The sequence below is a fragment of the Eubacterium sp. AF16-48 genome, assembly GCF_003479405.1.
Classification (GTDB): Bacteria; Bacillota; Clostridia; order Lachnospirales; family Lachnospiraceae; genus Eubacterium_G; species Eubacterium_G segne.
Genome location: NZ_QUHB01000003.1, coordinates 101,964 through 159,634, shown reverse-complemented (window position 1 = coordinate 159,634; position 57,671 = coordinate 101,964). Strand labels below are relative to the sequence as shown.

Annotated in this window: 48 protein-coding genes and 1 other annotated feature (1 of these 49 only partly in view); of the genes, 4 read left to right on the top strand and 44 right to left on the bottom strand. The window is 35.5% G+C overall.

The features are described 5' to 3' along the window. Together DWW68_RS05070 and glnA are read right to left on the bottom strand one after the other, a co-directional pair. On the bottom strand, window positions 1-374 hold the 5' portion of the coding sequence (locus DWW68_RS05070; protein ID WP_118589099.1) for an ANTAR domain-containing protein. The gene continues 175 nt to the left of window position 1, outside the view; the window shows 374 of its 549 coding nt (coding positions 1-374); it begins with the start codon at window positions 372-374; its stop codon lies beyond the left edge, outside the window. A gap of 14 nt (window positions 375-388) precedes the next feature. Beyond that, window positions 389-1,720, bottom strand: coding sequence for a type I glutamate--ammonia ligase (glnA, locus tag DWW68_RS05065; RefSeq protein ID WP_021952475.1), 1,332 nt, complete (start codon window positions 1,718-1,720; stop codon window positions 389-391). 162 nt (window positions 1,721-1,882) lie between these two features. Between glnA and DWW68_RS05060 the strand changes: the two genes are divergently transcribed. Further along, window positions 1,883-2,704, top strand: coding sequence for a L,D-transpeptidase (locus DWW68_RS05060; RefSeq protein WP_118589100.1), 822 nt, complete (start codon window positions 1,883-1,885; stop codon window positions 2,702-2,704). Between the two features lie 23 nt (window positions 2,705-2,727). Next, a complete protein-coding gene (locus DWW68_RS05055; RefSeq protein WP_118589101.1) occupies window positions 2,728-3,384 on the top strand; it encodes a ribonuclease H family protein in 657 nt (218 codons plus the stop codon). 106 nt (window positions 3,385-3,490) lie between these two features. Here DWW68_RS05055 and DWW68_RS05050 read toward each other — a convergent pair whose 3' ends face one another. From DWW68_RS05050 to DWW68_RS05025, 6 genes are all read right to left on the bottom strand, one after another. Beyond that, window positions 3,491-5,665 (bottom strand): DUF6273 domain-containing protein, encoded by a 2,175-nt coding sequence (locus DWW68_RS05050; protein ID WP_118594969.1) that lies wholly within the window; start codon window positions 5,663-5,665, stop codon window positions 3,491-3,493. Between the two features lie 131 nt (window positions 5,666-5,796). After that, on the bottom strand, window positions 5,797-6,447 hold the full coding sequence (locus DWW68_RS05045) for an HAD-IA family hydrolase (RefSeq protein ID WP_118589103.1): 651 nt from the start codon (window positions 6,445-6,447) through the stop codon (window positions 5,797-5,799). A gap of 187 nt (window positions 6,448-6,634) precedes the next feature. Continuing rightward, window positions 6,635-8,392 carry an aspartate--tRNA ligase gene (gene aspS / locus DWW68_RS05040; protein WP_207721385.1) on the bottom strand — a complete coding sequence of 586 codons (1,758 nt, stop codon included), beginning with the start codon at window positions 8,390-8,392 and terminating at the stop codon, window positions 6,635-6,637. A gap of 88 nt (window positions 8,393-8,480) precedes the next feature. Further along, window positions 8,481-8,724, bottom strand: a binding site (T-box leader). A gap of 191 nt (window positions 8,725-8,915) precedes the next feature. Further along, window positions 8,916-10,295 carry an aminopeptidase gene (locus DWW68_RS05035; protein WP_118589104.1) on the bottom strand — a complete coding sequence of 460 codons (1,380 nt, stop codon included), beginning with the start codon at window positions 10,293-10,295 and terminating at the stop codon, window positions 8,916-8,918. Between the two features lie 29 nt (window positions 10,296-10,324). Next, window positions 10,325-12,670, bottom strand: a complete 2,346-nt coding sequence (gene feoB, locus DWW68_RS05030) for a ferrous iron transport protein B (RefSeq protein ID WP_118589105.1) — start codon at window positions 12,668-12,670, stop codon at window positions 10,325-10,327. A 119-nt stretch (window positions 12,671-12,789) separates the two neighbouring features. Further along, window positions 12,790-13,032: a heavy metal-associated domain-containing protein gene (locus DWW68_RS05025; protein WP_118589106.1), complete on the bottom strand. Its 243-nt coding sequence runs from the start codon at window positions 13,030-13,032 to the stop codon at window positions 12,790-12,792. Window positions 13,033-13,287: 255 nt separating this feature from the next. Here DWW68_RS05025 and DWW68_RS05020 point away from each other — a divergent pair, with 255 nt between their 5' ends. After that, entirely contained in the window at window positions 13,288-14,349 is a 1,062-nt protein-coding gene (locus DWW68_RS05020; RefSeq protein ID WP_118589107.1) for a fibronectin type III domain-containing protein, read from the top strand. 178 nt (window positions 14,350-14,527) lie between these two features. Here DWW68_RS05020 and DWW68_RS05015 read toward each other — a convergent pair whose 3' ends face one another. The 3 genes from DWW68_RS05015 to DWW68_RS05005 all read right to left on the bottom strand — a co-directional run bounded on the left by DWW68_RS05015 (window position 14,528) and on the right by DWW68_RS05005 (window position 18,834). Next, window positions 14,528-15,808, bottom strand: a complete 1,281-nt coding sequence (locus tag DWW68_RS05015) for a hypothetical protein (protein WP_118589108.1) — start codon at window positions 15,806-15,808, stop codon at window positions 14,528-14,530. A gap of 100 nt (window positions 15,809-15,908) precedes the next feature. Continuing rightward, complete coding sequence (locus DWW68_RS05010; RefSeq protein ID WP_118589109.1) at window positions 15,909-17,033, bottom strand: AI-2E family transporter; 1,125 nt, start codon at window positions 17,031-17,033, stop codon at window positions 15,909-15,911. Between the two features lie 127 nt (window positions 17,034-17,160). Continuing rightward, the gene (locus DWW68_RS05005; protein WP_158576812.1) at window positions 17,161-18,834 is read right to left on the bottom strand and encodes an InlB B-repeat-containing protein; all 1,674 of its coding nucleotides are present in this window, start codon (window positions 18,832-18,834) and stop codon (window positions 17,161-17,163) included. Between the two features lie 232 nt (window positions 18,835-19,066). On the opposite strand from DWW68_RS05005, the gene DWW68_RS05000 reads away from it, so the two are divergent. Next, window positions 19,067-19,864, top strand: coding sequence for a polysaccharide deacetylase family protein (locus DWW68_RS05000; RefSeq protein WP_118589111.1), 798 nt, complete (start codon window positions 19,067-19,069; stop codon window positions 19,862-19,864). A 273-nt stretch (window positions 19,865-20,137) separates the two neighbouring features. Here DWW68_RS05000 and DWW68_RS04995 read toward each other — a convergent pair whose 3' ends face one another. The 33 genes from DWW68_RS04995 to DWW68_RS04835 form a co-directional block, all read right to left on the bottom strand. Beyond that, window positions 20,138-20,410, bottom strand: a complete 273-nt coding sequence (locus DWW68_RS04995) for a hypothetical protein (protein WP_118589112.1) — start codon at window positions 20,408-20,410, stop codon at window positions 20,138-20,140. A 12-nt stretch (window positions 20,411-20,422) separates the two neighbouring features. Further along, window positions 20,423-22,174, bottom strand: coding sequence for a Na/Pi cotransporter family protein (locus DWW68_RS04990; RefSeq protein ID WP_118589113.1), 1,752 nt, complete (start codon window positions 22,172-22,174; stop codon window positions 20,423-20,425). Between the two features lie 116 nt (window positions 22,175-22,290). Beyond that, entirely contained in the window at window positions 22,291-23,643 is a 1,353-nt protein-coding gene (locus DWW68_RS04985) for an ATP-binding protein (protein ID WP_118589114.1), read from the bottom strand. A gap of 11 nt (window positions 23,644-23,654) precedes the next feature. Further along, a complete protein-coding gene (locus DWW68_RS04980) occupies window positions 23,655-24,326 on the bottom strand; it encodes a response regulator transcription factor (RefSeq protein WP_118589115.1) in 672 nt (223 codons plus the stop codon). An 87-nt stretch (window positions 24,327-24,413) separates the two neighbouring features. Continuing rightward, a complete protein-coding gene (phoU, locus tag DWW68_RS04975) occupies window positions 24,414-25,064 on the bottom strand; it encodes a phosphate signaling complex protein PhoU (RefSeq protein WP_118589116.1) in 651 nt (216 codons plus the stop codon). Between the two features lie 2 nt (window positions 25,065-25,066). Further along, the gene (gene pstB, locus DWW68_RS04970) at window positions 25,067-25,816 is read right to left on the bottom strand and encodes a phosphate ABC transporter ATP-binding protein PstB (protein ID WP_118589117.1); all 750 of its coding nucleotides are present in this window, start codon (window positions 25,814-25,816) and stop codon (window positions 25,067-25,069) included. 3 nt (window positions 25,817-25,819) lie between these two features. Further along, entirely contained in the window at window positions 25,820-26,665 is an 846-nt protein-coding gene (pstA, locus tag DWW68_RS04965) for a phosphate ABC transporter permease PstA (RefSeq protein WP_118589118.1), read from the bottom strand. Window positions 26,666-26,670: 5 nt separating this feature from the next. Then, window positions 26,671-27,498 carry a phosphate ABC transporter permease subunit PstC gene (pstC, locus tag DWW68_RS04960; protein WP_118589193.1) on the bottom strand — a complete coding sequence of 276 codons (828 nt, stop codon included), beginning with the start codon at window positions 27,496-27,498 and terminating at the stop codon, window positions 26,671-26,673. Between the two features lie 101 nt (window positions 27,499-27,599). After that, window positions 27,600-28,493 carry a substrate-binding domain-containing protein gene (locus DWW68_RS04955; protein ID WP_118589119.1) on the bottom strand — a complete coding sequence of 298 codons (894 nt, stop codon included), beginning with the start codon at window positions 28,491-28,493 and terminating at the stop codon, window positions 27,600-27,602. 235 nt (window positions 28,494-28,728) lie between these two features. After that, on the bottom strand, window positions 28,729-29,769 hold the full coding sequence (locus tag DWW68_RS04950; protein ID WP_158576811.1) for a leucine-rich repeat domain-containing protein: 1,041 nt from the start codon (window positions 29,767-29,769) through the stop codon (window positions 28,729-28,731). A gap of 157 nt (window positions 29,770-29,926) precedes the next feature. Further along, window positions 29,927-31,663 (bottom strand): metallophosphoesterase, encoded by a 1,737-nt coding sequence (locus DWW68_RS04945; protein ID WP_118589121.1) that lies wholly within the window; start codon window positions 31,661-31,663, stop codon window positions 29,927-29,929. Window positions 31,664-31,690: 27 nt separating this feature from the next. After that, the gene (locus tag DWW68_RS04940) at window positions 31,691-32,128 is read right to left on the bottom strand and encodes a GatB/YqeY domain-containing protein (protein ID WP_118589122.1); all 438 of its coding nucleotides are present in this window, start codon (window positions 32,126-32,128) and stop codon (window positions 31,691-31,693) included. Between the two features lie 95 nt (window positions 32,129-32,223). After that, window positions 32,224-34,059: a YgiQ family radical SAM protein gene (locus DWW68_RS04935; protein WP_118589123.1), complete on the bottom strand. Its 1,836-nt coding sequence runs from the start codon at window positions 34,057-34,059 to the stop codon at window positions 32,224-32,226. A 102-nt stretch (window positions 34,060-34,161) separates the two neighbouring features. Then, entirely contained in the window at window positions 34,162-36,537 is a 2,376-nt protein-coding gene (locus DWW68_RS04930; RefSeq protein ID WP_118589124.1) for a DUF4125 family protein, read from the bottom strand. Between the two features lie 28 nt (window positions 36,538-36,565). Beyond that, a complete protein-coding gene (locus DWW68_RS04925; protein WP_021953717.1) occupies window positions 36,566-37,378 on the bottom strand; it encodes a metal ABC transporter permease in 813 nt (270 codons plus the stop codon). Beyond that, window positions 37,371-38,075, bottom strand: coding sequence for an ABC transporter ATP-binding protein (locus DWW68_RS04920; RefSeq protein WP_118589125.1), 705 nt, complete (start codon window positions 38,073-38,075; stop codon window positions 37,371-37,373). Before DWW68_RS04920 ends, DWW68_RS04925 begins: the two co-directional genes overlap by 8 nt. A gap of 16 nt (window positions 38,076-38,091) precedes the next feature. After that, window positions 38,092-39,099, bottom strand: coding sequence for a metal ABC transporter substrate-binding protein (locus DWW68_RS04915; RefSeq protein ID WP_158576810.1), 1,008 nt, complete (start codon window positions 39,097-39,099; stop codon window positions 38,092-38,094). Window positions 39,100-39,110: 11 nt separating this feature from the next. Further along, window positions 39,111-39,509 carry a transcriptional repressor gene (locus DWW68_RS04910; protein ID WP_021953714.1) on the bottom strand — a complete coding sequence of 133 codons (399 nt, stop codon included), beginning with the start codon at window positions 39,507-39,509 and terminating at the stop codon, window positions 39,111-39,113. A gap of 81 nt (window positions 39,510-39,590) precedes the next feature. Further along, complete coding sequence (locus tag DWW68_RS04905) at window positions 39,591-40,406, bottom strand: Cof-type HAD-IIB family hydrolase (RefSeq protein WP_118589128.1); 816 nt, start codon at window positions 40,404-40,406, stop codon at window positions 39,591-39,593. 479 nt (window positions 40,407-40,885) lie between these two features. Next, entirely contained in the window at window positions 40,886-42,619 is a 1,734-nt protein-coding gene (locus tag DWW68_RS04900) for a proline--tRNA ligase (protein ID WP_118589129.1), read from the bottom strand. 120 nt (window positions 42,620-42,739) lie between these two features. Beyond that, window positions 42,740-43,558: a fibronectin type III domain-containing protein gene (locus DWW68_RS04895; protein ID WP_158576809.1), complete on the bottom strand. Its 819-nt coding sequence runs from the start codon at window positions 43,556-43,558 to the stop codon at window positions 42,740-42,742. A gap of 175 nt (window positions 43,559-43,733) precedes the next feature. Continuing rightward, the gene (locus tag DWW68_RS04890) at window positions 43,734-45,425 is read right to left on the bottom strand and encodes a S8 family peptidase (protein WP_118589131.1); all 1,692 of its coding nucleotides are present in this window, start codon (window positions 45,423-45,425) and stop codon (window positions 43,734-43,736) included. Between the two features lie 358 nt (window positions 45,426-45,783). Then, on the bottom strand, window positions 45,784-47,220 hold the full coding sequence (gene clpX / locus DWW68_RS04885) for an ATP-dependent Clp protease ATP-binding subunit ClpX (RefSeq protein WP_118589132.1): 1,437 nt from the start codon (window positions 47,218-47,220) through the stop codon (window positions 45,784-45,786). A 155-nt stretch (window positions 47,221-47,375) separates the two neighbouring features. Continuing rightward, on the bottom strand, window positions 47,376-48,968 hold the full coding sequence (locus DWW68_RS04880) for a trypsin-like peptidase domain-containing protein (protein WP_118589133.1): 1,593 nt from the start codon (window positions 48,966-48,968) through the stop codon (window positions 47,376-47,378). Between the two features lie 148 nt (window positions 48,969-49,116). Further along, window positions 49,117-50,439, bottom strand: coding sequence for an LCP family protein (locus DWW68_RS04875; protein ID WP_158576808.1), 1,323 nt, complete (start codon window positions 50,437-50,439; stop codon window positions 49,117-49,119). Between the two features lie 23 nt (window positions 50,440-50,462). Further along, complete coding sequence (gene galE, locus DWW68_RS04870; protein WP_118589135.1) at window positions 50,463-51,479, bottom strand: UDP-glucose 4-epimerase GalE; 1,017 nt, start codon at window positions 51,477-51,479, stop codon at window positions 50,463-50,465. A 37-nt stretch (window positions 51,480-51,516) separates the two neighbouring features. Next, on the bottom strand, window positions 51,517-52,773 hold the full coding sequence (locus DWW68_RS04865; RefSeq protein ID WP_158576807.1) for a CdaR family protein: 1,257 nt from the start codon (window positions 52,771-52,773) through the stop codon (window positions 51,517-51,519). Further along, on the bottom strand, window positions 52,748-53,632 hold the full coding sequence (gene cdaA / locus DWW68_RS04860; RefSeq protein ID WP_021953703.1) for a diadenylate cyclase CdaA: 885 nt from the start codon (window positions 53,630-53,632) through the stop codon (window positions 52,748-52,750). The genes DWW68_RS04865 and cdaA overlap by 26 nt, the downstream gene beginning before the upstream one ends. A gap of 39 nt (window positions 53,633-53,671) precedes the next feature. After that, a complete protein-coding gene (locus DWW68_RS04855; protein ID WP_021953702.1) occupies window positions 53,672-54,631 on the bottom strand; it encodes a hypothetical protein in 960 nt (319 codons plus the stop codon). Next, window positions 54,631-55,071 (bottom strand): hypothetical protein, encoded by a 441-nt coding sequence (locus tag DWW68_RS04850; RefSeq protein ID WP_021953701.1) that lies wholly within the window; start codon window positions 55,069-55,071, stop codon window positions 54,631-54,633. Before DWW68_RS04850 ends, DWW68_RS04855 begins: the two co-directional genes overlap by 1 nt. A 216-nt stretch (window positions 55,072-55,287) precedes the next feature. Continuing rightward, entirely contained in the window at window positions 55,288-56,127 is an 840-nt protein-coding gene (locus DWW68_RS04845; RefSeq protein ID WP_118589137.1) for a hypothetical protein, read from the bottom strand. Next, complete coding sequence (locus DWW68_RS04840) at window positions 56,128-56,850, bottom strand: hypothetical protein (RefSeq protein ID WP_021953698.1); 723 nt, start codon at window positions 56,848-56,850, stop codon at window positions 56,128-56,130. It lies immediately after the preceding gene. A 2-nt stretch (window positions 56,851-56,852) separates the two neighbouring features. Beyond that, complete coding sequence (locus tag DWW68_RS04835; protein WP_021953697.1) at window positions 56,853-57,371, bottom strand: RNA polymerase sigma factor; 519 nt, start codon at window positions 57,369-57,371, stop codon at window positions 56,853-56,855. Between the last annotated feature and the right edge of the window lie 300 nt (window positions 57,372-57,671).

Sequence of the window (57,671 nt, the reverse complement as noted above, 5' to 3'; positions counted from 1 at the left end):
TGTACAACGCGTTTTTTACGTCTTAATTTAGCATAAATATTGTTTTGCATCAGCTCCACTGAATTTAAGAAATCCCTAACCTTAATAGGCATTTCTACCATTGCCACGCCACGGTTATCTTCAAGGAGCTTTTGCTTCGATGTCACAAGCAACATCTCAAATCTTCCTTCTACATTGTCAAGGATGTCTGTATAAGGCATATCAGTCATTCTGTACCCACTGATAATAACCCCTTCACCTAAAGTATCTGCCAATGTAATCGCCTTTGAACCCGTAGTACAGTTAAATACACTTTCATATCCGTTATGCACCAACAGATTTTTTATGGCCTTGCTGTCCTCCGGCTTGGGGAATACTACTATAATTCCTGCCAATTTGCCCTCCTAAACTAGATTCGGTCAAGATATCTGTCGATTTCCCAATCTGTTACCTGTGAAGTGTATTCCATCCATTCATCTTCTTTTGCCTTAATATACTTCTTGTATACATCTTTTCCCAGTACATTCTTTACAAATGGAGACTTTTTCATTTCCTGTATAGCTTCGTACAGGTTCTTTGGAAGACTTTCAATTCCAATTTCTTCTCTTTCGTCGTCTGTCATTGAGAAAATATCTTTCTGTACACTGGTTACAGGCTTTAATTTTCTCTTAATTCCATCAAGTCCTGCTGCTAAACATACTGCAATGGCAAGATATGGATTACAAGCACAGTCAGGACATCTAAGCTCAACTCTTGTGCCTGCTCCTCTTGCAGCGGGAACTCTTATAAGTGGACTTCTGTTAGTAGCTGACCATGCAATATATGTAGGTGCTTCATATCCCGGAACTAATCTCTTATATGAATTTACAATAGGATTAGTTATGGCTGTCATAGCTCTCATATGTTCCATTAATCCTGCTATAAAGCTGTATGCTTCCTCGCTAAGTCCGTTTTCATCATCAGCTTTGGCAAATATGTTATTTCCTTCTTTATCTGACAATGACATATTAATATGCATACCTGAACCACACATTCCGTATTTTGGTTTTGGCATAAATGATGCATATAAACCATGACGTTTTGCAATGGTTTTAACTGTAAGCTTGTATGTCATAATTTTATCAGCTATATCTAATGCTTCGCCATATTTAAAATCTATTTCATGTTGTGCAGGTGCCACCTCATGATGTGATGCTTCTACTTCAAATCCCATTTCTTCAAGGTTAAGTACCATATCTCGACGTGCATTTTCACCTAAATCAGTAGGGCCTAAATCAAAATAACTTCCTTTTTCGTGGCTGATAGTTGTAGGTCCGCCATTATCATCTGTGTGGAAAAGGAAAAACTCACACTCCGGTCCTACATTAAAAATATAACCCATATCTGATGCTTCCTTAATAACCTTCTTTAAAATGCATCTCGGATCGTTTTCTAACTGTGTTCCATCAGGCTTATATACGTCACAAATCATTCTTGCAACCTTTCCCTGATGTGGTCTGAAAGGTAATATCTCAAAGGTATTATAATCCGGATATAAATACATATCGGACTCTTCTATTCTGGCAAATCCCTCAATTGATGAACCGTCAAACATAATTTTATTGTCAAGTGCCTTTGCGAGCTGGCTTTTTGTAATGGCAACATTCTTTAATGTTCCAAACAAATCCGTAAACTGAAGTCTGATAAATTCAATATCTTCTGTCTCTGCCATATTTAAGATTTTTTGTTTTGTGTAACCCATTTTTGTTTCTGCTCCTTTCAAAATAGCTCTTCCTAAATAATATCAAATACCCTTATTTCCGTCAATAAAGTTGATAGAATGAAATTAGTAATTTTATCCTATTGCAATTAATTCTTTAACATTATACAATAAGTTAGCAAGAAAAATTAACGGAGAAAACCAATGATAAAATACAAAAATCACATTATGCTGGGTATTTTTTCCACTACTATTTTTATTATGTTTTTAGCATTAGTATTACAGGAAAATAACCCCGACAATATTACAAATATAGAGACATGTACTACAGTTAATGTTACTACCCGGGAAACTACAACAGTGCCGGAAACCACCACTGTTGAAGAAACTACAAAGAAAAAAGTTAAGAAAAAAAAAGCCATTGACCACAAGGCAAAGCACCCTTATATGATAAAGATAAACCGTGCTGAAAATTTTGCTGTTGTTTATGGCATTGACAAAAAGGGGGTTTACAGTATTCCTCACAAGGCATTTATCTGTTCCACCGGTAAAGACCCGGAATCTACTCCACTTGGTACTTTTAGTATTTCTGAGAGATATGACTGGCGCCTTATGGTAGATAATACCTATGCCCAGTACGCCATCCGCATTTATGGTCAGATTATGCTTCATTCAATACCTTACCAATATGCAACTAACGATTCATTGGAATATTGGGAGTATAATAAATTAGGAACAGCTTCCTCCCTTGGTTGTATACGTTTCCGTGTTAAGGATATTAAATGGATTTATGACCATTGTAATGAAGGAACATCTGTAACTATTTATAGCGAAAAAGGAGAAAAGTCTCCTATTAAAGTTAAAAAGATTAAGAAAATAAAGGAATCGGACCCTTATAAAACCTGGGATCCCACGGATTCTAATATCAGTAACCCTTGGAAAAACCATACTGCTACAGCCAATTCTGATACAAAGCAGGTTCCTACTACAGAACAGACTTCTGCCACGGAGCAGATTAATGAATAAATTATTTTGGGAGATGAAATCTTATGTCAAAAAAATATTATGCCGTTAAAGTTGGTGAAAAAACCGGAATATACGAAACCTGGGAGGAATGTAAAGCAAACGTTGATGGATATCCCGGTGCATTGTACAAAAGCTTCAAAAACATATCTGATGCCTACGCATATTTAGGGCAGGAGGGTACTCAGTTAAGTCTTTTTGACACAGAGGCACCAAAGGATGAAGATGATGATACAACCTTTGACAGTGACATGCCTATTACCACTCCGTCTAAGGCTGTAGCCTATGTAGATGGAAGCTTTAATTCTGCAACCGGTGTTTTTGGATACGGTGTGGTTATGTTTCATAATGGTACTGAAACCCACCTTTATGATTCCGGAAATGATGTCCAAATGGCTTCCATGAGAAATGTTGCCGGTGAAATTTACGGTTCCATGGCGGCTATGAAATATGCCTTGGAAAAAGGCATTAAGAAGCTTTCAATATATTATGATTATATGGGAATTGCAAAATGGTGTACCGGAGAGTGGAAAACCAATAAGGACGGTACCATTGCCTACAAAAAATATTATGATAAAATCAAAAAATCGGTTGACATAACTTTTGAGAAAGTAAAAGGTCATTCCGGTGATAAATATAATGATTTAGCTGATAGCCTTGCAAAAAAAGCCTGCGGAGTTTGATGTGCCCCCAAAAAGTTAGACTTTTATTGCGTAACAGGTTTTAAAAGAGACCGTCGAACTGATATGTACCAATTCAACGGTCCCCCGTAATTATATTATTATGTTGTTATTTAACAACTATACTGCTCCAGTTGTAATCTACTTCTTTATATAAAGGATCAACTACCTTAAGAATATTATTATATAAGTAATCATGTGCAGCGCTTGTATTCATCTTCTTTGACTGATACAGCTGATCACAAATCTTATATACTGAGTAAGTATATGCCTTACTATATACGTAGCTTCCATCACTAAGAACTGCGTATGCTCTTACCTTATATTCTGTTGTGAACTCTCTGGCAGTGTTTGTACTAAACAATGTAGTTCTTACAAAATATGTTGCTGTTGTTGAATTTCCAAGAACTGTATTACTTGTTCCTGCCGGTGTAGAATCTAATGAAACTACATATTTGTTAGTTGAACCAACATACATATCTGCATCTGTTACTCCCAAAGAATTTCCATATATTGTATCTACCGCATAAACAAATCCCCACTTAGTAACATTCTTTCCATCTATTGTAGGTTCTACAGAACCAACAACTCTACTTCCTCCAAGGGTCGTACTTACCTGATATCCTTCAATATTAACATCATCACTGATTGTAATAGTCTTAGGATCAGCTGTAGTAGGTTCCTCTGTCGGTGCCTGTGTTGGTGCCTCTATTGTTGGAGCTTCCGTTGTTGGGGCCACCGTTGTTGGGGCTACTGTAGTAGGTGCAACCGTTGTGTTTTCTTCCATTTTCGTTGTCTGCTCTTCTGCTTTTGGATATACGATATTTCCATCTTCATCTTTTACAACTACATTAGAAAAATCAAGAACAACTGAAGTTCCGACTAATCCGGCTCCTACCACAAATTCAATTGTTCCATCTCTATCTGCCATAAGTTCTGTGGAAAGAGTTGTTGTGCCAATCACTAATTTTCTTGGCTTACTTTCATTCAGATCGTTTGTAATTTTATAAGAACCGTCTTCTGATGGTGAATACATATCAATCGATATTGTATATATTTTACCCGGCACCAATCCGGTTACTGTTTTCTTGAGCTGCAATCCCCAGGCATTTCCCCAGTTACTTGTCAGCTGTTGCATCTGAACATGATCCGGATCCTCAGGGTCTGCCCCCAGCTGTACCGTAGACCCATTCCACGGACCGCAATAATATGTATATCCACCAATTTCAAACCAACGATCTGCATCTGCCTGTCCCGGTGTAAGAGGAAGATTTTCCGGTGTTGTCGATTCCTTTGTTGTTTCTATATTTGGTGTTGTGGTTGCTTCAGGAGATGTCTCGATTCCTTCCTGTGTTGTTGTTTCATTTGGCGTTGTTACTTCCTGTGTTGTCGGAACATCTGATTCTGTTCCATCACTACTTACCTTTCCTGCATAGGAATAAACATCAGTATTTTGTGTATTTAAATGCAGTACCGGACGTACTGTCATAAATGTATCATTTACTGATGAACCATTCGGATAAACAAAACCGGACTGAAATACATATGCCGCATATTTTCCCTTATAAGTGTTGACATCACGATAGGTATCATCTCCCATTGTTCTAAGCCACCACCCCGGCATCAGCCACGGATATGTTTCCCAATCCAATTTGGCATTTGCATATGGAGTAACAACAAGCGCTCTTGTAGGGTCTACATTATACTCTCCTGAAAAGCCATATTCCGTATTTAACGCTTCCTTATATGCCAAACAATAAACCTGATCGTATGTATCATTGACCTTCGGTGAATCCAAAAACGGATCCTGAGCGTTTGATACTAATGTTGTATTAATTGCCTGCTGTTCTTCTGCTGTGAAAGCTGTATCCATAAAATTGTCATTTGAATAATCTATCCCATTTTTATTCATACTGCTTTTATAACCATTAAGCCAGCTCCTAAGAGTACATGTCTCCCAATCAACACCATCCCCTGACTCATGCCATGGTTTCACATCTAATCCTTTGTCTGCCAAAAGAAATGCATCATTCCCATCTACCTTGAGTACTCTCCATTTAATCGGTTCTTTGTATTTTCCTTCTACATCATTCTGATAATAGTTTCCAAAATAAACGCAGTCCCAAATGGTATTTCCTGTGGTATCCTTCGTCGGGTTAGATAATATATGTGTTTTCGCTCCATTATCATTTGCTCTTATCTGAACATTTTTATTCATTGGATAAATAATTGTGACTATCAGCATAACCACGAGCAAAATTGACAAAACTCTCCTTCTTTGCATTCTTTTTTCCCTCCTTAAATTTTCTCTCAATCAATCTACATAAAAATACACAAACCCACTCTTATGTAATAATGAATTTGTGTACATAATATCATATATCTTTTCAATTGAATAACTCTACAGGCTTTTTGTTATTTAATTATTTTAAGCAGGTCCTTTGGCTCATCTATTATAGCTATTGGTTTAAGACCTTCAAGAAGTTCTCTTTCCCTAAAGCCCCAGCTACATAACACACAATCCATACCTGCATTTTCTGCTGTTGCCCTGTCTACTTCTGAATCTCCCACGTAAACCGCTTCCTCTTTTTTACTTCCAAGAAGCTTTAATGCATGGAAAACACTGTCCGGTGCCGGCTTTTTCTTAATTCCTGCCGCCTCGTTTTCCCCTATGGCAACCTTTATATAATCCTTGAAATAAATTTCATTTAATTCGTCAACTGCTCCATGAGCCTTATTTGACACAATTGCCATTTTTATGTTGCTTTCATGAAGTTCCTTTAAAAGTTCCATTATTCCATCATAAGCTGTGGTTTTTACCTGACAGTTCTTCTGATAATAATCCAGAAACTCCTGATAAACCTCTTCAAACCTTGGATTGTCCTCTCCATCAGGAATAGAACGTATAATCAGCTTTCTTATTCCATTTCCCACATGTTGTCTCACCAATTCAATATTATGAAGAGGGAAATCAAATTTCTTCTGAATATAAAGAACTGCATCTGTTAAATCTTCAAGAGTATTTAAAAGTGTTCCATCCAAATCAAAAACTACTGTATTATACATATCCGTCTCACCTTCACTTTTCTACATAATATCTGCCGGACTAATAAATCCGGCAGATAAATTTTTTGTCAATCTTTATTGCTGTGATGAATAGCAATTGCAATTGCTGCTATAATAATCGCTATTAATGCAATTGCTATTACTCCTAAAATAAGTGTAACCACCATATTAGAAATAAATCTCCTCCTTATGCTCTAACCTTAATGTGAACCTCTCTAAGCTGCTGCTCTGTTACCTCTCCCGGTGCACCGCACATTAAATCCTGTGCGTTTCCGTTCATAGGGAATGGAATAATTTCTCTAATATTTTCTTCTTCACGAAGTAACATAATCATACGGTCAACTCCCGGTGCCATACCTGCATGTGGTGGTGCACCAAACTGGAATGCATTGTACAAGGCTCCAAATTTCTCCTTAAGGTCATCTTCTGTATATCCTGCAATTTCAAATGCCTTAACCATAATCCTCATATCATGGTTTCTTACTGCACCACTTGATAATTCAACACCGTTACATACGATATCGTACTGATATGCCAAAATATCCTCCGGATTCTTTGTTTCTAATGCTTCAAGTCCACCCTGTGGCATAGAGAACGGATTATGTGTAAATATCATCTTTTTAGCTTCCGTATCATATTCATACATAGGGAAGTCGTTAATATAACAGAACTTGTATGACTTTTTATCAATTAAATCAAGTCTCTCACCAAGAGCTGTTCTAATCTGTCCTGCATAAAGTGAAGCATTCTTCTCATTATCAGCAATGAAGAAAATAGTATCTAATGCCTTTAATGATGCCATTTCCCTTATTTCTTCCTTCATATCTTCAGGAATAAACTTATCAATTGGTCCCTTATAGCTTCCATCTTCTAAAACTTCCAGGTAACCAAGACCACCCATTCCAATGCTCTGAGCAAACTTAAGTAATTTTTCGTGCTGTCCCTTTGACAACTTCTGGTTAATTACAATTGCTCTTACAGTCTTTCCGTGGAATGGTTTAAATGTACATCTCTGGAAGAAATCTGTTACGTCAATTATTTCTAACGGATTTCTAAGGTCCGGCTTATCTGTTCCGTATTTAAGCATTGATTCCTTATAGCTTATAATAGGGAACGGAGCCTGTGTAACCTCGTATCCTTCAGGTGCAAATTTATTAAATGTGTCAGCTAAAACTTCCTCGCCAACTCTAAATACATCTTCCTGTGTGGCAAAGCTCATTTCAAAGTCTAACTGGTAAAATTCTCCCGGTGATCTGTCTGCTCTTGCATCTTCATCTCTAAAGCAAGGGGCAATCTGGAAATACTTATCAAATCCTGACACCATAAGTAACTGTTTATACTGCTGTGGTGCCTGTGGAAGTGCATAGAATTTTCCCTTAAACTTTCTTGATGGCACAATATAATCTCTTGCACCTTCCGGAGATGATGCACAAAGAATAGGTGTCTGGATTTCCAAAAATCCCATATCTACCATTTTCTGTCTAAGGTATGAAATAACCTTTGAACGGAAAATCATGTTATCCTTAACCTTTGGATTTCTTAAATCAAGGTAACGATATTTAAGTCTCACATCTTCACGGGTTTCCTTTGATGTAATAATTTCAAAAGGTAACTGCTTGTAAACCTTCCCTAAAACTTCAACCTTTTTTGCCTCTAATTCAATAGTTCCTGTAGGAATCTTAGGGTTATATGTTTCTTCATCTCTATGCTCAATAGGTCCCTCTACTGAAATACAGTCTTCCTTACTTAATCCCTCAAGTAATGATGTGTCACGCATAACTACCTGCATAACTCCATACATATCTCTTAAATCAATAAATGATACTCCACCGTGGTCACGAATGTTTTCAATCCAGCCTGCAATCTTTACATTTTGTCCAACATTAGCTTCTGACAATGAATCCATTGTTACATCACGATAAATGTTATTTGTGTTAATATCCATTACACTTCCTCCAATATTATAAATTACGGTATGGTTAAAATAATAGAATTTCCTATTAAATATAAAAAGAGCCCATCCTGAAAAATTAATCCAGGACGAACTCACTAATTACTTAATATGTCCGCGGTACCACCTGATTTACTGCTTATGCAGCCACTCATGGTCTTGCAACCCATCGATTATCGCTCGACAACGGCTTCCCTACTGATTATTAAACGTTCAGGTTGCAGCTTAGGAGTGTTATTCACATTAATTCATTCTACAGGACTTCCACCAACACCTGCTCTCTGTTAGCGATAATTAAAGCTACTTCTCTCCGTCAACGCCATTAATCTTGATTATATAATAGTAAACACCAAGTGTCAAATACAAATTTGCGCGTTCCTACAAGCGTTGCACAGATACACAAAAAAGGTCTGCCGGAAGTTTGCTCACAGGCAGACCTTTTTTGTGTATCTGTATAGCGCGACAGCGAGGCATAAGCATTATGCACAGCATAATGCGCATGGCAACGCTTTTCTTTCTATTCCATTCTTAAAAATGCCTTATAGCACTTGAAAGCCTCATAAACATCAGCTTTGCTTGTAACCTCCCAAGGTGCATGCATGCTAAGCACCGGCACACCGCAGTCAATTACTTCCATTCCGTATAATGACATAATGTATGCAATGGTTCCGCCACCGCCGGCATCAACCTTTCCTAACTCTGACATTTGGAAATAAACCTTATTGTCATCCATAACCTTTCTTATTTCTGCTAAGTATTCTGCGTTGGCATCATTAGAGCCTGACTTTCCTCTTGAGCCGGTAAATTTGTTAAACACAACACCTTTTCCAATATAAGATGTGCTTTGCTCTGAAAATACATCTGCATATAACGGATCATAAGCTGCGTTTACGTCAGATGAGAGCATTTTACTGTTTTTAAGGCATCTCTTAAGAATTAATTCACTGTAGTTTCCGTTTAAATTAATTAATTCGGCTACCATGTTTTCAAAGAAACGTGACTGCATACCTGTTGCTCCTACGCTTCCGATTTCCTCTTTGTCAACTAAAAGACAACAGGATGTTCTTTCATTAACACTACTGTCAAGAATAGCTTCTAATGATGTATAAGCGCAAACTCTGTCATCCTGACCATATGACATAACCATGCTTCCGTCAAATCCCATTTCTCTTGCCGGTCCTGCCGGAACCACCTCCAGTTCTGCTGAGAAGAAATCTTCCTCATCCATTCCGTACTTATCTTTTAATATTTTCAAAACTCCTGCCTTTACGCTTTTCTTTTCATTTTCGCTTACAGGAATACTTCCTACTAAAATATCTAAATTTTCTCCTTCAACTACAGTTGCGGCTTTTTTGTCCATTTGCTTAGATGCTAAATGAATCAGTAAGTCAGTAACACAAAATACCGGGTCAGTATCTTTTTCACCTATATTTACATTAACTGAGGTGCCATCCTTCTTCACTACAACACCGTGTATTGCAAGAGGAAGAGTAACCCACTGATATTTTTTTATTCCGCCATAGTAATGTGTATCAAAATATGCCATATCCTCTTTTTCATATAACGGATTCTGCTTAATGTCCATTCTTGGAGAATCAATGTGAGCACCTAAAATATTCATACCTTTTTCCAAAGGCTGTCTTCCTATGTTAAATAATGCTACTGCCTTGTTCATATAAAGACCGTATATTTTATCACCTGCCTTAAGAGGCTTTCCTTCTTTTATTACATCCTCAATGGATTTGTATCCCTTTGTCTTTGCCATTTCCACTGACCTTGCAGCACATTCTCTTTCTGTCTTACACTGAGACAGAAAATCAATATATCTCTTGTTTAGTTTTTCAAGATTTTCAATGTCAACTCCATTATACTTTCCCCATACGCTGTCTCGTTTCATAAATTTATTGCCTCCTTACAAAAAGTCATTTATATTAATGTCAAAATCAATTTGGCACCAAATGCTACTATCCATGCTATACTGCATTGTAATAAAACTACTATCACTGCCCAATTTCTACCCAGTTCCCGCTTTACTGATGATATTGCTGCAACACAAGGTGTGTACAAAAGGGTAAATATCAAAAATACTATGGCACTTTTAGTAGTAAACATTGTGCTAAGAGCCTTTGTTCCCAACAATACCGTAAGTGTGCTTACAACACTTTCCTTTGCGGTAAATCCCGTTATCAGGGCTGTAGATGCACGCCAGTCACCAAATCCCAATGGTTTAAATATAGGTGCCACAATTCCACCTATCATTGCCAGAATACTGTCTTCTGCATCCTTTACTATATTGAAATGTAAATCAAAGGTCTGTAAAAACCATATAACCAGTGACGCTAAAAAGATTATTGTAAAAGCTTTGGTTAAAAAGTCCTTTGCCTTGTCCCACATAAGTCTTAACACACTTTTAGCTCCCGGCATTCTGTAATTAGGTAGCTCCATAACAAAAGGAACCGGTTCTCCCTTAAACTTAGTGCGGTCAAGTATCAGGGCATATATAATTGCTACTATTATTCCCGTAAAATACAAACCTATCATAACCAACGCAGCCTTATCCGGGAAAAATGCTGCTGAGAAAAATGCATAAATAGGTATTTTTGCTGAGCAGCTCATAAAAGGCGTAAGCATTATGGTCATCTTTCTGTCACGCTCTGATGGTAATGTTCTTGTTGCCATAATGGCCGGCACTGAACATCCGAATCCTATAATCATAGGTACAAAGCTTCTACCGGAAAGGCCCAATTTTCTAAATATCTTGTCCATTACAAATGCAATTCTTGCCATGTATCCACTGTCTTCTAATAATGACAGGAAAAAGAACAATACAACTATTATGGGCAAAAAGCTAAGAACACTGCCTACCCCTACAAATATACCGTCAATAATTAACGACCGGATTACTTCATTTACTTTAAAAGTAATCATTGCATTTTCGCACAGGCTGCTTAGGGCACTGATTCCCATATCCATAAGCTTTTGAAGATAAAGACCTATTACTCCAAAAGTCAGATAGAAAATCAGAGACATTATTACAATAAAAGAAGGAATCGCCGTATATTTTCCTGTAAGCAGCTTATCAATTTTACGACTTCTTGCTCTTTCCCTGCTTTCCTGTGGCCTTACCACTGCCGTTTTACATATTTTATCAATAAATGTAAAACGCATTTTTGCCAAAGCTGCTTCTCTGTCCATGCCGCTTTCCTTTTCCATCTGAAGAATAATATGTTCTATCATTTCTTTTTCATTTTCTTCAAGATGAAGTCTTGCTATAACATCCTCATCCCCTTCAATAAGCTTGCCTGCTGCAAATCTGATTGGAACTTTATTATTATGGGCATGATCATCTATTAAATGCATAATGGAATGTATACATCTGTGAATTGCTCCACCATCTTCTCCATTCGCATCGCAAAAATCCATTCTTCCGGGACGCTCACGATATACTGCCACATGCATAGCATGCTCAATAAGTTCGTCTACCCCTTCGTTTTTAGCTGCTGATATAGGCACCACGGGAATGCCTAGGGATTCCTCTAACATATTAACATCTACTGAGCCGCCGTTGGCTGTAACCTCATCCATCATGTTTAATGCCAAAACCATAGGAATGTCCAGTTCAATAAGCTGCATTGTAAGATAAAGATTTCTTTCAATATTCGTAGCATCTACAATATTTATAATACCTCTTGGTCTGTCATCTAAGAAAAACTGCCTTGATACAATTTCCTCACTGGTATAAGGTGACATGGAATATATTCCCGGCAAATCCACCACCATTGTATTTTCCTGTTTTCTTATCTGACCGTCTTTCCGGTCAACCGTTACCCCTGGGAAATTTCCCACATGCTGATTTGAGCCAGTCAGCTGATTGAACAATGTTGTTTTGCCACAATTTTGATTTCCTGCCAATCCAAAAGTAATCAACTGTCCCTTTTCGATTTTTTCCCCTCTTTGCTTAACATGATATATACCCGACTCACCTATGTGGGGATGCTCTGTTGAATTATACTTTACATCACTGCTTTCCTTTTTCTTTTCCTTATTTTCCTGTAATTCAATATCTATACACTTAGCATCATCCTTTCTAAGTGTCAGTTCATATCCCCAAATCTTATATTCTATAGGATCTCCCATAGGTGCAGCTTTTATGTACTGAATGTCTGTGCCCTGTATGAGTCCCATATCAAGAAAGTGTCGTCTAAGCTGACCCTCACCGCCTACTTTTACTATCCTTCCTGTCTGTCCCTGTTTCAACTGAGAGAGTTTCAATTTTATGCCTCCAATATGTAATACGTATATTTCCTTCCATATTACCACATTGTTGCATTATTGCAACAACTCTCCTGACAAATCATTCAGGTTTTATGAACAGTGTTTTTTTAATTGTTTTAAAAGAAAAATTTCTTTTTATATGGTTCACTGGTCATGGAAATATATGTATATCCTGTATCATTTATCACTTTTTTTATTTCTTCTTCATTTAATTCATTCTCGCTAACCACAACCGCTTCTTTTTTCTTGTGGGAAGATGTAATTTTCTTTGCCTTTATTACTTTTCTTAAGGCATCATTTACATGTGCCTCGCACATTCCACATGCCATTCCATCTATTTTTATAGTTGTTTTAATCATGTTTATTACACTCCTTTTCTCATTCTTAGTTAGTTGATTCTAACCATTTTTTATCTTATCACACTGTTTTATTATTTCAATATTATTGCACAAAGCTTTTTCGTAATTTTTATGTAATTTTTTCGTAACATTTTCTTGAATAGGTTACCATAAAATGGTATGATATTATACGTGGGTTAAAGGTCAGATTATAATAAATTGAATATATTATTGGGACTTTTTCCTGCTTAAGCACTAAGAATCGAGGAAAAATATTTGAAACATTTGAAACAATTACTATTTATTATGGTATTGTCCATAAATATTTTAGCTATATCTTCATTGATATATGCAGATGACGGAACCAACAATTTAGGGAGTGAGGACACACCACCACCGAAAACAACTACCTTGTCAGTAGACGTAACGGAGGAAGAAACTACCACAGAGGTTGTCCCGGTTGTTCCTAAAACATATATAACTTCCATTGTAGAATTAAACAAAGGTGTCAAGATATCCTGGAAGAAACGAAAGGATGTTACCGGATACAAGATTTACAGAAGTGTTAAACCAAACAATGGTTTTAAGCGAACCAAAACCATTAAAAAAAGCACCACCGGTACCTTTAAGGATTTAAAAGCAAAGGCCGGCTCAGTTTACTACTACAAAATTAAATGTTATAAGGACAAGCTTTTATCAGATAGTTCTAATGCAGTGGTATTTAAAACTTCCGATTCGGATTTAAAGCTTGATTTTCATAAGAATCTGGGAAAATTCGTTAAGAAGTATGTACATAAAAAATATCCATGTAATGTTTTAGTTAACAAGTATGTAGAATCATGTAAGACTTTAGCTCCGGGAAAAAAAGCAACCCGTTCGGGACAGTTTACAAGTATAAAGGTAAACAAATCTCCCGTTGCCAATGACTGGAAAAGCGGAAACGTAAAAATAACTTATAAAGTTTCAAGAAAGAAATGTACTTATTACTTAAAAGGAAATATAAGAAAAACAACTTACCCGTTGTTTAAAACATCACTTAAATTAAATGATGTTGACACCGAATCTAATATGGAGCATTTAATACCGGGAGACATTATAGCCTATACCTCTTCTAGTGGACGTGCCCATCACGTAGCCATATATATTGGCAAGTTTGATACTAAGCAGGATTTAGTTAATTATCTTAATTCTGATGCCGTAGGACTTAACTGTACAGGAAATGAAAGCTGGATAAAGTCATGGAACGGCAGTTGCAAGCACTGGGTTATCCAAGGCGGCATGGGTAATAACAACGATGTTTATATATGTAACAATGCTAATGTAACAATGCTAATGTAACAACAACAAACCGTTTTTCAAGTCATTTTTGTTCACTTAGAAAAAGATTAACGTTGTTCTCACCATTACAGTAATTAATAAACAATTTAATACAAATAAAGAAGGCAGATGGTTATTAGCCACCTGCCCCTTTTTAATTATATTAAAATTACCCTTTTTGGAAATTTTAAGTTTTTTCCTATTTAACTTTTACTTTTTTAATAGCTGACCAAACACTATATGCTTTCTTGCCATTTACTGTCTTGTAATATCTTGCTCTGACATATATTGTCTTTTTAGCCTTAAATTTCTTTTTATTCTTAATAGTTACAACATTCTTTTTAGCCTTAACAGTTTTCTTTCCTGAATATGACTTAGAACTCTTGCTGTATGATGTGAAATACTGTACTTCGTATCCCTTAGCACCTTTAGCCTTCTTAAGAGAAACCTTCATAGTTCCTTTTTTAGCCTTTGCTGTAGCCTTTGATACCTTTGTAGCTTTAGGAACATCACTTCCTGCTACTACCTTGAAATCCTGAACATCAATTGTTCCACTCATATCATTTTCATTTGGATATTCCATTGTAAATGAACCAAATGCAAACTTAAGTCCCATTGTGCTCTGCTTGTATGCTAAGCTGTCACCAGGAATTGTTACGTTAGCTGTTACAGTAACATAATCTTTATTTCTGCTGTCTAATGCGATGAATGTGTAATCACCCTTCTTGCTGTAAACAGATTTTCCATTGTATGTAGCTTTAACATTCTGTAATGTAAGAGCCGGATCTCCGTCTTTTTCATTATTTCTGTATGCTTTGAAATGAATATGCTTAACATAATTCATAACACCTGTTCCAACAACTGTTCCAACGTGGCTTACCGGATTTCCTGTAGCCTTGTCCACTGTCTTACCATTTTTCTTTACAACAGAAGTAGTGTAATGAACTATTGTCTTACCCTTCTTGTCCTTTGTTTCATAGTAATATTTTCCCGGAACGTTCTGTGTCTTTTTAATTTCATTTTCAAGTGTGCTTTTGATTTTAAATGAAATTGTGTAAGTACGTCCTTTTTCAATATTAACTATCTTTGTTGCTGTAACGCCCCAAGGATTGCTCATCTTTGCTTCCCAAACAATATTTCCCAAGTCATCGACTTTCTTGCTTGGTCCCCACTGAGCACTTGAACCTGTGCTTACAATATCCATAAGGAAACTTTTAGGTGTCTTTGTCTTCATAGAAGCATTTTCTGTGTAGCTTTTGAATACATTTTCCTTATTGTCATATTTCTGACCATCTTTTATTAAAGCATTTTTCCATTCATTCTTATCTTCACCTGTCTGAACTGAGAATGATTGCCATGCTTTAGAGGCAGAGATGTCTGTACCTTTTTTTACGGCAGCAGGTACTGAAGCCGCCATGCCTACTACTAATGTCATTGACAAAAATACAGCAGACATTTTCTGGAATATACTCTTTCTCATTCTATTCTCCTCCTTTAAAATTCCATACCATAAGAATACCATTTTTGCCATTTCTTTTCAATATTAATATACGCTACAAGTAAAAAAACACATACATTTTTTAACTTTTTACACCCATCTTTTTTTCTCTTTTTTCTATGCTCTCTGCTATCAGCTTATAAAAACCTGCGAATATAGGTACTCCGATTAACATTCCGATTATTCCAAACAAACTTCCTCCAAGAGTTACTGCCGCTAACACCCATATTCCCGGAAGCCCTAGTGAATTTCCCATAATTTTAGGATATATTACATTGCCTTCTATCATTTGAACTACTACTATTAATACCACAAACAATAGTGCCTTCATTGGTGACTGGGTAAGTATCATTAATGCTCCGATAATTGCACCTACATAAGCACCCACTACAGGAATTAACGCAGTAAATCCCACTAATGTTCCAATCATAACTGCATAAGGCAGATGACATATAAGCATAATAACAATACACATTACACCTAAAACCACCGCATCTATTAGTTTTCCAACTATGTATCCATGAAAACATTGGTCAAACACATTAAGCCAATGCATAATTTTATTATACATTTTTTCCTTAAATACCACATAGGTTATCCTTTTAAACTGACTTGCCATTCTTTCCTTTCCCATAAGAAAATAGAAAGTAAAAATAAGTCCCAGGGTAACTGTCACTGCTATGGAAATAACTGATGATGCCACTTCTGCCACGGTATTTACCGCACCTCCTACTCCGGAAAACAGAAATCCACCTATTTTTTCAGCGTAAGTATCCCATTTCATAGTTTGTAATTTTTCCAATGACTTAGGAGATACCACCATTTGTACATATTCATTTTTAGAAACATAAGTTGCCAAATCCGGCAGTGCATTTAGGAAAGTTTCTATACAATTTACAAGTTCAGGAATTATCATATAGATTAATAACACAATTACCCCTAAAACCATTAGAATTGCCCCTGTCATACATACAGGTCTTCTTGATTTAATAACCATCGCTTTTTTACTATTGGGAAAATATCTTTTTTCAAATGAACACATAAATATATTAACAATATAAGCAAAGGAACATCCAATGAGAATAGGTGTTATTCCGCTAAAGAACACTCCTATGGTGTTTCCCACCACGCTCCAGTAATTTATACATAAAAATAATATAAATACACTTACACCTACTTTAAAGCACTGTTTCCATTCTATTTTCATAAAATCTCCTTTTCTTCATCAAACATGCTGCAATTTCATTAGAATTATTCTATCAATTTTTTTCAAAAATTAAAATCCCCTAAAACAGCTATTTGTTTAAATATCCGTTTTAGGAGAATTTTGTTATTTAATCCATAGTGTATATTTTTGTCTCAGTATAAAAATCCGTATAGGTGTCAGAATTGTAAAATCCTCTGTGCCACAAAAATGCTTTTTGGTTTACATCCACAATAGGACGGGCATTTCTTATTTGAATGGTTCCGATTTCTTCTGAATAAACCGACTCCTTCAATGTTACCTGTCCCTGAGAATAATCGTAAAGTTCTATATTATCATAATCATTTTCTTCCCTGGCAACTACAATTCTGTCAGTTCCCATAAAGGATGCTCCCAGCTGATACTTAGGGTTCCAAAGTGGATTTCCACCGTTACATATTTCAATAGTTTTATCTGTGTCATAAAGATTATACACACAATTTTTGTCTGTCCTGTCAGTTGAAAATGTTGCATATAAAATCAGTGGATTTTCCGGTGCTGTTATTGCCACATCCAACATACGCTGGGTAATATTTGCCGGTTTCTTTATCAGCACATTAAATTTTTTCCGTGATATGTTACTCTTTCCCAATTCTGTTTTGTTATCTGAATCGTACATCATTCCTGTATCTAAATCCAAAAATCCCATTCTAATATTTGGATCTCCTGACGTTGGGTTTGATATCATGCATATACGGACTCTTCCTTCTTCTGTTGTAGGCATAAATTTACAATAATATTGTATTAATGAAGTAACTAATATAGTTTCGTTACTCCATGACAATCCGTTTGTGGAAGAACGGTATGCCCAGTTTTTATTATCAACTCTGTAAAAAATATAATACTTATTATTATACTGTAAAATCTGGCTGTAGCAGGTCTTTCCCTGAGACCTTAAAACAACATCCGTGTTGAAATTTTTAATGCTTTCTGCTTCACCTGATATTCTAACGTGAATTTCATTATCACTGTTATGTCCGCCTGAATAAACACACATTATTTTGCCGTTTCTCATAACAGTCACTGCCATTGCATTATGGTCGTCAGTAGAGGTTGTCTTTTTCAGATATGTCTTTTCTGTTTTCTTTGTATCATTATTATAGGATGCCACGCCGCTGTAACCTTCACTTGTGGTAAATCCCCAGTAAACATTATCTTTAGTGTTTGCATATGAAACCACCTGTGGATAACACCACCAGCTCCATATCATATCTTCATTTCCAACTTTATTTATATTCAACTTTTCCAGCTGCCACTTGGCATATAATGTAATATTTCCCGTTGTTCCTTTGGCAATTTTTACAACCTTCTTTGTCAGCTTACTGTCTCTATACCACCCCATAAATACATAATTTTTCTTTGTTGGTGCAGCCAGCTTCACTGTTACCTGACATGTATATGTTTTTACGCTTGACTTATTTAAAGTTCCGCCATTTACGTTGTAAGAAATCTGATATGTTCTAGCCTGCCACTTAGCGTATACCTTTTTGTTTCCCTTTGAGCCTTTTTTAATGGCAGTTATTTTGTTTCTATAATATTTATCTGTATACCAGCCCTTAAAAAGATATCCCTTTTTAGACGGTGAATATAATTTTTTTGCTTTGTTTGATTTATATTTTGAAGTGTTCTTTTTGTTATTTGTTCCTCCATTTAAAACATATGTCACTTTATATGTTTTAACCTTTGCTTTCGCAGATACCTGCATACTCATTCCCAGTGCAAATACAAGGGTAAGCATGACTAACATTAAACTTTTTTTCTTCATTCTTTTGCCTCTCATTCCTCAAGAAAATATCATGACCCGTAATTTAATTCCACAATTTATTATATAAACATTTTTGCAAAAATCAACAAATTGCATCATTAATATTATTCCCGATAATATTTAATCTCTTTCTTATTTTATTAAACAAAATTAATATTAATTTGATGAATTGCACAATCATATTATATTTTTTTTAGCATAAATTATAATAATAAGTTTCCGGAGAATTGTTATGTCTGGTTCACAGCAAATTTCATTATTGAGGCGAAGTATTTTTTGGCTATGCATTCTTATTGCAGTGGCTGGTGTTACATACCATTATCAGGAAAATATTTTTAAAGAAGGCTTTGATTCCCTGACTGCTACTAATACCCCAAAGGACATTCCTATATGTAATGTAAAAACCAATAAAAAACTTGTTTCCCTTTCCTTTGATGCCGATTTTGGAAACGAAGATATAGAAAAGATTTTAAGTGTTCTAAAAAAATATGATGTTAAAACAACATTTTTTATTACAGGAAACTGGGTTGAAAAATATCCTGAGGCTGTCAAAAAAATGCAGGCTGCCGGTCATGATTTGGGTAATCACAGCTACCATCACAAACATATGCCTGAATTAGATGCCACCGAAATATCTGACGAAATTAATACTGTAACTGAAAAAGTAAAAGAGCTTACCGGAGTTACCATGAATCTTTTCCGCCCTCCTTATGGTGACTATAGTAATGCCCTTTTAACCCAGGCTAAATCTCTTAATTATTATGCCATTCAATGGAATATTGACAGTCAGGATTGGAAAAACTATGGTACCGATTCTATTGTAAGTACCATCCTTAACCACAAAGATTTAAAAAACGGTTCTATTATCCTTATGCATAATGGTGCAAAATATACTGCTGAAGCTTTGCCTAAAGTAATTGAAGGTTTAAAGAAAAAAGGCTATGAAATTGTTCCTGTATCAAATCTAATATATATGGACAATTTCCATATCGAACCGGATGGCAGTCAGGTACAGGATACAAGTCAATAACTTTATATACAACCCCACCGGCTTAGCCGGTGGTTTTCTCTGTACTCATAAGGATCTTCTCTCAACTTATTTTATGTTACACACAATTCTAAGCTGTTTATTCTTTTGTACGCCTGTTTATCTGCGTTCTATATATTTTCGTTTTTATTTAACAATCTTAGTTGTTATTGACAAGAATATTTTTAAATGATACCCTCAATCACATGGTGACTTTTGCTGCTACACTATAATTTTCGGTTTAAAATGCTAACATTTTTAACCTTATATATTTTCTTAATTTTCCAAATCATCCGGCTGGGTGTTTCGCAGAATGAACATGAAACCTCCACCGAATCCCATTATCATTCCCAGATAACCTGCCGTTGCAAAACAGTATAATGTGCTAAATATGTATGGTGTCAATAAAATGGCAGCTCCATATAGTATCATTCCCATTAAACACCATAATAAAGTGTTTAATGCCAGATAACATCCTCTTTTTGACACCGGCAAAAATTCGTGTATCCTTAATGCAACCTTCCATATAACTCCATACATTTCATGCATAATAGTGCCTCCTTACAATTCTGCTGTATATTTACTAAGCCTATCTTTATATATGTTGTAAAACTCACTTCCCGGCATTTTGTCAATTTCCCTGCTATACTCATGAAGTCCAAGACTGCCGTGGGCAATTTCCTCAACACATCCGGCTATGTTAGAACAATGGTCTGATATTCTTTCCAGTGCAGTAATAATATCAGTCATAATAAATCCCTGTTCAATAGTACATTCACCTTTTTTAAGCCTGTCTATATGACGTTTCTTTAGTTCATGTTTAAGCTTATCTATCACCCTTTCCATTGCCTCAACTGAAACGGCAGCATCTGCATCATTATTTATATACGCCATATTAGTTTCTTCCAAAATTTCAGCTACCGCTGCTATCATTTTTCTTATTTCTTTTGAAGCATTATCAGAAAATTTCAACTTCTTTTCAGCAATCTCTTCTGCTGATTTTGCAATTCCAACGGAATGGTCGGAAATTCTTTCTACATCACCGATAATATGAAGTAACTCGCTTACCACACGGCTATCCTGTTCACTTAAATTTTGCTTACTTACATGTACAAGATATGTGCCTAACTTGTCCTCATATTTATCAATTTCCTTTTCGCAATCTTTTATGTTTTCAAAATTCTTTTCGCTATATTCACCTATTAATTGGCAGGCAGATTTAACACCCTGTATTGTTTTATCAAACATTGTCTGAACCTGTTTCTTACACTGTTCAATAGCTATAGTTGGTGTTGCCAAAAGTCTCTCATCTAACAACTGAAGAGAATCTCCAACTTTTGCATCCCTTACAATAAAGCATGCCAGCTTTTCCAACTGATTAGCAAACGGGAATAACAAAGCCGTACATAAAACATTAAACAAAGAATGTATTACCGCAATTCCCAGTAAACTGGCACTTTCATCTATAAACGAAAAATGTATAAGACTGTTTACTATACAAAATACTGTAAGTATTACTGCTGTTCCTATAATGTTAAATGTAAGGTGAACAACAGCTGTTCTCTTGGCATTTTTATTAGCTCCAACAGAAGAAATCATTGCAGTAACACATGTTCCGATGTTCTGTCCCATTATAATCGGAATGGCGCTGCCATAGCTTACTGCTCCTGTAGATGCTAATGCCTGCAAAATACCAACTGATGCTGATGAACTTTGTATAATTGCAGTAAGGGCAGCTCCTGCTAACACACCTAATACAGGATTGCTAAACATTGTAAGAATATGTTGAAACTGGGGGACATCCCTAAGAGGACTTACTGCTGATGACATTGCCTCCATTCCAAACATAAGCACTGCAAATCCTAATAATATGTTTCCTAAATCAGCATTTTTTGAATTTTTCTTTCCCATTACAAGAATTATTCCAACCATTGCCAAAATCGGTGTAAATGATGTTGGCTTTAAAAGGCTTACTAAAATGTTGTCACTGGTAATTCCCGTAAGGCTTAATATCCAGGCTGTAATGGTTGTACCAACGTTGGCTCCCATTATTATTCCAATAGCCTGTTTAAGTGTCATAATACCTGAGTTTACAAATCCTACTACCATAACAGTAGTGGCTGATGAACTTTGTATTATGGCAGTCACCCCTGCTCCAAGAAGGAATCCCTTCCATCTGCTGGATGTGAGTTTTTCCAAAATTGACTTTAACTGATTACCGGCACGCTTCTCTAAGGCTTCTCCCATAATGTTCATTCCATAAAGAAATAGTGCCAGACCACCTATTAGCGATAAAAAATTAAATATGTTCATTTTTCCCTCCACTATAAAATATTTGGTTTCTTTTTGTTTCTTTAATTTTATAGTATAGGTGCCTTGTAAATTGTAATTATTTGTAATGTAAAATCTAAGTTAAATTTGCGAAAAATTTAGAATAAAATGGTGATTTTTGTTCCTTCTTTGTATTTGCTCTTAACAAAAACCTTGGCATTATGAAAATTGGCGCCATGCTTTACAATGGAAAGCCCCAGTCCTGTTCCACCTATTTCCTTAGAATGACTTTTGTCTGCCCGGTAAAATCTTTCAAATATTCTCCCGATATCCTCGTCTTTTATTCCAATTCCCGTATCTTCCACCGACAAATTTATTCCATCGTCATTTTTTAAAATGTTCACATAGATTTTTCCACCGGTTTTATTATATTTTATGGCATTGTCAATCAGATTAAATATCATTTCCTCAATAATCTGCTCTGCCCCGGTAATTACCAAATGCTTTCCTGAAAGAAACATTTTGATATTTCTCTTTTCCGCTGCCGCCTCTAAATGTCCCATAACTGCCTGACTTGTTTCATATAAGTCAATTGGTTCCATTTTCACGGCAATATCCTTGCCATCTAACTGGGAAAGCTTAATAATATCACCAACTAAAATAATTAATCTTTGCGCCTCTGAATGTATTTTTCCTGCAAATCTTGTAATGTCCTCCTCTTTCACCATTCCGTTTTGAATTATTTCCGCAAAGCCGGATATGGAAGTAAGAGGTGTTTTTAATTCATGGGATACATTGGCAGTAAAATCCCGCCTTAAATTATCCTGCTTTTCATGTTCCATGTTAAGCTGCTCTATCTGTTTATCTATCTGATTGTTTTGCTTTATGATTTTATCTATTAAAGGTTCAATTTCATCATATACCTTTTCCCTGTCAGGTTCATTTAAATCGATTTGATTTATTGGTGTGGTTGCTGCCTTTGAAACCCTTCCTGCCATATATGCCGCTATAAGAATGGCAAAAACCATAACACATATCATGGGAAATATTGTATCCATAAATGTTGACCACACTGTAGACATATCCTCCGACAATCTTAGTACATCTCCGTTATTAAGAAGCTTTGTTACATTTATTGTTTTCCTTGATAGTGTATCAGAGTATCTTTCAGAATAACCTGTACCATTTTCTCTTGCTTCCCTTATTTCTTCCCTGTCATTATGATTTCCTAAACTGTTAATATCATTTCTATTGTCAAATAACACCTTGCCGGAACTATCTACTAACGTTATTCTGTGTTTTCCACTTAAAGATTTCAAAAAGGCCACACCATTCAGTTCTACACCGCTTGATGTGGCCGTTAATTCGCCCTTTAAGGCTGCAATATTTTGATTTGAAAAACTTTTGTAAACGATTACTACAGTTAGAATGGTAGTTAATGCTATTACAACAGAAGAAATGATAAACATATTAAGAAAAATCCTTTTGCTCATTTTCTTTATTCTTATCATTTTTATTCCTCTTAACTATTACTTATTTTATATCCTACACCACGTATAGTCTTTATTACATTGCCTGCAGTGGTTAGTTTCTGGCGCAATGTACGAATATGTACGTCTACTGTCCTGCTTTCTCCGTCAAAGGAGTAACCCCATATTTTATTTAAAAGCTGATCTCTTGTAAGGACAATTCCTTTGTTTTTTATTAAAAGACATAACATTTCAAATTCCTTTAAAGTAAGAATTACTTCCTTACCATCCACCTTTACTATATGCTTTGCCGGACACACATATAGATTATCTATTGTATAATCTGACTGATAGCTGTTAAATTTCGACCTTCTTAGAAGTGCCTTAACCCTTGCTACCATTTCCATCATACTAAAAGGTTTTGCAATGTAATCATCAGCTCCACTTTCTAAACCGTTTATTTTATCATATTCACTGGTTTTGGCTGTTGCCATAATTACCGGAACCCTTTCCGTCATGGGATTTTTTCTCAGTTTTTGAAGTATCTCTATACCGCTTTCTTCCGGAAGCATCACATCCAGAATAACCAACGACGGCATTTTTGTATTTAAGGCTTTCCAGAAATCCGATGGTTTTTCAAAGCCTTCTGCCTGTATTCCTGTACTATTTAATGTATATGCAACCAGTTCTCTTATACTGCTGTCATCTTCGACTAAATATACCATCTTACCGTCCTCCTTTATTCCAGAATAATCCTCTTTTGTAATTTTTAAGTTAATCCTATGTAAATTTTAGGTCAAATTATAAATTAATTATTCACCTTCATAATGAGTTCCTAAAATGGAGTATTCTACCCATCCGGCAATATTTGTGGCATGGTCACCAATTCTTTCCAAATACTTGGCAATCATAAGAGTGTCAATACATTCCTCTCCACCTTCAGTATCTTCAGCAATTTTAGAAATAAGTTCTTTCTTTATTTCATCAAAATAGTTATCAACTACATCATCACTTAAAATAACACTTTTTGCCTTATCTAAGTCTTTGCTTACAAAGGAATCAACACTTAAAGTTACCATTTTAATAACCTCATTTGCCATATCATTTAAATGTACCTGATATTTTAAATTGCTGTCCTTTATGTATTTGGCAAGTTCCACTATGTCTGATGCCTGATCACCAATTCTCTCCATGTCCGATATCATTTTAAGGGCTGAGGAAATCACTCTTAAATCCCTTGCTACCGGCTGTTGTCTAAGTAAAAGCTTCATACAGATATTTTCAATAACTCTTTCTTTTCTGTCAATTTCAGCATCTGTATCAAGAACTTCTGCCTTTAATTCCTCATTGGCATGGTCCATTGTCATTTTAATTGCAGCAGCTATAGCCTGCTCACATAATTTTCCCATTTTAATCATTTCATCATTAAGATTATGCAACTGTTCATCAAATTTATTTCTCATAATTAACCAAACCTTCCTGTTATATAATCTTCTGTTCTCTTATCCCTAGGCATTGAGAACATCTGCTCTGTATCACCGAATTCAATTACTTCACCTAATAAAAAGAATGCTGTTTTGTCTGATATTCTTGCTGCCTGCTGCATATTATGGGTTACCATAATTACCGTGTAATCCTTTTTAAGTTCCACAGCCAAATCCTCTATTTTGGATGTAGAAATAGGGTCAAGAGCTGATGTAGGCTCATCCATAAGAATTACTTCCGGATTAACTGCCAATGCCCTTGCAATACACAATCTCTGCTGCTGTCCACCGGACATTGCCAAAGCACTCTTTTTAAGTTTATCCTTTGTTTCATCCCAGATTGCTGCCTGCTTAAGTGTTTTCTCCACAATCTCATCTAACTTAGCTTTAGAGTGAATACCGTGGGTTCTAGGCCCGTAAGCAATATTGTCATATATGCTCATTGGGAACAAATTAGGCTTTTGGAAAACCATTCCTACTCTCTTTCTAAGAATATTTACATCTATGTTTTTATAAATATCTTCACCGTCTAAGGTGATAAGTCCCTCAATTTTGCAATCCGGCACTAAATCATTCATTCTGTTAAGTGATTTTAAAACTGTTGATTTACCACATCCTGAAGGTCCGATAAATGCCGTTATTTCATTTGGCGGTATATTAAGATTTACATTTTTTATTGCATGAAAATCACCGTAGTGAAGTTCCATATTTTGTATGTCAAATTTTTCCATTTTTTATTCCTTCCCAACTTTCTTTGCTGCCAGACCTGACAGTCCGTTAATAATTAATACAATTACAAGAAGTATTACTGCCGTAGCATATGCCTGATTAGTATACAATCCTTCATTTAACAGCGAATACATATGTACTGCCAAAGTTCTGGTAGATGAAAACAGACTCTTTGGCACTTCTGCCACTGTTCCTGCTGTAAATATAAGAGCTGCACTTTCTCCTACAATTCGTCCAATGGCAAGAATTACTCCCGATAATATTCCGGGAATTGCTGCCGGAAGAACAATAACGAATATTGTTCTAAGCTTTCCTGCCCCAAGTCCATAGCTTCCTTCTCTAAACATATCAGGAACTGCCAAAAGAGATTCCTCGGTAGTTCTTACTATTGTTGGTAAAACCATCATGGTAAGGGTAAGTACACCTGCTAGCAGTGAGTTTCCCCACTTAAGTAATAATACAAATACAATAAATCCAAAAAGACCAAATACAATAGAAGGAATACCTGCTAACGTTTCCGTTGTAAGTCTTATTACCTTAACTAATTTTGAGTTTCTCTTTGAGTATTCTACCAGATATATTGCTGCTGCAATTCCAATAGGTACTGCTAATAACAGTGTTAAAAATACCATTATAATTGTGTTTATAATTGCCGGCGTCATTGATACATTTTCCGTATTATACTTCCATGCAAATAAATCCGGTGTTATATATGGGATTCCATTTACAAGTATGTATATAACCAGATAAATCATTGATGCCACCGTAATTGTAACGGCTAATAATATTAAAATGAGCATAATTAACGAGCCCGGCTTTCTCAAATATTCTTTTACTTTATTCATAACCATTCTCCTTAACTCTCACTTCTTCTATTTAAAATAGAGAAACATACGTTTATTATTAAAATGAATACAAATAATACGACCGCCGTGGCAATAAGTGCCTTTCTGTGTAACCCTGTGGAATAAGCCATTTCCAACACAATGTTAGTTGTAAGGGTTCTTGTCCCGCTAAGAATGCTGTCCGGAAAAATCGGCTGATTTCCTGCTATCATAACCACCGCCATTGTTTCACCAATTGCTCTTCCCATTCCAAGAATTATTCCTGACATAACTCCTGACTTAGCAGCGGGTATCACTGTTTTAAATATGCTTCTTTCCTTTGTTGCTCCTAGCGCCAGTGCCCCTTCAAAATAACTGATTGGCACTGCTCTTATAGATGATTCCGCAGTGTTAATTATGGTAGGGAGGATCATCATTCCAAGGAGGATAGATGCTGCAAGAATCCCTTTTCCGCTGGTACCAAATATATCCTGAATAGCCGGAACTATCGCTACTAAACCAAAGAAACCATATATAATAGAAGGTATTCCGGCCATCAGGTTAATGATAGGTTTTATTACTTTATATAATGTAGAGGGACAGTATTTTGCGAGGAATACTGCAGTAAGAAGACCTAGTGGTACACCTATTATCATTGCACCTGCAGTAACATAAATACTGCCAATAATCATTGGACCTATACCGAATATTCCCTGCCCCGGCTTCCATTCCGTTCCAAAAAGAAATTTGATAGGCCCTATTTCCTGTATTGCCGGCATACCATTGGCAAACATAAATATACAAATAAGTACAACTGCCGCAATTGATATACATGCACATACAAGAAACACTATTTTCATTAAGAATTCTAATCCTTTATTCAAACTAATTACTCCTTAACTAACTATGCAAGAAGCACCGCCCATTAAAATGGTACGGTGCAATCCTGAAAAATCATTCACTATTTAACGTCTTCCCACTTTGTTGTCTCGCCTGTATAAATTCCCTTAATCTGGTCACTTGTAATATCTGTTAATGGGTTAGCGTTGTTTACGATAACTGCGATACCATCCATTGCAATCTGTTTTGATGTAAGACCTGCTGATAATTCTTCATCCTTTAATTCTCTAGATGACATACCAATCTGTGCTGCACCTTCTGTAGCTGCCTGGATACCTGCTGAAGAACCTGATTCCTGAATTTCAATTGTTACATCGGGGTTAATTGCTGTGTAAGCATCTTTGATTTTGTCCATAAGCGGTGAAACTGATGTTGAACCTGCTAATTTAATCTTACCCTTCTGCTTGCTGCCTGTATATTTTCCTTCCGGAGTAAGTCCAATATATCCTTCATCATTTACAATCTTCTGTCCTTCTTCGCTCATTACGTAAGAAATGAAGTCTTTATCTAAATCTGAAAGCTTATCCTCCTTGTAGCAAATGTTAAATGGTCTTGATACTTTATATGAACCTGCCTTAACATTTTCTGCTGTTGCCTCGGCTCCGTCAACCTTAAGTGTCTTAACATCTGTTGATAAAGAACCAAGAGACACATAACCGATTGACTTTTCATTCTGACTTACTGTCTTAAGCATTACTGATGTACTGTTTGTGATTTCTGCTGTCTGGGTTGTAATGTCGTTATCCTGATCATCAACTATTCCCATAAGTTCTACGAAAGCTCCTCTTGTACCTGAGCCATCCTCTCTTGAGATAACTGAAATGTCTCCGCTCAGTGCTGTTGATGCATTTGTTCCTGCATCTGTTGTCTTATCATTTGATGAACTTCCACATCCTGTAAATGCCATTGTTGTAATAACTGCTGCAGTCATAACTGCTAAAAATTTCTTTCTCATTCTGTTTTCTCCTTTAAAAAATCAATTATTTGTTTCCTTTCACGATGTATAATATTAGACTTATGTAAAAAGCAATGTCACGTTAATGTTAAATCTATTTAAAATGTAGTGGGATTTTTGTTTTTTGCTTTTCAATGGTACCACACGGCTGGTATCTTATTATGATAAAACTTAATTAAGATTGATAATAGTAAAGGGTCTGGCGCTGCCAGACCCTTTAACTTCATTTTCAATCCTAATATTCTTCAATTGTATATTTTCCGGTAGGTGGATTGTCTTTAAAGAACTGCTCCACCTGTGAGTCTTTCTTACAGTGAATCGTCAAACCTTCTAAGCCTTCCTCTGTGTCAAATATTCCTTTTTGCATATTTTCCACAGTTTCCGGGAAATATATATCCTTTATTTCACTGTCACCAAAAGCCCATGTTTCTATTTCATTTACACCTTCTTCAATTACTACCGTATCAATTTTAGAAAAAGAAAATGCTCCGCTTTCTATCTTTTTAACATTAGAAGTAATTGTAACTTTTTTCGTATTTAATCCTCTTTGATAGTCAGCGGACATGGCATTTTCGGCTATTGTATTTACTTCCTTCGGAATAGTAATTTCTGCTGCATTTCCAACATATGCTAAAAGATTTCGCTCTCCGTCAATTGCGAAACCATTATCGTCAACCATTCCTGATTTTTCATAATACCTGTTGGTTGAAAGATTAGCTTCTAACTGGTCTGCCGCACTATCCTCCCGGGAGAAATAATCAATCCTGTCATTGTCATTATCTTCCGTGTAAAAATATTTCCGAAGCTCATATTCCGATACGTTATCTTTATCTATTACATCCTTAAACTGCTCTTTTTCATCAAAATAATTCATGTAAATAGCCTTATTTCCCAGTTTAAGCTTATGATTTTCTATGGTATAAGAACCTGAATCCATCTTATTTCCAGACAAATCCTTTTCTTCATATTTACCACCCTCAGTAAAAGAGACAACGGTTATTTCATCCAAATCAACCTTGTACCACTTGCCTGCAATACTTAGTTTGTCATAATCAACTACGTACTCATAATTGCTATTTTTAATATATCTAATAATCCCAAACATGCCAAAAATAACAAGAATTATTACAACATCAATTATAAGAAGTCTTCCGGTGGTGATTTTTCTGCCGCCTTTTGCAGCGGATGTTTTTGGCTTATCAGCAAGATTTGTTCCCTTAGCTGAACTCATCCTTTTAACGGGATTTAATCTTCTAATGCCAGACCTCTTCTTCACTCTTCCTCTAAAATGTATCTTAGTATGATTCTTTATCTTCCTAGTTGTCCGGATAGTTTTATTATTTATGAGTTTTATATTCTTTTTAATAACAATTTTACTTTTGCTCATTATATCTAAAACTTCTTTCTTAACCTTATTTATTATTTTGCATTAACTATTTTCCGGTTTTAACCTTTTTAGTTGCTGACCAGCTACCGGTTATTTTGTAGCCAAACTGATACCCCACTGCTCTTACTCTGATATAATACCTTGTATTTTTCTTTAGGCCCTTTATGGTATATCTGTTGGTTTTTACGGTCTTGGTTTTAGCCTTCTTAAATTTGTTGTTAGTAGAATACTGCACCTGGTACTTTGTGGCATTATCCACTTTTCTGTATCTTATTGAAACCTTATATTTTTTAGACTTCTTTGATAATTTTTTAGCTTTGCTTACAGAAGATATCTTTGCTTTAGCAATTTTAAGCGCCGGCTTAGGTGTGGATTTCTTTCCATCTTTATTTAAATAAGATGCATATGCTAAATACTTTCCTTCTTTAAAATCAACCCCTAAATAAACCGTAAACTTAGAATACTTAAGGGCAATGGTGCCCTGAGACTTTAAGCCGTTGTTTTCCTCACGGTTGGTGGAATTTTCCTCTATTGTACGAGGTGCACTGACACTTGCTATATGAACAAGGGACGCTCCGGTAGCTTTTTTATTAATATTTCCAATATTTAAATTAGAATTATACTTCTGCTGGTCATACGCCCAGTGGGAATGTCCGCTAAACATGGTAACATTTGGATACTTATTTAAAAGTTTTCTAAATCTTACCTCATCAGAATTTCCAAATATATATGTCAAGTCATAAGTGTATCCCCCCGGATTTTTGAGATTTCCCACAGCCTTTGTTGCATCTCCCTTTTCATCTGCAAAATATGTGTGGAAAAACAGGTAAACATTTTTATTGGCATATGTATTTAGATTTTTCTCCAGCCAGTTAAGCTGCTGCTCGCTTACAATAGAAATATTTTTTCTGTAAAATCCCCTTGTCTGACTGAAAAATATAAATATATCACCATTTTTTTCGTAAACAAAATCAACACCGTTAGAACTTATTGTACGGATATTTTTGTCAGAAGTTCTTTTAGTATTAACCTGCTTTGCAAAAGACTTAACATGTGCTTCCTGACTTCCGGTCCAGGAAACATCATGGTTTCCCATACATGTATAAACCGTCATGCCGGGATATTTATTTATGGCATTATTAAATTTTTTGTAGGAATCATCCTCACCCTGATTACTTAAATCTCCTGTCATTCCTACAAAATCAATATTTCTGTCGTTTATAAATTTAAGGGCATTATTAAAAGCCGGTACTGAATCATCCTGTGAATAGTCATTATATCTGTTAAAGTGAACATCACTCATAAGACCAAAACTATAGGAAACCTTTCCCTCATTAAACTGTTTGCTTTCCGGTATGTCACACTTGTAAGGAGTTTTGGTTTCTTCTTTATAAACAAGAACTTCCTTTGCTCCCTCAGGTATAACTAAATATGGAGAGGTAATCCGATAACTGCCCTGATATTCACTGTTATTATTTACCTCGTCTGTAGTGATTGTGCCAAATTCCGTAAACTCAATGTTATCATATTTTAATTTGTTACCTTCTCCGTCGCCCCAGTATAAGTCGTATGAAGCTTTCTCATTGGTAACCAGCTTCACGGTGCCATATGCCGATGCTGCATTAAAGTTGGCAAAATTATATGTTACTCCCAAATCTATAGGAGCCGCACCGGTAACTGTGGCTAACGCTCCTAAAGGATATCTGGAAGAAAGCCCTAATACAAGTACTATAATAAGCACTAATGATACAAAACGTGCTTTAAATGCTCTATTATTTGTCATCTGTTCATATTCCTCCCGCTAAATGTATTACTGGCAAAGCTTTGCCACTATCTGGTTTATAACTTTTCCGTCGGCTCTTCCTTTAAATGCCGGCATTACAGTTTTCATAATCTGACCTTTGTTCTTTGTAGCAATAACATCAGCGAATTTTTCAGTAAGTTCAGCTTCTACCTCTTCTGCACTCATAAGCTTTGGTGCATACTCATTAAACACATCGTATCTTGCCTGATACTCTTCAATTAAATCTGTTCTGTCGGCAGGGCAGCTGTCAATCTGTTCCTTAACTGTCTTTAATTCCTTTAAAATAACTTTATTTACCATTTCTTCAGGAATATCCTCCCTGCATCCTGCGTCAATCCCTGCTTTCTTTACCGCCTGAATCAATGCTGAAATTGATTCCTTTCTAGCTTTATCTCTAGCCTTCATGGCTGCAATCATATCTTTTTGTAATACTTTAATATCCATTACTTAATACCTCTCTTTCTCTATCTATTCTACATTTCAAAAATTCTATGGTCAACCCTGTATATGTCTTTTTTTAACATATTCACAGAGACTTTTTATTTTCTTTTTCCTTTTTTTACGGCAGCTTTTTCCTTCTTTATCTGACGGGGTTTTATAAGGCATTTTTTATCAAAACCAATTAAATCTTCCCTGCCTGCAATATGAAGTGCTTCCTTTACCAGCTTGTAATTTTCAGGCTTACGATACTGCATCAATGCCCTTTGCATAGCCTTTTCGTGAGGATTTTTAGGCACATACACCGGCTCCATGGTTCTTGGATCAACTCCGGTGTAATACATTACCGTAGACATGGTAGATGGTGTCGGGTAAAAATCCTGAACCTGCTGGGGATTATAGCCTATATCCCTTAAATACTCAGCTAACTTTACTGCCTCCTTCATATCAGAACCCGGATGTGAACTCATAAGATAAGGCACAACAAACTGTTTTTTCCCTTCTTTTTCATTCATTTTATAATACTTGTCTATAAACTTCTCATAAACACAATGAGGTGGCTTTCCCATATAAGATAAAACCTTATCTGAAATATGCTCCGGTGCCACCTTAAGCTGCCCGCTTATATGGTATCTTACAAGGTCGTTGAAAAACCTGTCATTCTTATCCTCCATAATATAATCAAACCTGATACCTGAACGGACAAAAACCTTCTTAATTTTGGGAAGTTCCCGAAGTTTTCTAAGTAATTTTAAATATTCACTGTGGTCGGTATCTAAATTTTTACACGGAGTCGGCCACAAACACTGCCTGTTTTTACAAACACCTGAAGTAAGCTGTTTCTTACATGATGGATGGTAAAAGTTGGCTGTAGGACCTCCCACATCATGAATATACCCTTTAAAATCAGGCATTTCCGTTATTTTCTTTGCTTCATTTATAATAGACTCATGACTTCTTGTCTGAATAATTCTTCCCTGATGAAATGTTAATGCGCAAAAACTACATGCCCCAAAACATCCCCTACAACTTGTAATGGAAAATTTGATTTCCGAAATAGCAGGTATGCCTCCATCCTTTTCATATATAGGATGATATGTTCTCTCATATGGCAAATCATAAACATCATCCATTTCCATTTGGGTAAGTGGCTCCTGAGGTGGATTTTGCACCACATACACTCCGTTAGGGTATGGTTCCACTAATGTTTTTCCATTATAAGGGTCTGTATTTTCACTTTGTATCTTAAAGCTTTTGGCATAATTTAACTTATCCTCCTTCATCTCATCAAAAGAAGGAAGGATAATCGGGTCATATGCTAAAGACAAATCTCTTGTTTTAAAAACCGTTCCCGGTATATAGGTAATATCCTTAACATCCATTCCGCTATCCAATGCATCTGCAATTTGAACTATGGATTTTTCACCCATTCCATAACAAATAAGATTAGCCTGGGAATCTAACAAAATAGAATGTTTAAAGCTGTTACTCCAGTAATCATAATGTGCCATTCTTCTAAGGCTTGCCTCTATTCCTCCTATAATGACAGGCTTATTCTTATAAGTTCTGCGAATGAGATTTGAATATACAACTACTGCATGGTCAGGTCTTTTTCCTATAACTCCTCCCGGAGTGTAGGCATCTGTTTCCCTTCGTTTTTTTGAAACATAATAATGATTTACCATGGAATCCATGTTCCCACTCATTATTAAAAAACCAAGCCTTGGTTCTCCCAGAATATTTATGCTGTTGTCGTCCTTCCAGTCCGGCTGTGAAATAATCCCCACAGTGTATCCATGTGCCTGAAGAACCCTGCTGATTATGGCATGACCAAAGGATGGGTGATCCACGTAAGCGTCACCTATAATATATACAAAATCCAGCTGTTTAATTCCCTGCTTTTTCATATCTTTTTTTGAAATCGGTAAAAATGCCATAATCTTCTCCACTCCATAAATCTCTTATTTGTTACCTGACATCCTTATATCATAGTATATAAAATGATTGCTTTCAACGGATACTTTAATTAATTAAGGTATTTATTTAAGACTTGCTTCTGCTTCCTCTAAGCTTTTGTAACCCTGCATCTTAGCAGTGTTTTCAATAGTCATTTCTGCTAAGTTTTTATTGTTTTTATATAAATCCACAATAAAATCTGCATACATAAGCAGAAGCCTGTCTGAGTATGTCAAAAGCTCTCCCTTTAAGTAGGTTTCATAGCTGGCATTATACTCATAGTCAGCATCACTGGTAATATCCCTTGCATTAGCTGCAAGCTTCGGGTAGCTTTTGGCAAAATCCTTCATCCATTCCACCTGAATTTGTGCAATCTGATTTACGATTTCCTTTGCTTTTTCAGATTTTGGTGGGAAATTATCCTTAATTTCCTCATATTCCTCAGGCACCGTACTTTCCATCATTCTGCCATACTTTTCAGTAATCATATTTATGCCTTTTTCCTTATTATCAAGCCACAAATCCCTAATTGTAATAAGCATGTCATCTGTCCATGTAAGATACTGGCTTTTTCTCATTACATAAAACACCGGCCAGTTATCCTGACATTGTGCCCTGCCCCCTTTATTATTTACCTTGTCAAAAGCGTCAAATTCCAAATGAATAATATCGTTAATTACCTTTTCCCTGTCAAACTCTGCCTTGCTTACAATTTCCGGCACATAATCATTTAGAAAATCAGAATTTATATTATTAACAATTCTCTGATTCTTAAGCTCATTTATTATCATTTTGGCAACTTCTTCTATAATAACTGCCGCCTTATCTTCTTTATTATATGAGGTATTATCATAAGCATAATTATCCCATACCGCCTTCTGGCTGTTTAATACCGACAATTCTTCTAATAAATTCATAACCTGCGGCATAAGTTTATACTTCTTAATTCCTGCTGCCATCCACTTGTAATACGGAGAATACATGCCATTTAAAATATATATGCAGTGCATGGTACTTTTAATAAACTCCGATATACATATATTGGCACTAACATAATCTTTTCTTGCCATTGAACGGCCATAATTACTTTGACCTGTCTGTGCCATTTTTGACACTTCTCTGGCTAACTTAATGATTCTTGCTTTCTCCGGCTGACTTCTGAAGTGATTTCGTATATCTGTAAAAATACCCTCATTATCTCTAAAAACCTCTCCGTTAGTCACTGTTGCTAACTTGTCATCATCAATATCTATCCACTGGGAAACCTTTTCGGGACTTTGTCTGTAGCCTGTGTATTTTTCGTAAAAGTCTCCAATAAGGCATACTCCCAATCTGCCTTTAGCCATTTCAGTGTCCATTCGTCTGACACCCATATATTCTTTAGGCAACTTCTCATATTCTGCCTGAAGTTTTTCCCCTATAAGGTCGTAAGTGGACTTAGTTACCCACATGGAAAATCCCGGCCCGAAATCATGGTCTCTTGAATAAATATCATCAAATCCAAACCGTTCTGAACCTTCTCCCACAAATCCCACGGCAATTTTATCTTCATATTCTTTAAATTTTTCAGCAATCATAGGTGCTCCATATTCTTCATAAAAGCCCTTGGCAAGCTGCAACCCCGATATGTTTTTTTCCGTATTCCTGTTTAAATTTCCTTCCATGTTTTTAAGCTTATTTTCTACCTTTTCCAAATTATCTTTGGTAATTTTATAAGCTGTTCCTTTTCCCATGTTAACTTCTATTTCCCCTAAAGCTTCCCTGTATAAATTTTCTGCTTCATAGTACCGGTGCTTTTTACACATTGCCCCTGCCATGGCACATAATGCCCCGCTATAATGGAAGTTCTTAACTTCATCCCTGCGGTATATTTTCAAAGCCTTATTTAAATATTCAACGGCTTCATCCACTTTATCTAATTCCACTAAAGATGCCCCTAAATTAGAATAAGTGGTGGCAACCTCTATTTCTGCCCCCTGTATATTTTTAATAATAGAAAGAGCTTTTTTCAAATGTGCCACTGCTGTTTCATAATCTCCTATTTCCTGATATAAAAGGGCAATGTTGTTATGTAAACTTGCAAATCTGTAATCATTACTATCAATGTTTCTTTCGTATATTCTAAAAGCCTCCATATAACACTGAAGTGCTTCTTTTAGCAATCCTGCTGCTCTGTGGGCATTGGCAATATTTTGAAGGGAAGTTGCATAATGGACACTTCCCTGTATTCCCATTTTCTGCATAACGTCAATGCATTGATGACATGCCTTAATGGATTTCTCATACTCACTAATATCCCTGAAAAATCCCATCATTTCATTTAGAATGGTAAACTGAGCAGAAAGGTCATTTTCCCTTACAGCCTCATTGTAATTTTCCTCCAAAAAAGCCGGAACTTCATTTATTTTTTTCTTTTCAAATAAATTATCTAAACTATTTAAAAACTTCTCAACATCCATAACTGCCTCCAAATCCTATATAACCTAACTATACACGTTTCTTTACGGCGGAAACTACTCCAAAAATAATAAACACAGCTAAATTTACCACCACTACGCTAGCTCCTGCCGGTATTGAAAATACATATGAACATATGAGTCCTATGGTAAAGTTTATAACTGCTAAAATTGCCGAACAGATAGTTACACTGATAAATGACTTAAATATTCTCATTGATGTAAGCGCCGGGAATATAATAAGACTTGATATTAACATGGCACCCATCATTTTTATTCCGATTACCACGGTAATTGCCGTGAAAATTGATATAAGGGTATTGTAGTTTCCCACTTTAACTCCCGTAGCCTTTGAAAAGTTCTCATCAAAGGTTACCGCAAAAATTTTGTGATAACAGAATATAAACATTACAATAACCACTGCTGATAAGCACACGCTAATTACCACATCATCCTTTGACATGGCAAGTATACTTCCAAACATATAACTATATACATCTGTGCTAAGACCTGTTGTAAGTGAGGTTACAATTACGCCTATGGCAAGTGCCGATGCCGATACCATGGCAATTGCCGCATCACTTCGCATTTTGCCGTTTTCCGCTAATCTAAGGAGCAAAAATGCTGCCACAATAACTACAGGAATGGCAAATTTAATAGGGGCGAATCCACAGGCTACCGCAATGGATAATGCTCCAAAGGATACATGAGATAACCCGTCACCTATCATGGAATATCTCTTTAAGACAAGGCTTACTCCTAAAAGTGCCGCACAAAGGGAAACTAATACACCCCCAATGAAAGCCCTCTGTATAAATTCATATGAAAACATCTGACTAAGCATTTTCGCCACCTCCTAAAAACATGTTTGACACATTGGATTTCTTATATTCTTCCACTGTTCCGAAGAAGTCATTTTCCTGCTCTAAATGAAGAATATGGGTAGCATATGTCAGTGCGTTTTTTATGTCGTGGGTTACCATTACAATGGTAACTCCCTCCTTGTTTAATTCCTTGATTGTATCATAAAATTCCAATGCTGCCGCCGGGTCTAAACCGGTTACCGGCTCGTCTAAAATAAGGGCGCTGTCTGTGGCACATAATGCCCTTGCCAATAATACCCTTTGCTGCTGACCACCTGAAAGTTCCCTGTAGCAGTGCTTTTTTAAGTGTGCAATTCCTAATTTTTCCAAATTAACCATTGCCTCTTTTTTGTCCTCTTTGCTGTAGAAAGGACTTTTATGCCTTGTGTTTAGCACTCCTGACAACACAACCTCCCACACACTTGCCGGAAAGTCCCTTTGTGCCTGGGTTTGCTGTGGAAGATATCCTATACCTTTTTTGCTTTTTTCCGCGTTAATACTTATCTTTCCCTGCAAAGGACTAATAAGCCCTAACAAAGTCTTAATAAGCGTACTTTTTCCTGTTCCGTTCTCTCCTACTATGCAAAGATAATCTCCCTGATTTATACTGAAATTTACATTTTTTGCAACTATTCTGTTTTCATATCCTAATGTTACATTTTTACATTCTATATTCATTTTTAACTCCCTGTGTCTACTTAACATTTAGTGCCTTTTTAAGAACATTGGCATTTTCCTTCATAAGGTTTACATAAGTTATGCCTTCCTTAAACTGTTTTTCCGTTATATTATGGCAGGAATTAAACTGATATTTTTTTACTCCTGTATCATCACATATAACGTCTGCCATTGCCTGACTGCTTAATTCCAAATAAAAAATTCCATGAACATCCTTTGCCTTAACCTTGTCTATTAAAAAAGCTACTGTTTTGGCACTAGGCTCCATTTCTCCGCTACAGCCATCAAATGCCGCATAATATTTAAGTCCATATTCCAGTGCAAAATATTTAAGAGGGAATTTATCAGCAAAAATAATTTCTTTCTTATGTGCTTTATTTGTAATACTTCTGATTTCCTTATCAACATTTTTTATCTCATTAATGTAGTCTTTAGAATTCTTATTAAATACATCCTTATATTCAGGCATTTTTTCCGACAGATTATGGCATATATTTTCCACCAGTTTTTGTGCCATAACAGGTGATGTCCATATATGCTCATCGATTTCGTGATGGTGTTCATCCTCATGCTCCGGATTTTCATCACCGTGGTCATGGTCATCTACTGCAAAAACCTTCTCCCGCTCTTCTTTCTCTGCTGCCACCTCTATTTCCGGTTTCACGCAATCTATCATTTTTATTACTGTCTGGCTTTTATTGTCAAGGGATTCTAATACAGTGCTGACCCATGTTTCCAACCCTCCGCCATTGTAAATAAAAACATCTGCATTGTTTATTTTCACCACATCAGCAGGTGTAGGTTCAAAGGAATGGTCATCCTGTCCCGGTGATACTAAAAGCTCCACCTCTATATTATCAATTCCCTTTGTAACTGCCCTTGCAAAATCATAATAAGGAAACAGCGTTGTCATAATCTTTATTTTGTTTTCTTTTTCATTATGAGGGATTTTATTACCGCATCCTACCGTTAAAACAGCCATTGCCATAACAATCATCCACACAGTTATTTTCTTAATCTTCATTTCATTCTCCCTTATTTTGAACATTTACTGCATTTTCCATAAAAAACCGTTCTTTTAGGATTAATACTGAAATGATGATCCACACTTACATGATTGTATAGCTCTGCTAAATGATGGCACTCCATCTTTTCTACCTGTCCACATTCCTCACATTCAATGTAGAATCCGTCCTCAGCCTCGTTTGCAATGTATCTGTAACATGCTCCCGTCTGCTTTTCCACATTAATTCGTGCCACAATTCCATCCTGTTCCATTTTCTCTAAATGGCGGTAAATAGTTGTAAGACCTACAGAATAGTTATTATTTTTAAGATATTTTTCAATTTCACTAACAGTAACATAACTGTCTTTATTTAATTCAAGGCATTCCCTTATAGCTGCCTGTTGCTTTGTTTTATATTTTCCTGCCACAATAGTACCTCTTTTCAAATTTGAAAATCATTTTCATTTTCACCCATTGTACTATTGCAGACAGGAATTGTCAAATAAACTTTATTCACTTAACAAATATTTTTCAATTGCTTCGCCACAGCCGTTATGGTCGCAGTCCCTTACCGTAACATCACATATTTTCTTAACATTATCATTAGCATTTCCCATGGCTACCGCAAGTCCTGCCTTGCTTAACACATCTAAGTCATTATCTGCATCCCCTACAGATATAACCTCACTTAAATCTATGCCTAAATAGTCACATAACTTAGCTAAACCGGTTCCTTTGGTAGTTCCTGCAGCTGAAATTTCAAGAGATGTTTTTTCCGCATTTACCATAACAAAGTTTTCTTTTTCCAGTTTTTTTCTTGTTTTTTCACGATCTTCCTGAAATGCATGATATAAATTAAGCTTTAATACATCTACCTTATTTTTTATGGAATACTCTGCAATATTATCTACAGGTGTTGCTACCTTTTCAAATAAAGACTTGTACGCCCCCATTCCATAATATTCCATATTCTCCATCTGACCTTTTTGAACTAATGATTTTTCTGATAAGATATGTGGTAAAACATCCACTCCTTCTATGGCATCAAATATTATATCCACCTGATTTTCAGGTATTTTGTTTATATAAATCTCTTTTTTCTCTTTTAAATCATATACTAAAGCTCCACTTATGCCGATAATATATCTCAGGTCTTTTATCTGTTCAATATATTCCTGTAATTCCGGTATGCATCTTCCTGTACATAAAACCACTTCCTTACCGGCATTAAATGCTTTGTTTATTGCCTCTAAAGTTGCCTTTGAAATTTTCTTTTGTGAATTTAACAAAGTTCCATCCATATCCAATGCAATCATTTTGTACATATTTTATTTCTCCTTTTGTCTTATTTCTTCTTATTATTTCTTATTGTAACAATTATTTTACAATATAAACACTAAATTTTCACGTTTTATGGTTATTATTTAACTTGTAAATAACTTATAGGGAATTTATAGGGAATTATTAGGGAAGTTATTTACTCATTGTTTTTAATTTTTTTATTTTTTTTATGAGACTATTTTTAGTCTCCTCTCCTTTTATTATGTATATTGTGAGAGAGGAATGTTAAGTTTTTTAGTTTTTCTCGCTTATCATTCCATTCCCCATTTTTAGGGAATTGAACGTATTGGTCGTGTTAATACGTTCAGACATATGGCAGGTCCCTCCTGTCATATGTTTTCATTAATGGTAACTTGGGTAGGCGCCACGCCTACCCATTTATCATTTTACGGAACTCTAAAAAATAAAAAGAGTGCAATGCAGGACTATCCCCCGCATTGCACCCTTTTTATTATATATTACTTTATTTTACCTTTTCATAAATACTGTCGGTAAGCTGCTTTATAACATTATCAACTTCCTGCTCAATTTCATTCATTGGTACCTTCTTCTGAATACTCTTATCTCTTGTAGATAATTCCACAACACTTTCCTTCAAGTTTCTTGGACTTACAACTACACGTACAGGAACACCTAAAAGGTCTGCATCTGCAAACATTGCTCCCGGTCTTGCCTTTCTGTCATCATAAATAACTTCAATTCCCTTATTCTGTAATGTATTGTATAAATTATCAGCAAATTCCTTACACTCAGCATCATCTGAACGTAAGCAGCAAAGATGTACCTGCCATGGAGCAATTGTAATAGGCCAGATTGGACCATAATCATCATGACGTACTTCACATATGGAAGCTGCCATACGTCCCACACCAATGCCGTAACATCCCATAATAGGGTACTGCTCTTCACCGTTTTCATCAGTATACTTAAATCCCATAGCCTTTGAATATTTAGTTCCCAGCTGGAATATATTTCCTACTTCAATACCTCTTGAAATTGTAATATGAGGCTTTCCGCACTGAGGACAAATGCCACCTTCCACAATCTTTGCAAGGTCAAAATATTTAGCATTAGGACAATCTCTTTCAACATTAAATCCTGTGTAATGGGTATCTACCTTGTTTGCTCCTGTTACAAGATAATCTATATCCTTAAGAGAATTATCAAAAAGAACCGTTACCTTTTCGTTAATACCTACAGGTCCGATAAATCCTGCTGTAAGGACGCTGTCGTCTTCAATAACTGCCGGATGAATTTCACATCCAAGAGCATTAGTCAGCTTTGTTTCATTAATATCTAAATCACCACGGATAAATGCTACAACATAGCTGTCATCGGCATTTCTCTGATATACAACTGCTTTTGCCGTATTCTCTGCAGGAATATGTAAGAACTCACAAAGTTCTTCTATTGTTCCTGTTCCCGGTGTTGCCACCTCTTTTAATTCCTCTTTAGCTATTGTATTTTCATTTTTAACAATGCTTGGAGCAGCCTCAACGTTGGCACTGTAGCCACACTCAGGACAAATAGCTATTGAATCCTCTCCTGCTGCTGTAAGAAGCATATACTCATGAGAAATGCTTCCACCCATCATACCTGAATCAGACTTAACTACTGCTACCTCAGGTATTCCACATCTTGCAAAGATACGATTGTATGCATCATAGCATCTCTGATAATACTGCTCTAAATCCTCCTGAGATGTATGGAATGAATAAGCATCTTTCATGGTAAACTCACGTACACGGATAAGTCCTGCACGAGGTCTTGCCTCATCACGGAATTTAGTCTGAATCTGGTAAATCATAAATGGATATTTAGCATAACTGTTAGCATATTCACGAACTAACTGAACTGATGCCTCCTCGTGAGTCATTCCCAATACCATCTTGCTTCCTGTTCTGTCTGTAAATCTTAATAATTCAGAACCAACACTTTCATATCTGCCTGACTCTTCCCAAAGACTTCCCGGAAGTGTTACAGGGAACAATACTTCCTGTCCGTCAATTTTATCCATTTCATCCCTGATAATATTCTCTATTTTCTGTGAAATTCTCTTCATTGGGGGGAACTGTGAGTAAATACCATTTGCTACATTCTTGATATATCCTCCTCTTACCATTAATGCATGGCTGTCAATAAGACAGTTTGCCGGTCTTTCTTTAAATCTGTCCCCAACAAGTTTTGATAATTTCATCTTTCTTTCTCCTATGATATTTATTTTTAGTATAACAACACTAACTAAATTATTTTAATACAGTTTATAAAAAAAATCTATACTCTTTCGGAACTTTCTTTTCGTTATGCCCTATATTTTTCAGCCTCCTTCATAGCAAAGATAAACTAACCTATAGTTCTGCTTAACACTTTTCACCACGTAAACCTCCATATGTCCCCTTATTACTATTCCCTGATTATCCTCTTTATTTTCAAATACCTTTACCGTATTGAAAAAGTCCTGACTCTTTATTATGTTCTTTTTCTTCAAATTCCACCAATCTATTTCTTCTACAGCCGCATCATAAATGCTATAACTGCTGTTTTTTGAATTTTGAATGAGTTTATCTGTTTTGACAAAATCAGTCTCACTTAACTGTATTTTTGCAAATATCCTGCATCCCTTATAACTCTTCCCATTAAACTCATATTTTTCTTCACAAGTCTTATAATTTACAACTTTTGCGTTTAAGGACAGTTTTAAATTGTATTTTGAATTAATAAGATTTATGGCATCTATGCTGTCAGAATTTAATGTTACTTTTTTTATATTACTCCACTTTCCTTTCACTTTTCCCTTTATTCCTCTTATTCTGAAATAATAATTTCTATTATTTTTTAATTTATATACTTTGCAACTTCTACGTTTTTTTACTGTTTTAATTATTGATTTTTTCATGTTCTTATTTGTAGAATATTGTATTTGATATTTATTAGTTTTGGCTATTTTTTTCCACCCTAACTTAATTGTATTCTTATTTACAATATTTACATACTGTATCTTTCCTTTTGATACTTTTTCTTTTGATTTTTGTGTTGCATAAACGAATTTTCCATTAAATCCCGTTACCAGCATTGTCATTACAAGAAGCCATATGGATACCTTTCTTAATGCTTTTCTGTTTACTCCGTGTTTCATAAATTTTTCCTCCCATTTAATTATTTTCATTTTATAAAATAAACGCACCAAACCTCTATTCTGACTTCAGAAGTTTGATGCGCTATGTTCTCTAATCATGTATTTTTCATCCGCCCTACATTTGATTTTAGTATATTATGTTATAAACTTTTTTTCAACATATTTTTCCATAATGTCATGTTCTTGTAATAATAAGAAAGCTGTTATATACATTTATTTCTCCATACCCCCATATAGGGCTTGGATATTCCACATCCCGCTCTCTTTTTGCACCTCTTATAAGATAATTTTTAATATAATTAGTTCTCATATAAGGCTCGTTTCCCTGAACATATCCCCACTGAAGCATTTGGGCGCAGCATCCTGCCGTAAGTGCTGCCCCAATGGATGTACCTGATTTTCCGGTAAAGCCTCCTGTGGTATTTGGTGCATATACACTAACAGCCGGTGCCACTATATCCGGCTTAATCCGGTTATCCCTTGTAAATCCCCGTCCTGAAGGAGGATATATTGAATTACTTTGATTATCAAAACCACCTACGGTAATTATATTCTGGGCACTTGAAGGCACTGTCAGGGTTCCTTCCGGTTCCGGCTTTAAGAAAAATATATTCTCCGTAAATTGATTGAGATTTCCCCAGATATTGTAAGCTCCGTTTAATATGTTATTTCCGTATACCCTTATAACCCATATGCCTTCCGAGGGATTGATAAACCTTAAAAAAACAAGTTCCTCTCCTGTCCCGGACTCCACTAATCTGTAATCTACTTCTACGGTAGTTCCGTCAAGAAGGAAATTAACAGTCTGACCATAATTTTTTCTTGCAGGTATTCTTGGAATGCTTTCTCCTAAAGGTGATATTAAAGATACGGAAAACACGTCAGGAGTATTTCCCCATAGTTCAAGAGCAAAGCCTTTGGTATCTGCACCTACCCTAAACTCCACATCCTCCGACATTCCATCTCCTAATCTTCCCTGATAATGAAGTCTTGCATTTGCCTCATTTCCACTACATACCACAACACAGTTTCCTATTATCTGCCCCATTTTCCCTAAAAGCTGGGCTAAAGGTGAACCTCCCGTTCTGCTTCCGTTTCCCGTTCCAACTCCCAAAACAATTACCAGAGGTCTGCTATACCTCATTCGTAAATCCATTAAATATGAAACTGCCAGCATAATATCGTTTTCCTGATAGGCATCCACCCCATCCTTTATAAAAAAATGGTCCCGTAAATATTGTTTTGCAGGTTTTAATTTCACCACGGCTATGGATGCGTCAGGTGCGCTTCCCACAAAATCCCTTTGTCTGTCATAGCCACCGCATGCCACTCCGGCCATTATTGTGCCATGACCATTTTCATCTCTGTGAGGTACTACACTATATGGGTTAGTGTCCCCTAAAGCCCTGTTTATATCTACTGCCGTATACAGGCTTCCATAATCAAAACCATCCGGAATATTTCCTGAACTGTCACTTTGATCCCATATTTCCAGTATCCTGGTTTGTCCTGTGGAATTTTTGAAAATACTGTTGGTGTAATCTATACCTGTGTCAATAAAACCAACAATTACATCTCTTCCTGTAAGTTCAAACCCTGTCTGATTTTGAAGCCTTATGGCTCCTGTGGCTGCTACTGCCGTGGTATCCATTAATCCGAATAATTTTGGAATGGAACTGTAAGAATAATTTCTAAGACCGATTTCCCTTATTCTGTCTAAACGCTCATAGGCACATACATACCGGTAATTTATCAGCTGCGGACAATACTCACTGTACTTCTGACGGATGATTTCCGGATTTTCAGCAATTTCCCAGATAAAATCCCCATACTCCTCTGATGTAATTATATCCTGACATTCAGGCATGGTTTCACCTGCTTTTTTTAACAGCCTATGTTAAAAAATTCAATATTATGATATAAGCATAAAAATTATAAATTGCCACTGTTTTTTCCACAAATAAGCAATTTATACTTTTTAACTGCCTGTGGAACATCCTGTAACCGCCGTTGCTGCAAGAGCCATGGCTACTAATAATGCTAATGCTTTCTTTCTCATATCAATCATCTCACTTTCTTTTTAATTTAAAATAAGTATAGATGACTAGCCTTAATTAAACTTAAAATTATTTGATATAAATTTAAATATATTTTAAGGGCAAATCTGTTTTATAACAAATCTGCCCTTAGTTTATATAGCATTCAATTTTGGTTTACATAATTTATTATATGCAATTCTGCCCTCTCATTCCTATAATTGGACCACCTGTTCCGTTAATGTATTCCTTAGTAATTTTTACAGTTCCAATGTGGTCATCCTTTGGAATCTCATACATAATATCTAACATAAATTCCTCAATAATTGCACGAAGGGCTCTTGCTCCGGTTTTCTTTTCAATGGCTTTTCCGGCAATTGTTTTAAGAGCATCCTCAGTAAATTCCAGTTTTACCTCGTCTAACTCTAAAAGCTTCTGATACTGCTTAATTATGGCATTTTTAGGATCAGTAAGTATTTTTACCAGCATCTCCTCTGTTAAGCCATCTAATGTAAATACAATAGGAAGTCTTCCTAAAAATTCTGGTATCATTCCAAACTTTCTTAAGTCATCTCCCGTAACATTTTTTATAATGTTTTTGTCATTATCGTATTTGTCTGACAAATCGCTCATAAAGCCAATTGCAGCCTGTTTATTTAATCTTTCCTTAATTATGTCCTCTAATCCCGGGAAAGCTCCGCCACATATAAAGAGAATATTCTTGGTATTAATTGTAGCTAAAGGAACCATTGCATTTTTGCTTGTTGCTCCCACAGGAACCTCAACTTCACTTCCTTCTAAAAGCTTAAGCATTCCCTGCTGAACTGATTCACCGCTTACATCCCTGCTTCTTGAGGTGTCTTTTTTTGCAATCTTGTCAATTTCGTCAATAAATACAATACCTGTTTCAGCTTTTTCCACATCATTATCTGCTGCTGCAAGTAATTTTGAAATTACACTTTCAATGTCATCTCCTATATAACCTGCTTCAGTTAAGGATGTAGCGTCTGTTATGGCAAGAGGAACATCCAATAATTTTGCCAGTGTTTTTACAAGGTATGTTTTACCACAGCCTGTAGGCCCAATCATCAGCATATTAGACTTTTCAATTTCTATTTCATCCATTGTATTTGTTGCCACACGCTTGTAATGATTATATACAGCCACTGACATTACCTTTTTGGCATATTCCTGTCCTATTACATAATCATCTAATTTTTCCTTTATAATATGTGGTGCCGGAATTTTATTTATATCAATAACCGGCTCTGTCTTTTCACCATCAGCTTTTTTCTTTTTGATCTTCTGCTTATGAGGTACATTTCGTATAAAATCCTCCGGATTCATCATATGTACCCCCGGCATGTTTAAAAGATTCTTTAATTCCTCTTCGCTGATATTTACATTCATACCAACGTTTTGAAAGTTGTTAAAGCTCTTTTGCAGACAATCTGTACACACGCATATCCCACCGGGCATATCTATCATTTTTCCTGCCTTACTTTCAGGTCTTCTGCATACGTAACAGATTTTTTCGTAATCATCTTCTTTATTATCTTTAGATGTTTCATTTGAATTAACATCTTTTAACTCTTCTTTTTCTAATTCGTCCTTGTTGTCACTCATACCTGCCTCCTGTTCTCTGATTTCTTTTGTCACAGTGGTAAGTTTATCACATATCACAAAAAACGTAAATAATCGGGTAAGACTGAACTTACCCGATTATAAGGAAATTTATTAATTAATGAAGAAATATTATAATCTATTTCTCATGATGGGGGCTAATTTTGTGTATTAGAAGCACCTACGTCACTGGCACTGGCAAGAGTTACTGTTACTGTTTTTTCCTTGTACTCTCTTCCATCTGCATAGGCAATCTTCACTTTAACCTTTTCTCCTGATTTGTAATATGCCATTATACTCTTTAATGTATCATAAGATGTAATCTGCTGGTCATCAAAGGCTGTTATAATATCTCCTGCCTGAATACCTGCCTTGTCTGCCGGACCATTCTTTACAGTCTCGTAAACATATACACCTGTTGGCATTCCATATGCCTCTGAAACATCTGATGTAACATCATATTTGCTGCTGATTCCTAACCAGCCCCGTTCATCTTCACTTACCTTTGTTCTGGTCTGCTTAGTCTCTAAGTTGTTGATAATATCCTTAACTGATGTAATAGGAATTGCAAATCCCATTCCTTCAACACTACTTGAAGTGCTAGAACCGTTAGAAGAATATTTAGCAACATTAATACCGATTACTTCACCTTTTGAGTTAAGTAATGCACCACCACTGTTACCACCATTTATGGCTGCATCTGTCTGAAGAAGTTTCATTTTCTTTTCTTCTATTGTAACTTCTCTGTCTTTTGCACTAATAATACCTGTCGTAACTGACTGTCCATATCCTAATGCATTACCAATGGCAATTACACCTTCACCTACTGTAACTGAATCTGAATCACCTAATGTAGCTTTCCTTATTGTATCTAATGTTTTGCTTGGAATATCTTTTAATTTAACTGCAACAACAGCCACATCTGCATTGGCATCTGTTCCTTTTGTATATCCGTCTACTGCTTCACTTGCTTCCATTCCGTCAAACTGAATTTTTAAGCTGTCAGCACCTTCAACTACATGGTTGTTAGTAACTATTAACAACTCTGTATCTGTCTGGTCAACAATAATTCCTGAACCGGCAGCTTCCTGCTCGTATGTCTGTTTTCTATTGTTACCGCCACCGAAATAATAATCATATATTGAATCATAACTGTTTGACTCAATTAATGTTTTGCTGGTAATGGCTACTACCGATGGCATTGTGTTATCTACAACTCCTGAAACATCTGTTACTGTAACTGCTCCTGATGAACTTGAGCCTGATGTGTTTGTGTTAGTAGAACCAATATCATTGTATGTTTCACCTTCTTTGGTTTCGCCCTGTGATAATATACTGTCAATGGTAGATTTTCCATTTTTACTGTTACTGTTTGCTACTGCAAATATTCCCATTATACAGGAAACACCTACAAGAACTGTAACAGCCGCCACTGCAATTACAACCGGTAGCTTATTTTTTTTCTTTTTGTTACCATTGTTTCCATTATTCTGATAATTTCCATTGTAGTTACCATTGTTATAATTACTGTTATAGTTGTTACTGTAATTGTTATTATAATTGTTGTAACTGTTCTGAGAATTGTCTCCCTGAGAATAATAGGATTTGTCTCCCTGGGAATAATAGGTATTCTCATATTCTTTGTTTTCTGAGTTTTCTGTGTTACCTGTGTCATTTACCTGCTGTTCATTTTGTGTCTGATTCTCCTCCGGATTTGTGTCAAATCCATTTGTATTTTCATTGTCTAACATGATTCCTACTCCTTTCGACAAATTCTTTTTGATTTATTTTATAACTAGAGTTTACCGTTTAGTTGTGATTATTCTGTGTTTTAACTGTTAAAAACCTAAGAATTAAAATGCCGGCACACCTTTTAAGTATGTCGGCACTTTATCCTATTTAATAGAAATCACTTTGTCCTTTGTCATCGTAATCATAATCTGTATTATCAACTGTTGCCGTGGTTTCTTCATTAGAGGTAGTCTTTCCTGATTCAATTGGATTGTAACCATCTGAACCGGATGTAACTCCTGTGTAACCTGCTACATAATTTTCAACTGCCACTACATTATCGGTAGGCTGATAGTTTTCTTCACCATATAAGAACTTGTGAAGTTCCGATACATTGTTCGACAAACCTCTTGCAACTACATAGCTTGTACCATCATAGGTTCCTGTAGTAAGCTGTGACGGAAATCCCTGACTTCCATTTAATTTAAAATCAAATATAACAGGTATCAGATTTACTATCTCATCAAAGGTAAAACTGGTTGAAATTATTCTGTCTCCTGCCTTATCGTCATTCATTACTGTCTGCACCATAGACTGGAGTTCCGTAATTCCTGCACTTTTTGCCTTTTCAACTAATTTCATCATAACTGAACGTTGTCTTGCAGCACGTCCAAAATCATCTGACACTCTATCCCCTGTATCCGGATCATAAAATGTCGCTTTTCTTATTCTACAGTATGTTGTAGCCTGTAATCCGTTAAGCTTTATATTTTTGCCGCTTTTCTTTACCGGGGTAGCATATTTACCCATGGCATTTGCTGTTCCCAGTAAATGGAAATTAAGCTGTGACAACTCATCATCTGTTAAATTGACTGTTATTCCGCCTAACTTGTCTATGATTTCTGCAACTCCTGCGAAATTAACCGTAACGTAATCCTGAATGTCCAAGTCTAAATTCTTATTTAAAGTATTTATTGCTGCTTCAGGTCCTCCTGCTGCATATGCTGAATTAACCTTAAAATACTTGTTCAGGTTTCCATCTGCATCATATATTCCCAACATGGTGTCTCTGTAAATTGATACCATTTTCACTTCACCTGTTGTGTTATGAATATTTACTACCAAAATGGAATCACTGTTAGAAGCCTCCACTTCACCCTCTCTTGAATCTACACCAAATAAAACGAAGGTGGTGTATTCCTGAGAATAGTTGTACTTAAGTTCATTGGTCTTTAACTTAGTATTATCAAAGTTTGAGTCAAAAACACTGTGTACATATGCTTCACTTCCAAACCAGGAAATAATTTTCTGACCTATAGGTGTTGTTGCCATTCCCTTTATAATTTCAGCCTTCACATTAGGTACAAATAGAATTACCATTGCCGCAATAAGTATTATTCCAAAAATCACCTCAAAAGTTGTAACAATTCTCTTCCATATTTTAATTGTTTTCAACTGTTTTTCCGGTGTTTTATTTTTATTAGAACTCATGGTCATCTCCCATCATATTTTACTTATTTGTATCCATTAGGATTTTTCTGCTGCCAGTTCCATGAATCTTCACACATTTCCTTAATTCCGTTTTTAGCAACCCATCCTAATTCTTCTTTTGCCAATGTAGGATCAGCATAACATTCAGCAATATCTCCTGCTCTTCTGTCTGTAATTACATATGGAATTTCTTTTCCAACAGCTTTACTTACATTATTAATAACATCAAGTACGCTGTATCCGATTCCTGTGCCAAGGTTGTAAACCTTTACTCCCGGATTTTCTTCTATCTTCTTTATTGCCTTAACATGACCTTCTGCTAAGTCTACAACGTGAATGTAATCTCTTACACCTGTTCCATCCGGCGTCGGATAATCGTTACCAAATACATTTACATGTGGAAGCTGTCCAATGGCAACCTTCATAACATATGGCATAAGGTTGTTTGGAATACCATTAGGATCTTCCCCCATTAATCCGCTCTTATGAGCTCCAATCGGATTAAAGTAACGAAGTAAAATAACATTCCATTCTTTATCTGCAAACTGAATGTCTGTTAAAATCTGCTCTAACATTGACTTTGTCCATCCATAAGGGTTAGTACACTGTCCCTTAGGGAACTTTTCAGTAATTGGAACTGATTCAGGATCTCCATATACTGTAGCTGAAGAACTGAAAATAATGTTTTTAACATTGTGCTGTCTCATTACATCGCACATTTCCAATGTTCCTGATATATTGTTTTTATAATATTCTAAAGGTTTCTGAACTGATTCTCCAACAGCCTTAAGTCCTGCAAAGTGAATTACTGAAAAAATATCATTTTCTTCAAACACCTTTGCCATAGCTTCTCTGTCAGCTATATCATTTTCATAAAACTTTACTTTCTTTCCTGTTATCTGTTCAACCCTGTTCAATGCTTCTTTTGATGAATTGCTAAGGTTATCTACAACTACTACGTCATAGCCTGAATTTAATAACTCAACACATGTATGACTTCCAATATAACCTGCTCCACCTGTTACTAAAATAGTGCTCATTTTTTTCCTCCTGCATAATACTTAATGTCTTATGACATTATTTCTTTTTGGAAATTTTCACCCTGACCCTTACATCATTAACTAATGTAGCGCCATCAGGCAAGGTAACTGAAACATTTACGGTTTCTGTTCCTTCTTTATAATTATTTAAATTAATACTTGCGCCAATGTCATTTAAAGTGATTTTCTTAATAACATCATCTTTTCCCTGAAGTTCAACGTTAATGTTTTTACTTACAAATGCCATTTCATAGGAATTGTTTAATCCGTCTATGGCTATTTTGTCTGTATTAATGGTAAACTTCTTAGACACAAGTTTATTAATTTTAATAACAACGCTTATTACATCCGTTTCTCCCTGACCTATATCTGTGCCTTCCGGAAGATATTTTCTTATATTTATCTTCTCCACAGTGTCAGTAGTCTTCCCGGATATATTAATAGTATCACTTATAACCAGTTTTTCAACTGTGTCTAGAACCTCTTTTTTCCCTATCAGGGTAATATTTTCCGGTGATACCGTTACTTTTCCTACATGATATCCTGTCTCAGGAGTTCCAACTGAAGGTGTTTCTATTGGAACCTGCTTTTCATTAAGAATGGTAACTGAAACACTTACTCTCTTAGATGAAAGCTTTATTTTATCAGACTTTAATATATTATCATACTTGTCATATACATATAATCTGCTTTTTGTTGTAAAGTCCTCATTTTCTCCGTCAATATCACATCTTGCTACAACACGGTCAATCTTGTCCAGTAATGACTCCGGTGCCTTCACAGTAACCATATTCTTTGAAAGAGTATAGCCACCTGCAACATATCCTTCTTCAGGACTTCCATTGTACTCAACAGATACACTGTAGTTCTGCTTTTTAACCTGCTCTATGCTGACTTCCAGCGTCTGTTTTGACTGCTTCTCAATTGTAATTTTTCTTCCTATATAGTTTTGAACTGCTGATACCTGAACAGGTATTGCATTAACCTTTGATAACTCCTTAAGGGAAGCTGTTGCCGTAAAGTCTTCTGCTGATAACTTACTTACAACTGAACGTTTTCCGGATACTGTAATGTTTACGGTAGCATTCTTGTCGGAATCATATACCATATTCATATCAGTAATTACTTCCTCATGAGTTACGTTAATAGGAATGTTATATATTATCACTGTCTTTTCAGGATCACTTATGTTTACAATCATAAGCCAGATTAATGCAGCAATAACAACCGCAATAACCTTTATACCTACGTTGTTTGTAAGGGATGCCTTAATTTTCATCATGGCTTTTTTCATTGCGGTTCCTTCCTTTCCATATTTTTTTCTTTGTTTTAACTTCATCCTTCGCCTGGGCTTTTGTAAGTTCATTCTTCAAAATAGCCGCATCTGCATATCGGATAAGTTTCCCGTCTTTTGCTATGGAAATACTTCCCGTTTCCTCTGATACAATTATTATAATACTGTCTGTAAGCTCACTTAAACCAAGACCTGCTCTATGTCTTGTGCCTAATTCCTTACTAAGAGATGTACTGTCTGACAACGGTATATAACATGTTGCCGCAACAATTTCATCTCCTTCTATTATAACTGCACCGTCATGAAGAGGAGTATTTTTTTCAAATATATTAATAAGAAGCTGACTGGTAATTTTGGCATCAAGCCTGATTCCCGTTTCAATGTACTGTCCTAAGTCATGTTCCTGAGTAATTACCATTAATGCTCCTGTCTTCGCCTTTGCCATTTCAAGGGTAGCCCTTGTTATTTCTTCCACTGACTTATCGCTAAAACGTTCATTTTCCAAAGTATTTCCCAATTTAAATACATTAAACAAAACGTTCTTTTTTCCTAATTCCTCAAGGGCTCTTCTAAGCTCAGGCTGGAAAATAATAACCAAAGCGATAATTCCGGCACTTAACGTCTTATCTATAATCCATAAAAGAGTAGTCAGGTGAAAAACCGATGCCACGACCATGAATAATACAAGCACAAGTATTCCTCTAAGTAAAATCCATGCTCTGCTTTTTTTGAACCATAATATAATGTAGTAAATCAAAACTGCAATAACAATTATTTCCACGATATCGCTGGCATAAATGTCAGGTATTGTCAAATATTTGTCTACAAAATTCTGAATATAACTTAATACTGCACTCATCACCCTGTACTCCTTTCTCTATATTTCAATAATCAACTGTTATCTTCTCTTTGGCTGAACCTTTCTCTTTCTTTGAGCGTTAATACGCTTAACATTCATCTCCGGAGCTGTTACGTTTATTTTTGGAACAGCTTTTACATAATAATAATACTCATCATCCTCAAACTGGGTATGTTCTGTCCTTGAATAATCCACTGAAAACAGGAAGAACTGCAATATAAATGCAAGGAGTATGGATATTATCGTCCCTATAATAATCCAAAATATTGAACTTTTTGTGTTCAACATAATACTTCCCACCAAAGTAATTACAAAGTCTACTATGGCTCCTGTAATAATTGCCACCGCCCAGGCATTGTTAATTGTTGCCCTTCTTATTATATACACCACCATTATGGTAATGGCTGATGCAATAACTGCCAACATCATTGCTTTATTATTACTCATCATATTAATAATGGCATTTATGCTAGCTGATCCTATAGTACCATCCGATGAATTAGTTATAACTGTAGCATTATTGCTGATTACATCTATCATATAGTATAATACCGTTCCAAATGCTACCGATACAATAGATACCGGAGAACATATAAGTCCCACTGCTATAGGAACCACAAATGGTATTTTAAGGAAATATGCTAAAGGTATTAACACCAGTAATGCTCCCTGTTTTGGGGTAAATCTGAAAAAGAACAGGAACATTATAAGCATTACAATAAACACCAAGGCTCCCAATTCCAAAGACATGGAAAATATATTTACCGCAATATCTGCTGCCAGTACCAGCACCAGCATACCCCATGTTAAAAATGCTGAAACTACGGATATTATAATTATAACCGGCCACATGTTAATAATATTCATATAACCTATGTTGCTTTTTATAACCATCAATGAAACAAGAACTGCCAGGAATTTTACAATTGGTCTCATAACAACTTCATGTTCTGCATAAAAGTTCTTTAATTTTTCCTTTAATTCAATTAAACCTGTCATTATTCTTCCTCATCTCCTTCTTCTTCCAATTCATCTATAATGGCATCATATTCTAATTCCTGTATTCTATGTAAGGTCTTCAAATCACCATTATATTCTTTAAGGTTCTTTCTGATTTTTCTGAATTTATGTGAAAAAAATGCATAACTAAAAATCATATATACAACTACGGTAATTATATAAAGCAAAACAATAACCACCACAAATACCGTAAAACTTCCTGTTGTAGTCATACTGGCAAAAACCCTGTCAGATTTATACATAAACCACAAAATCAGACAAAGCAGATATCCTACTGTAGCGCAAATAAAAGAACTTAACATTTTTAAAAGCATATAATCACTTTTGAAATACTTGCCTGTGCTGATTTCTTTTTTTTGATTTTTCTGCTCATATAATGACAGTTTTGTCATTAGTATAATCTTTTCATTATTAAGCATATAAATCTCCTAATCATCTAAAAAAGATAGTGGGCATAGAACCCCATAATTATTATGTATTTTATCATAACCTATACATACGTGCAAGCACGGACTCCATTTTCCTCCTTTATACTTTTTCCTGTGACTTCACAGAAAAACTCCCAAAAAACATTTCAGTCTGCTTTTTTAGTAAACCAAAATATTTTTCAGGAGTGTATATAATACTATTTTTCATTATCTGTTTTCTTTTTTATACCTTTTAGCCCCAGACCTGTAAATACTTTTGAAATGATTTCCATTTCCATCATATGTAACTATATCTACACGCATTCTGTATAATCCGGATTTTTTTAGTTTGAATTTCTTATTTGCATAAGCAATATTACTTTTTTTAACTTCACAATATTTTCTGTATTTTTTCCATTTTCCATGACTTTTTCTTAGTATGACAATTCTTATTTTGGTCTTTTTAGTAGTTGCATAGTCATTTTCCGAAAAAACAACAGCTGTTACATTTCCCCTTTTGCTAATACTAAAATCGGTATTTAGTAAAATGTTGCTGATGCTATTTTTTCCATTTATACTTACGGTATTTGATACATTGGCATCTATCATTTCCTGTCGCTTATTTTCTATTTTAAACTTTATATATTTTTTAAGCTCTTTCTTCCTATATAAACACGTAATTTCTATTCTATATTCGCCGCTATCTAAATAATTCCCTTCAATATTATAAACGTCGTTAATCAAAATGCTGTCAAATTCTCTTTTTCCCGGTTTCACTTTAATATTTCTATGGGTTTTAGTGGAATCTTTTGCCGCAAGTTCTTTCCACTTATTGTTGTCTTTTTTCTGAATGTCAACCTTTTTTACAACAATGGATTGGTTTGAAGCATTTCTTATGGCATAAACCGGCTCTTTTATTTTTTCATCTATTTTTATATTTTTCAGCTGCACATACACTTTAGCCTTATTTTCTCCTGCATATGCCGGGGTGACTAATAATATAGAAGTAACTACAATTACTGCCATTGCTAAAAACAATTTATTTGTTATTCCTGCATTTTTTCCCATTTACCGGTCCTCCAGATTTTCTATTATATTAATTGCAGTTTCCTCATTTGCATCACTGCCCTGTATGTTTACTATATGATAGTAAGCGTTGTCTGTAAAGTATGCAGTAATTCTATTTTCTTCATATATAAATGTTACTTCTTTTGCTCCTACTACCTTTTCCTTTGTTCCACCCTTTGCAATTTTTAAATTAGCGCCGGTGCTTATCGGACTTTCGGTGTAAGTTATGGTTCCATTATCTGATGTAAAACTTTGAACAAATAATTCTTCCGAATTATAATTATCCCTTAGTGCATAGCCCTTTGGAGCATTTTTTATTTGATATTTAATTCCGTCAGATGCAGTGTTTGAATTATCTGATGGTCGGGTTTGATTTTCACTTTTATTTTCAAAACTTATATTTATCATGTCTGTGGTATTATCCACAATTTTGTTCCACAAATTAACGTTAAAGGCATTAATGGCAAAAACATTTACTACAATAAAGCATAGAATAACTGCTGCTATGGAAGTTGCGTATCTTACACATACCTCTGCCCACCGTTTTCCATTAAACTTCTTTTCCGCTTTAATGAGATGAGACATTTTTCTCTCAAATCTTCCTGAAAAATTGTGTGCTTCCACTATGTCCGGCATTTTCTGCATAAATGTTTCATTGTACATAAATAATGCTTCTTTTAAAGCATCCTGATTTAATTTTTTTGTACTATTTCCATTAGACACCACTATAAATCCTCCTCTAAAATTTCAGAAAGCTTCTTTCTTCCGCACATTAACTGCTGTCTTACATTAGTTTCAGTTAATCCGGTTATTTCAGCAATTTCTTTTCCTGAATACCCCAACACATATTTTAAGGTAAGCAGAGATGAAAATTTATATGGAAGCTGCTCTATGGCATTTTTTACTTCATTAACAAGATTTTCGCTGTTGTGCTTTTTTATGTTTGTTAAATCCACATCAAAATCTTCATCTCTTTTTTTCTTTTTATCGTATATTTTCATGGCTTCACGTTTTGTTATAATTGCTACAAAATTTTTTGTTTCCGTAGAAGCAATATCTTTAACCTTGTCCATATTTTTGGCTATTCTAAAGAAAGCCTCCTGAACTGCATCTTCTGAATCTCTATCCTGATGCAATACCTGATAAGCTATGTAATACATTAAGTTCCTGTATCTGTAATACAGTTCTTCAAATCTGTTTTTTTCTTCCTGTTTGTCTATTAGTGATAAATATAGCGCTACCATCTTATCCTCCAAAGCATCTTAGCTTCTGTATTAGTAATCTGCGAATTTTTGAAAATGTTATATAGATTTTTGAAATTTATATGGAGATTATATCATAGATGGAGGGTAGGGGGGGAGGATGGATTGTGCAGAAAGATTATTACGGAATATTATTGATGCAGCGATAATCTGTATGTGAATGATTAATTGTGCAGGGGAATTCCAAATAGAATGGTGCCTTCGGGTGGGGAATTGTGCTTCCTAATCCGTGAATTTACTTATTTTACATGATTTTTTTTGTTATATTTTCAATTTTAATGT

Excerpts from the sequence above, each read along its gene's own strand:
- glnA (WP_021952475.1), bottom strand. The coding sequence starts at position 1,720 with ATGGGTTACACAAAACAAAAAATCTTAAATATGGCAGAGACAGAAGAT.
- DWW68_RS05060 (WP_118589100.1), top strand. The coding sequence starts at position 1,883 with ATGATAAAATACAAAAATCACATTATGCTGGGTATTTTTTCCACTACT.
- DWW68_RS05055 (WP_118589101.1), top strand. The coding sequence starts at position 2,728 with ATGTCAAAAAAATATTATGCCGTTAAAGTTGGTGAAAAAACCGGAATA.
- DWW68_RS05050 (WP_118594969.1), bottom strand. The coding sequence starts at position 5,665 with ATGCAAAGAAGGAGAGTTTTGTCAATTTTGCTCGTGGTTATGCTGATA.
- DWW68_RS05045 (WP_118589103.1), bottom strand. The coding sequence starts at position 6,447 with ATGTATAATACAGTAGTTTTTGATTTGGATGGAACACTTTTAAATACT.
- aspS (WP_207721385.1), bottom strand. The coding sequence starts at position 8,392 with ATGGATATTAACACAAATAACATTTATCGTGATGTAACAATGGATTCA.
- DWW68_RS05035 (WP_118589104.1), bottom strand. The coding sequence starts at position 10,295 with ATGAAACGAGACAGCGTATGGGGAAAGTATAATGGAGTTGACATTGAA.
- DWW68_RS05025 (WP_118589106.1), bottom strand. The coding sequence starts at position 13,032 with ATGATTAAAACAACTATAAAAATAGATGGAATGGCATGTGGAATGTGC.
- DWW68_RS05015 (WP_118589108.1), bottom strand. The coding sequence starts at position 15,808 with ATGAGAAAGAGTATATTCCAGAAAATGTCTGCTGTATTTTTGTCAATG.
- DWW68_RS05010 (WP_118589109.1), bottom strand. The coding sequence starts at position 17,033 with ATGAAAATAGAATGGAAACAGTGCTTTAAAGTAGGTGTAAGTGTATTT.
- DWW68_RS05005 (WP_158576812.1), bottom strand. The coding sequence starts at position 18,834 with ATGAAGAAAAAAAGTTTAATGTTAGTCATGCTTACCCTTGTATTTGCA.
- DWW68_RS05000 (WP_118589111.1), top strand. The coding sequence starts at position 19,067 with ATGTCTGGTTCACAGCAAATTTCATTATTGAGGCGAAGTATTTTTTGG.
- DWW68_RS04995 (WP_118589112.1), bottom strand. The coding sequence starts at position 20,410 with ATGCATGAAATGTATGGAGTTATATGGAAGGTTGCATTAAGGATACAC.
- DWW68_RS04990 (WP_118589113.1), bottom strand. The coding sequence starts at position 22,174 with ATGAACATATTTAATTTTTTATCGCTAATAGGTGGTCTGGCACTATTT.
- DWW68_RS04985 (WP_118589114.1), bottom strand. The coding sequence starts at position 23,643 with ATGATAAGAATAAAGAAAATGAGCAAAAGGATTTTTCTTAATATGTTT.
- DWW68_RS04980 (WP_118589115.1), bottom strand. The coding sequence starts at position 24,326 with ATGGTATATTTAGTCGAAGATGACAGCAGTATAAGAGAACTGGTTGCA.
- phoU (WP_118589116.1), bottom strand. The coding sequence starts at position 25,064 with ATGAGAAATAAATTTGATGAACAGTTGCATAATCTTAATGATGAAATG.
- pstB (WP_118589117.1), bottom strand. The coding sequence starts at position 25,816 with ATGGAAAAATTTGACATACAAAATATGGAACTTCACTACGGTGATTTT.
- pstA (WP_118589118.1), bottom strand. The coding sequence starts at position 26,665 with ATGGTTATGAATAAAGTAAAAGAATATTTGAGAAAGCCGGGCTCGTTA.
- pstC (WP_118589193.1), bottom strand. The coding sequence starts at position 27,498 with ATGAAAATAGTGTTTCTTGTATGTGCATGTATATCAATTGCGGCAGTT.
- DWW68_RS04955 (WP_118589119.1), bottom strand. The coding sequence starts at position 28,493 with ATGAGAAAGAAATTTTTAGCAGTTATGACTGCAGCAGTTATTACAACA.
- DWW68_RS04945 (WP_118589121.1), bottom strand. The coding sequence starts at position 31,663 with ATGACAAATAATAGAGCATTTAAAGCACGTTTTGTATCATTAGTGCTT.
- DWW68_RS04940 (WP_118589122.1), bottom strand. The coding sequence starts at position 32,128 with ATGGATATTAAAGTATTACAAAAAGATATGATTGCAGCCATGAAGGCT.
- DWW68_RS04935 (WP_118589123.1), bottom strand. The coding sequence starts at position 34,059 with ATGGCATTTTTACCGATTTCAAAAAAAGATATGAAAAAGCAGGGAATT.
- DWW68_RS04930 (WP_118589124.1), bottom strand. The coding sequence starts at position 36,537 with ATGGATGTTGAGAAGTTTTTAAATAGTTTAGATAATTTATTTGAAAAG.
- DWW68_RS04925 (WP_021953717.1), bottom strand. The coding sequence starts at position 37,378 with ATGCTTAGTCAGATGTTTTCATATGAATTTATACAGAGGGCTTTCATT.
- DWW68_RS04920 (WP_118589125.1), bottom strand. The coding sequence starts at position 38,075 with ATGAATATAGAATGTAAAAATGTAACATTAGGATATGAAAACAGAATA.
- DWW68_RS04915 (WP_158576810.1), bottom strand. The coding sequence starts at position 39,099 with ATGAAGATTAAGAAAATAACTGTGTGGATGATTGTTATGGCAATGGCT.
- DWW68_RS04905 (WP_118589128.1), bottom strand. The coding sequence starts at position 40,406 with ATGTACAAAATGATTGCATTGGATATGGATGGAACTTTGTTAAATTCA.
- DWW68_RS04900 (WP_118589129.1), bottom strand. The coding sequence starts at position 42,619 with ATGAAATTATCAAAACTTGTTGGGGACAGATTTAAAGAAAGACCGGCA.
- DWW68_RS04895 (WP_158576809.1), bottom strand. The coding sequence starts at position 43,558 with ATGAAACACGGAGTAAACAGAAAAGCATTAAGAAAGGTATCCATATGG.
- DWW68_RS04890 (WP_118589131.1), bottom strand. The coding sequence starts at position 45,425 with ATGCCTGAATGTCAGGATATAATTACATCAGAGGAGTATGGGGATTTT.
- clpX (WP_118589132.1), bottom strand. The coding sequence starts at position 47,220 with ATGAGTGACAACAAGGACGAATTAGAAAAAGAAGAGTTAAAAGATGTT.
- DWW68_RS04880 (WP_118589133.1), bottom strand. The coding sequence starts at position 48,968 with ATGTTAGACAATGAAAATACAAATGGATTTGACACAAATCCGGAGGAG.
- DWW68_RS04875 (WP_158576808.1), bottom strand. The coding sequence starts at position 50,439 with ATGAGTTCTAATAAAAATAAAACACCGGAAAAACAGTTGAAAACAATT.
- galE (WP_118589135.1), bottom strand. The coding sequence starts at position 51,479 with ATGAGCACTATTTTAGTAACAGGTGGAGCAGGTTATATTGGAAGTCAT.
- DWW68_RS04865 (WP_158576807.1), bottom strand. The coding sequence starts at position 52,773 with ATGAAAAAAGCCATGATGAAAATTAAGGCATCCCTTACAAACAACGTA.
- cdaA (WP_021953703.1), bottom strand. The coding sequence starts at position 53,632 with ATGAGTGCAGTATTAAGTTATATTCAGAATTTTGTAGACAAATATTTG.
- DWW68_RS04855 (WP_021953702.1), bottom strand. The coding sequence starts at position 54,631 with ATGACAGGTTTAATTGAATTAAAGGAAAAATTAAAGAACTTTTATGCA.
- DWW68_RS04850 (WP_021953701.1), bottom strand. The coding sequence starts at position 55,071 with ATGCTTAATAATGAAAAGATTATACTAATGACAAAACTGTCATTATAT.
- DWW68_RS04845 (WP_118589137.1), bottom strand. The coding sequence starts at position 56,127 with ATGGGAAAAAATGCAGGAATAACAAATAAATTGTTTTTAGCAATGGCA.
- DWW68_RS04835 (WP_021953697.1), bottom strand. The coding sequence starts at position 57,371 with ATGGTAGCGCTATATTTATCACTAATAGACAAACAGGAAGAAAAAAAC.